This window comes from Pseudonocardia oroxyli (genome assembly GCF_900102195.1).
Classification (GTDB): Bacteria; Actinomycetota; Actinomycetes; order Mycobacteriales; family Pseudonocardiaceae; genus Pseudonocardia; species Pseudonocardia oroxyli.
In genome coordinates this window covers 1-56,409 of sequence record NZ_FNBE01000003.1, presented here as the reverse complement: position 1 = coordinate 56,409, position 56,409 = coordinate 1, and the positions used below count along the sequence as shown (strand labels likewise).

Here is a 56,409-nt window from a genome sequence, read left to right as displayed (position 1 = left end):
GTGTTCATCTCCATGAAGAACCAGTCGTCCGGGTTCTTCCCGTCGACGATGAACTCGACCGTGCCCGCGCCGACGTACCCGCAGGCCCGGGCCGCGTCGCAGGCCGCGGCCCCCATGGCCGCCCGCTGCGCGGGGGTGAGCAGCGGCGACGGCGCCTCCTCGACGATCTTCTGGTGGCGCCGCTGCAGCGAGCACTCGCGTTCGCCGAGGTGGACGACGCCGCCGTGGGCGTCCGCGAGGACCTGGATCTCGATGTGGCGGGGCGCGGTGATCAGCCGCTCGACGAGCAGGGTGTCGTCCCCGAACGAGCCGCGGGCCTCCCGCTGTGCCGACGCGATCGCCCCGGACAGCTCCTCGGCCGCGTACACCTCCCGCATCCCCTTGCCGCCGCCGCCCGCGGAGGGCTTGAGCAGGACCGGGTACCCGATCCGGGCGACGGCCACCTCGACGTCCTCGACGCCCTCCGACCCGGGCACCACCGGCACCCCGGCCTTCGCGACCGTCTGCTTGGCCCGGATCTTGTCGCCCATCGCGTCGATCGCCGCCGCGGGCGGACCCACGAAGACCAGCCCGGCCTCGGCGCACGCCGCGGCGAACGCCGTGTTCTCCGACAGGAACCCGTAGCCGGGGTGGATCGCCTCGGCGCCGGTGGCGCGCGCGGCGTCGAGCACGGCGTCGATGTCGAGGTAGCTGCCGATCCGCACGGCGGTGTCCGCGGCGGTGACGTGCGGGGCGGCGGCGTCGGGATCGGTGTGCACGGCGACGGAGCGGATCCCGAGCGCGCGCAGCGTGCGGATCACCCGCACCGCGATCTCGCCGCGATTGGCCACGAGGACGGTCGAGAACATCAGCGGACCTCCAGAGCTCACGGGACGCACGGGGCTCACATCCGGAAGACGCCGAACGCGGGATCCCCGAGGGGCGCGTTGGCGGCGACGGACAGGGACAGCCCGAGGACGGTGCGGGTGTCGGCGGGGTCGATCACGCCGTCGTCCCACAGCCGGGCGGTGGAGTAGTAGGGGTGGCCCTGCGACTCGTACTGGGCCCGGATCGCCTCCGGGTCCGCGTTCCCGACGGTCCCGAGCACGGTCGCGGCCTGCTCGCCGCCCATGACCGAGATGCGGGCGTTGGGCCACATGAACAGGAAGCGGGGGGAGTAGGCGCGCCCGCACATGGCGTAGTTCCCGGCGCCGAACGACCCGCCGATGACGACGGTCAGCTTGGGGACCCGGGTGGAGGCGACGGCGGTGACGAGCTTGGCCCCGTTCTTCGCGATGCCGCCCGCCTCGTACTCGCGGCCGACCATGAACCCGGAGATGTTCTGCAGGAACACCAGCGGGATGCCGCGCTGGTCGCACAGCTCGATGAAGTGGGCGCCCTTGAGCGCGGACTCGGAGAACAGGATCCCGTTGTTGGCCAGGATGCCGACGGGGTGGCCGTGGATGTGCGCGAACCCGGTGACCAGGGTGGTGCCGTACTCGGACTTGAACTCGCCGAACTCCGAGCCGTCGACGATGCGGGAGATCACCTCGCGCACGTCGTAGGGGGTGCGCGAGTCGGTGGGGACGACGCCGTAGAGCTCGGCCGGGTCGACGACGGGCGCGACGGTCGGGCGGCGCTCCCAGGGCGGTGCGACCCGCGGCCCGAGGGTGGCGACGATCGAGCGCACCTTCCGCAGGGCGTCCGCGTCGTCGTTCGCGAGGTGGTCGGTGACGCCGGAGACCTTGGCGTGCAGGTCGCCGCCGCCGAGCTCCTCGGCGGTGACGACCTCGCCGGTCGCGGCCTTCACCAGCGGCGGGCCACCGAGGAAGATCGTCCCCTGGTTGCGGACGATGACGGCCTCGTCGGACATCGCCGGGACGTAGGCGCCGCCCGCGGTGCAGGAGCCCAGGACCGCCGCGATCTGCGGGATCCCGAGCCCGGACATGGTGGCCTGGTTGTAGAAGATCCGGCCGAAGTGCTCGCGGTCGGGGAAGACCTCGTCCTGGCGGGGGAGGAAGGCGCCGCCGGAGTCGACCAGGTAGACGCACGGCAGCCGGTTGTGCAGGGCCACCTCCTGCGCGCGCAGGTGCTTCTTGACCGTCATCGGGTAGTAGGTGCCGCCCTTGACCGTCGCGTCGTTGGCGACGATCACGCACTGCCGCCCCGACACCCGCCCGACGCCGGTGATCATGCCCGCGCCGGGGGCGTCCCCGTCGTAGAGGCCGTGCGCGGCGAGCGGGGACAGCTCCAGGAACGGCGAGCCCGGGTCGACGAGGGAGTCCACCCGGTCACGGGGCAGCAGCTTCCCGCGCTCGACGTGGCGGGCCCGCGACCTCTCGGGGCCGCCGAGCCGGGCCGTGGCCAGCTGGGCGGCCAAGTCCGCGACCAGGTTCCGGTGGGACTCCGCGTTGCGGGCGAACGCGTCCGAGCCGGGATCGGCGGTGGACCGCAGCGTCGTGGTCATGGAGCCACGGTAACTGACCGCCCGTTCAGTCAGCAATGGGCTAGGGTGTGCCGATGGTCAGGCCCAGTTCGCGGGACGCGATCCTGCGCGTGTTCGCCGAGCACGTCGCGGAGCGCGGGTACGCGGAGACCGCGCTCGCGGACGTCGCGGTGGCGCTGGGGCTGTCGAAGGGCACGATCCTGCACCACTTCGGGAGCAAGGAGGCGCTGCTCGGGGAGGTGCACGTCGCCTACTTCGGGCGGCGCCTGGCCGAGGCGGACTACGTGCGGGCGCACCTCGAGAGCCCCGTCGAGCGCCTGGTCGCGATGATCTACGCCCTGCTCGCCGCCCACCGGGACGACCGGGCCGCGAGCCTCACCTGCCTGCGTGAGCTGGTCCGATACTCCGGCGACGAACTCGGTGGGACCCTGGCCGAGCACATCCGCGGCCAGCGCACGCGGTACACCGACCTCGTGGTGGACATCGTCCGGGCGGGCGCGGCGGCGGGGGAGCTGCACACCGCGGACCCGCGGATGACGGCGCTGCACGTGTTCGGCATGTGCAACTACGCGTGGACGTGGTACCGGCCGGACGGGCCCGAGTCCGTCGAGCACATCGCGGGGGTGTTCGTGCGGGACCTGCTGGGCGAGGAGCGGGACACGGAGCTCGCGAGGGCGATCGCGGTGGTGCGCCGGGCGCCGGGCCGCGTTCCCGCAGGCTGACCATTCGGTCACCCTCGGCCCGGCGCAGTGTGGCTCCACAGTGCCCGTTTTCAGGCCTCAGAACAGCCATTATGGAGCCACAATGCCCGTTCTCGGCTCCAGGACGGCCGCTAGCCGAAGGCCGTGGTGATCGCCGTCGCCAGGGCTTCGGCGGGGGTCGAGAGGGTGCGGCGGCCGGTCTGCAGGGTGAACTCGAAGCCGCCGAGCGACGGGAGCCCGGCCACCGGGACCAGCCCCGGCGGCACCAGGGTCTCGGCGTGCGCGACCACCCCGAGTCCCGCCAGCGCCGCGGCCCGCAGGCCGGACAGCGAGCCGCTGGTGCAGGCGAGCCGCCAGGGGCGGCCCACCGCCTCCAGGGCGGTGATCGCGGCGGCCCGCGACAGTGCGGGCGGGGGATAGGTCACGAGCGGGACGGGCCCCTCGGCGAGCCGGAACCCGGGGGCCGCGACCCACACGAAGCGGTCCGGCCAGACCGGGGTTCCGCCCGTCCGGCCGGGTGAGCGCTTGGCGAAGAGCAGGTCCAGCTCGCCGCGGTCGAGCGCGGCCTCCAGGGTCTCGCTCAGCCCCACGGTCAGCTCGACGTCCACGCCGGGGTGCCGGCGTCGGAAGTCGGCCAGGATCGTCGGCACCCGGGTGAGCACGAGGTCCTCCGAGACCCCGAACCGCAGCCGCCCGCGCACCTGCACGCCGCGGAAGTGGGCCAGCGCGCGGTCGGCGGTGTCGAGGATCGCGACGGCGTACTCGACCATCGTCTCGCCGTCCGGGGTGAGGGTGACGCTGTGGGTGTCCCGCAGCAGCAGCGTGCGCCCGACCGCCTCCTCCAGTCGCCGGACGTGCTGGCTGACCGTCGACTGCCGCAGGTCCAACCCGGCGGCGGCCCGGGTGAACGACAGCGTGCGCGCGACGGCGACGAACGAGCGGAGCAGGACCGGATCCATCGCGAACCATGATGACAGACAGAGCGGTGTGCGTGTTTCCGAATGACCGGACGGCGGCGACGATGTCCGGGTGAAGCGCGTCGACCCGTTCCTGCTGATGATCCTCGCGACCGTGGGGGTCGCGGCCCTGCTGCCCGCGAGCGGGTCGGTCGCCACCGGGTTCTCCTACGCCACGAGTGTCGCGATCGCCCTGCTCTTCTTCCTCTACGGCGCCCGGCTCTCCACCCGCGAGGCGGTCGAGGGGCTCAAGCACTGGCGGCTGCACGGCACGGTCGTGGCGGCGACGTTCGTCCTGTTCCCGCTGCTCGGCCTGCTGATCCAGCTGATCCCCGCGGCGATCCTGCCCACCGAGCTCAAGCTCGGGCTGCTCTTCCTCTGCTGCCTGCCGTCGACGGTGCAGTCGTCCATCGCGTTCACCTCGGTGGCCCGCGGCAACGTGCCCGCGGCGATCTGCGCGGCCTCCCTGTCGAACCTGCTGGGCATCGTGCTCACGCCGCTGCTGACCGGGCTGCTGCTGTCCGCGCAGGGCGGGTTCTCGGCCCGCGCGCTGCTGGACGTCGCGCTGCAGCTCCTCGCCCCCTTCGTGCTCGGGCAGCTGCTGCGGCGCTGGATCGGCGACTGGGTGGCGCGCAACAGGAACTGGCTCAAGATCGTGGACCGCGGCTCCATCCTGCTGGTGGTGTACGTCGCGTTCAGCGAGGGCATGACGCAGGGCATCTGGGGCAGGCTCTCGCTCGGCGCCCTCGCCGCGCTCGTCGGCACGTGCGTGGTGTTGCTGGCGGTGGTCCTGGCGATCACCTGGTTCGTGCCGCGCCGCTTCACCCGCGCGGACCGGATCACGATCCTGTTCTGCGGGTCGAAGAAGAGCCTGGCCAGCGGCCTGCCGATGGCCGGGGTGCTGTTCTCGGCCGGGCAGGTCGGCCTGCTGGTGCTGCCCCTGATGCTGTTCCACCAGATCCAGCTCATGGCGTGCGCGGTCATCGCCGGGCGCCTGGCTCGGCAGGCCGAGGAGCCGGTGGCCGTCCCGGCCTGACCGGGCCTCACACGGGTGCGCCGCCGCGCCAGACCTCGCGCACCGTCAGCTCCGGCGAGAGCACCACGAGATCGGCGCGGCGGCCGGGTTCGAGGACGCCGACGTCGAGCCCGAGTGTCGCGGCGGGGGTCCCGGCGGTCATCGCGACCGCCCGGACCAGCCCCGACCTGCGGTCCGGCGCGGCGGCGACGATGGCCCGGAGCAGGGCGTCTCCGGTGGCGGTGCTGCCCGCGATGGACCCGCGCCGCTCCAGCCGGGCGACGCCCTCGCGGACCCGCACGTCCAGCCCGCCGAGCCGGTAGCGGCCGTCCGGCATGCCCGCGGCGACCATCGCGTCGGTGACCGCGGCGACCCGGGTGGGGCCCGCGCTCGCGAGGACGAGGTCCCACAGCGCGGGGTGGACGTGCAGCCCGTCGGTGACGAGCTCGACGGTCACCCGCGGGTCCCCGAGCAGCGCCGCGGCCGGGCCGGGCTCGCGGTGGTGCAGCGGGGCCATCGCGTTGAACAGGTGGGTGCCGACCCGGACGCCCGCCTCGATCGCGGACCCGACCAGCTCGTACCCCGCGTCCGTGTGCCCGACGGCGGCGAGCGCGCCCGCGCCGGCGACCCGCCGGATCGCGTCGAGGGCGCCCCGACGTTCCGGGGCGAGGGTCACCATCCGCACCACGCCGGTGGCGAGCAGGGCGTCCAGCTCGGCCGGGTCGGGGTCCCGCAGCAGCGCGGGATCGTGGGCGCCGCAGCGCGCCTCGGCGAGCCAGGGGCCCTCCAGGTGGACGCCCGCGAGCTCGCCGTCCGCGACCAGCTCGGTGAGGGCGTCGACGGCCCGGCGGAGCTCCGCGGGACCGGCGGTGACCAACGAGGCCAGGGTCGTCGTAGTGCCGTGTGCCCGGTGGAACCGCAGCGCGCGGCGGGCCTCCGCGGGATCGCCGGTGGTGTAGGCGGCGCCGCCCCCGCCGTGCACGTGCAGGTCCACGAACCCGGGCACGACGACCGCGACCCCCAGCTCGTGCTCCGCGGGCCTCGGGGGGCGGCCGATCCCGGTGGCGACGATCCGTCCGCCCTCGACGCCCACCCACCCGGGGCCGCAGTGGCCGGGGAGGACGACGGTCTCCGCGGCCAGCACGATCGCCCGCTCGCCGGGGGCGGTGCGTCGGCGTTCTCCGTGCCCCGGGTCGTGCAGGCCGTTCACAGCGTCTCCGTGACCTTCCGCAGGCCCCGCGGGGCGTCCGGGTCGCCGCCCCGGTCGACGGCGACGTGCCGGGCGAGCAACTGGAACGGCAGGATCTCCAGCAGCGGGGCGAGCGGCTCGGCGGTCTCGGGCAGCACCACGTCCCGCGCCGCGCTGCCCACGGTGACCACGTCCGCCCGCCGTTCGGCCAGCGCGTCGAGCACCGGCGCGAAGGCCTGCCCGCCCGCGCCCGCGGAGGTCACGGCGAGCACCGGCACCCGCGGCTCGACGAGCGCGAGCGGTCCGTGCAGCAGGTCCGCCCCGGAGAAGGCCTGCGCGGACACGTACGCGGTCTCCATCAGCTTCAACGCCGCCTCCCGGGCCGTCGGGTAGGAGTAGCCGCGGCCGGTGGTGATCATTCGTTCGGCGAACCGGTAGCGGACCGCCAGGGCGGCGAGCTCGGCGTCCCGGGCCAGGATCGCGTCGCCGAGGTCCGGCAGCGCGTCCGCCCCGGCGCCGCCGAACAGCAGGTTCAGGGCGAGCAGCTGCGCGGTGTAGGACTTGGTCGCGGCCACCGCGCGTTCCGGGCCCGCCAGGACGTCGACGTGCGCGTCCGCCGTCGTGGCCAGCGCGGACGCCGCGTTGTTGGTCACCGAGACCGTCAGCGCCCCGCCCGCCTTCGCCACCTCGAGGGTGCGCAGCAGGTCGGGGGATCCGCCGGACTGGCTGACCGCGACCATCAGGACGTCCCGGAGGTCGGGCCTGCGGCCGTAGGCGGTGTAGGTCGAGGGCGACACCAGCCCGACGGGCAGCCCGAGCGTGATCTCGACCAGGTACTTCGCGTACAGGGCGGCGTGGTCGCTGGTGCCCCGGGCGACGAGCAGGACGAACCGGGGTGCCCGGCGTCGGACCAGCTCGGCGGCCTCCGCGAGGCCCGACGCCCCGCCGGGCCCGGCCTCCGCGAGCTGACGCCGCCACACGGCGGGCTGCTCGGCGGTCTCGGCGGCCATCAGGGCGCCGGGGGAGAGCGTGCGGGTCACGGGTGGTCCTCCGAGTCGGTCGGGGCGGGGGCGGGGTCGTGGGCGGGGTCGTGGGCGAGGTCGTGGGCGAGGTCGTGGGCGGGGTCGTGGGCGAGGTCCTGGGCGAGCCGCAGCGCGCCGAGGACGGGATCGGTGCGCAGGACCGTCAGCGGCACCCCGGGCAGCCGCGCGCGCAGCAGGTCCTGCAGGACGGGTCGGTGGACGGCGAACCCGCCGCCGAGCACCACGGGCCCGGGGATCTCGAGCCGGTCGAGGACGCAGCGCGCCAGCCCGGCGAGGGCGTCGGCGGCGCGGCCGAGGAGGTCGGCCGCCACCGGGTCGGGTCCGGGAGCGGCTCCGGGACCCGCTCCGACATCCGCTCCGACATCCGCTCCGGTGTCGGCGAGCCGGGCGACCGCGTCGGCGCGGGCCGCCCAGTACTGCCGCTCCGGGCGGCCGTAGACGTGGTCGAGGAGTGCGTCGCAGTGGGGGAGGCCGCAGTCCTGCAGCAGCGCCGCGGTGACGGCGTCGGGCGGGAGGTCGCGGTCGTGGCGGCCCAGCGCGTGCCGGACGGCCTCGCGGGCCACCCACCACCCGCTGCCCTCGTCGCCGAGGAGGTAGCCCCAGCCGCCCGCGCGGACCTGTGTGCCGTCCGCGCGCCGGCCCCAGGCCACCGAACCGGTCCCGGAGATCAGGGCGACACCCTCCGCGAGCCCGGCCAGCATCAGCTCCGTGTCGTGCACGACCGCGACCCGCGCGCGCGGCACCCGGGCCGCCAGCATCGCCGTCAGCCGGGCGACGGTGGCGGGCGAGTCCGCGCCCGCGGCCCCCGCGCACACCGCCTGGACGCCGGACAGGTCGCCGAGGCCCGCCAGGGCCGCGTCCAGGGCCGCGCCCGCGCGCGCGTCGCCGACCGAGGCGAGGTTGGCGGAGCCGGTCCGGGTCTCGCGGCGCACGCCGTCGGTGCAGCGCAGGGCCCGCGTCGTGGAGCCGCCGATGTCGAGGCCGAGCAGGTCGCTCACACCGACTCCCGCGACGAGGGGGCGGGCCAGCGGCCGTCGTTCTCCCAGTACCGGCGGATGTCCTCCAGCTCGCGCCCCTTCGTCTCGGGGGCGAAGCGGTGCACGAAGACCATCGCGAGCAGGGCGAGCACCCCGAACACCACGAACGTGCCGACGCCGCCGACCCCGTTGAGCAGGGTCAGGAACACGGCGGCGACGACGGCGTTGGCCACCAGGTCCGCGGTGAGCATCGCCGACGCGCCGAGCGAGCGCAGCCGCGCCGGGAAGGCCTCACCGGCGTAGACCCACACCAGCGAGCCGAAGCCGAACGTGAACCCGACGGTGAACAGCACCAGCCCGATGAACCCGAACAGCGTGCCGCCGCCGGTCGCGAACACCGCGATGAGCAGCGCGTTCGCCACGACCATGATCTCGGCCAGGACGAGGTGTGGTGGGTCGAGCGGGTCCGGCTGGTGGACGGGGTGCCGCTGGCCGTCGAGACCGCGCAGCTGGCCGGTGAGCTGCCGGGGCTCGCCGAGCAGCTCGCCGCCCGCGGGTCGATGTACGAGACGCTGCGCGAGGTCTACGGCCGCGGCGTCGACGAGGTGCGAGACGCCGTGCAGAGCAGGCTGGCGGACCCGCGCGAGGCGGAGCTGCTCGCCGTCGAGACGGGGCACCCGCTGCTGGTGGTGCGCAGACACAGCCACACCGCGGACGGGCGGCCGGTGGAGTGGACGCACTCGGTCTACCGGGGGGACCGGTTCACCTTCGTGGCCGCCGCCCGGCGTACGTGACCCTGGGCACCCCGGGCGGGCGATTACTGTGGACGCATGCAGACCTGGGCCCCCGTCGCGCTCCCCGCTCTCGAGGGGAGCGGCCCGCCGCTTCGCCTGTACGACACCTCGACCGCGCGGGTGCGGCCCACGGCCCCCGGCGACGTCGCGACCATGTACGTCTGCGGGATCACCCCGTACGACGCGACACACCTCGGCCACGCCGCCACCTACCTGGCGTTCGACCTGGTCAACCGGTACTGGCGCGATCTCGGGCACGACGTGCACTACGTCCAGAACGTCACCGACATCGACGAGCCCCTGCTCGAGCGGGCGGACCGGGACCAGGACGACTGGGTGGTCCTGGGCATGCGCGAGACCGCGCTGTTCCGCGAGGACATGGCGGCCCTGCGGGTCGTGCCGCCGCGGGACTACATCGGCGCGGTGGAGGCGATCCCGGAGATCGCGGAGCTGGTGGCGAAGCTGCTGGTCGACGGCGCGGCCTACCGCATCGACGACCCCGAGTACCCGGACGTCTACTTCGACTCGGCCGCCACCGGCCACTTCGGCTACGAGTCGCGCTACGACGAGGAGACCATGCTCCGGCTCTCCCGGGAGCGCGGCGGCGACCCCGACCGGCCCGGCAAGCGCAACCCGGTGGACGCGCTGCTCTGGCGCATGGAGCGCCCGGGGGAGCCCGCGTGGGACTCCGACCTCGGGCGGGGGCGCCCGGGGTGGCACGTGGAGTGCGCGGCCATCGCGCTGAACCGGCTCGGCACCCAGATCGACCTCAACGGCGGCGGCTCCGACCTGATCTTCCCGCACCACGAGTGCGGCGCGGCCCACGCCGAGGCGCTGACCGGCGACCATCCCTTCGCCCGGCACTACACGCACACCGGGATGATCGGGCTCGACGGCGAGAAGATGTCCAAGTCCCGCGGCAACCTGGTGTTCGTCTCCAAGCTGCGCAACGCGGGCGTCGACCCGAACGCCATCCGCGCCGCGCTCATCTCCGGGCACTACCGGCAGGACCGGCCGTGGACCGACTCGCTGCTGGCCGAGGCGCAGGAGCGCCTGGCGCGGTGGCGTGCGGCCCTGGCACTGGAGGCCGCGCCGTCCGCGGACGACATGATCGCGTCCCTGCGGCAGCACCTCGCCGACGACCTCGACACCCCCCGCGCCCTCGCCGCGGTCGACGCGTGGGCCGCGGAGGCGGTGGAGCGCCGCGGTACGGACCGCGAGGCCCCGGCCACGGCCCGCGCCGCCATCGACGCACTCCTCGGCATCACCCTCTGACCCGTGAGTGGGGATGGTCGCCCTAGCGACCATCCCCACTCACGGCTTTCTCGGGACCAGGGCCGGGACCGCCGCGACCAGCAGCGCCGCGGGTGCGAGGAAGGCCGCGGCCGGGTCCGCGTGGTAGACCGGGGGCAGGGCGATCGGGCTCGCCGCCGCGCCGAAGAAGCGCAGCGACTGCACCACCGAGATCGGGCCGCCGCCGCGGGTGCCCGCGCCGCCCAGCACCAGGGAGTTGACGCCGACCACCAGCAGCTGGCTCGGGAACCCCGCCAGCGCCCACAGGACGGCGACCAGCCCGACCAGCGGCACCAGGCCCACGCCCGCCAGCAGCGCGCCGCCGAGCGCGGCGCCCGCGATCACGCAGCGGCGCCCGCCGAACCGGCCGACGGCGGCCCCGGCGACCCGGGCCGTCAGGATCCCGGCGACGCCCAGGCCGGTCAGGACCAGGCCGCGCGGCCCGGCATCGAGGTCGAAGACGTCCGCGAGGCGCAGGGCGACGAGGAACCCCGCGCCGCCCAGGCAGCCCCAGCCCAGCCCCGCGACCAGGCCCAGGCGCAGCACCTCGGGTCGCAGCGCGCTGCGCAGCGTGGCCGCGCTCCGGCTCGCGGCACCGTCGTCGTTCGGGAGCCCGACCACGGCCAGCCCGAGCGCCACCGCCGCCACGCCGACGAACGCCAGGTGCCAGTCCACCTCGGCGGCGAGCCCGCCCACCAGCGGCGCGGACGTCTGCCCGGCGGCCTGCAACGAGCCGTACCAGCCCAGCGCACGACCCAGCGCCTCCGGCGTGACGGAGGCGGCCAGGGCCGCCATGACCAGCGGTGTGGTGAACGCGTTGGCCAGGCCCTGCAGCGCCCGCGCGCCGAGGAACACCCCCCAGCTCGTGGCCACCACCGCCACCACGCAGGACAGCGCGTAGCCGACGTAGGCGGTGCGGACCGTCCGGACCCGCCCCCATCGCTCGCCGAGCGTCCCGGAGAGCAGCATCGCCGCGGCGAAGGGGAGCAGGAAGGCCGTCAACGACGACGACGCGGCCGCGGGCGAGATCCCGAACGAGCCGCCCAGCTCCGGCAGCATCGCCGTGGTGATGCCCCCGCCGAACGGGCCCAGGAAACCACCCAGGTAGAGCCCGGCCCGGCGGAGCCTCAGCTGGACCCGCCGCGGCGGCGGAGGTAGCGCTCGAAGTCCGCCGCGATCTCGTCACCGCTGGTCTCGGCGAGGTCGACGGGCTTCTCCTCCTCCTCGTCCTCGGCCTGCTGCTCGAGCTGGCGGACGTACTCGCGCACCTCGTCATCCGCCTCGGCCATCTCGTTGACCGTGCGCTCCCACTCCTCGGCCTGGTCGGGCAGCCCGCCGAGGGGGACCTCGACGTCCAGCGCCTCCTCGATGCGCATGAGCAGCGCGATCGCCGCCTTGGGCACCCGCGCCTGCGACACGTAGTGCGGCACCTCGGCCCAGTACGAGACCGACGGGACGCCGTTTTCGATCAGCTGCGACTGCAGCACCCCGACGATCCCGGTCGGGCCTTGGTAGGTCGACGGCTCGACGCCGAGCTTCTTCGCCGACTCGGTGTCGTACCCGCTGCCGCGCACCGGCGTCGGCCGGGTGTGCGGCACGTCGGTGAGCATCGCGCCGAGGTTGATGACCTTCGTCACGCCCAGCTTCTCGACGTACTCGATGATCTCGCCGCAGAAGGAGCGCCACCGCAGGTTCGGCTCGATGCCGTTGACGAGCACGACGTGCCGCTCGCTGCCCGGCAGCTTCGCCACGGACAGCCGGGTGGTCTGCCACTCGATGCGCCGGGTGACGCCCTGGGCCATCCGGACGAGCGGGCGCGTGACCTGGAAGTCGTAGTAGTCCTCGGGATCGATGGAGCCCAGGGGCTCGGCGTCCCAGCTCAGCTCGAGGTGTTCCAGTGCGGAGCTGGCGGCCTCGCCCGCGTCGTTCCAGCCCTCGAAAGCCGTGATCATCACCGGATCGACGAGGTCCGGCAGCTCCGCGGGCACCCCCGCCCCCTGCTCGCGCTCGGTCATCCGTCCACCCTACGGCGCGCGCGGATAACACGAGTGGGACCCGTACTCTTGTGGAGTGTCAGCCGTGAACGCAGCCGCGTCAGATCACAGCTTCGACACCACGCTGCTGGACACGCTGTCCGAGCGCGTGGTGATCGCCGACGGTGCGATGGGCACCATGCTCCAGAGCCACGACCTCACGCTCGACGACTTCGCCGGGTTGGAGGGGTGCAACGAGATCCTCAACGCCACCCGGCCGGACGTCGTGCGGGGCATCCACCGCGCGTACTTCGAGGCGGGTGCGGACGCCGTCGAGACCAACACCTTCGGCGCCAACCTGCCCAACCTCGCCGACTACGACATCGCGGACCGCATCCGCGAGCTGTCCGAGCGGGGGGCCCGGCTGGCCCGCGAGGCCGCGGACGAGGTGGGCGGGCAGCGCTACGTCCTCGGCTCGATCGGCCCCGGCACCAAGCTGCCGACGCTCGGCCACGAGACCTTCGCCACCCTGCGGGACGCCTACACCGAGACCGGCCGCGGCCTGCTCGCGGGCGGGGCGGACGCGTTCCTCATCGAGACCTGCCAGGACCTGCTGCAGGTGAAGTCGGCGGTGCTCGGCGTGCAGGAGGCCATGCGCCTCGAGGGCCGCCGCATCCCGATCATCACCAGCGTCACCGTCGAGACCACCGGCACCATGCTGCTGGGCTCGGAGATCGGCGCCGCGCTGACCGCGCTGGAGCCCCTGGGCATCGACGTCATCGGGCTGAACTGCGCCACCGGCCCCGCCGAGATGAGCGAGCACCTGCGCACGCTGTCGAAGCAGGCCCGCATCCCGCTGTCGGTCATGCCGAACGCGGGCCTGCCGGTCCTGGGCAAGAACGGCGCCGAGTACCCGCTGACCGCCGAGGAGCTCGCCGAGGCGCTGAGCGTCTTCGTGCGGGACTACGGGCTGCGGCTGGTCGGCGGCTGCTGCGGCACCACGCCCGCCCACGTCCGGGCCGTCGCCGACGCGCTGCCGTCCGTGACCCCCGCGGTCCGCAGGCCGCGTCCGGAGCCGGGGGTGTCGTCGCTGTACGCGCCCGTCCCGTTCCGGCAGGACACCTCGGTCCTGATGGTGGGGGAGCGCACGAACGCCAACGGCTCCAAGAAGTTCCGCGAGGCCATGCTGGAGGAGCGCTGGGAGGACTGCGTCGCGATCGCCCGCGAGCAGACCCGCGAGGGCGCCCACCTGATCGACCTCTGCATCGACTACGTCGGGCGCGACGGGGTCGCGGACATGCAGGAGCTGGCCGGGCGCCTCGCCACGGCGTCGACCCTGCCCGTCATGCTGGACTCCACCGAGCCGGAGGTCCTCAAGGCCGGTCTGGAGCTGCTCGGCGGCCGCTCGATCGTCAACTCCGTGAACTTCGAGGACGGCGACGGGCCCGGGTCCCGGTACCAGCGCACGATGGAGCTGGTCCGCGCGCACGGCTGCGCGGTCGTCGCGCTGTGCATCGACGAGGAGGGCCAGGCCCGCGACCGGGGCTGGAAGGTCCGTGTCGCCGCCCGGCTCATCGAGGACCTGACCACGCACCACGGCATGCGGGTCGGGGACATCGTCGTCGACACCCTGACCTTCCCGATCACCACCGGGCAGGAGGAGGTGCGCCGGGACGGCCTGGAGACCATCGAGGCGATCCGCGAGCTCAAGCGGCGCTACCCGGACGTCCAGACCACCCTGGGCATCTCCAACATCTCCTTCGGCCTCAACGCGGCCGCCCGCCAGGTGCTGAACTCGGTGTTCCTGCACGAGTGCGTCGAGGCGGGGCTGGACACCGCGATCGTGTCCGCGGCGAAGATCCTGCCGATGGCGAAGATCCCGGACGAGCAGCGGGCCGTCGCGCTCGACCTGGTCTACGACCGCCGCAGACCCGATGCCCACCCGCCCTACGACCCGCTCAACCGGTTCATGGAGCTGTTCGAGGGGGTCACGGCGTCGTCGGCGCGCGCGGGTAGGGCCGAGGAGCTGGCCGCGCTGCCGCTGTTCGAGCGCCTGGAGCGCCGGATCGTCGACGGCGAGCGCAACGGCCTGGAGGCCGACCTCGACGAGGCCATGCAGACCCGGCCGCCCCTGGAGATCGTCAACGACACGCTGCTGTCCGGCATGAAGACCGTCGGCGAGCTGTTCGGCTCCGGGCAGATGCAGCTGCCGTTCGTGCTCGCCTCGGCGGAGGTCATGAAGACCGCCGTGGCGTACCTCGAGCCGCACATGGAGAAGACGGACGACGACGGCAAGGGCACGATCGTGCTGGCCACCGTCAAGGGGGACGTCCACGACATCGGCAAGAACCTCGTGGACATCATCCTGTCCAACAATGGCTACACGGTCGTGAACCTGGGGATCAAGCAGCCGATCGCCACCATCCTGCAGGCCGCGGACGAGCACCGGGCACACGCCGTCGGGATGTCGGGGCTGCTGGTCAAGTCCACGGTGATCATGAAGGAGAACCTGCAGGAGATGAACTCCCGCGGGAAGAAGCTCCCGGTGCTGCTGGGCGGGGCCGCCCTGACCCGCTCCTACGTCGAGAACGACCTCACCGAGGTCTACGAGGGCCGGGTCTCCTACGCCCGGGACGCGTTCGAGGGCCTGCGGCTGATGGACGCCACGATGGCCCGGCTGCGCGGCGCGCTGCCCGAGGTGGACCCGGAGGAGGAGCGCAGGGCGGCCGAGCGCAAGGAGCGCCACGAGCGCTCCAAGCGCATCGCCGCGAAGCGCAAGGCCGCCGAGGTCGAGGCGGCGGGCCCGCTGCCCGAGCGCTCGGACGTCGCGGTGGACAACCCCGTCCCCACCCCGCCGTTCTGGGGCACCCGGGTGGTCAAGGGCGTCGCGCTGGCCGAGTACAGCGGGATGGTGGACGAGCGCGCGCTGTTCCTGGGCCAGTGGGGCCTGCGCGGCACCAAGGGCGGCGACGGCCCCTCCTACGAGGAGCTCGTGGAGACCGAGGGCAGGCCGCGGCTGCGGTACTGGCTGGAGCGGCTGACCGCGGAGGGCGTGCTGGCGCACGCCTCCCTGGTCTACGGGTACTTCCCGGCGGTGTCGGAGAAGGACTCGCTGCTGGTGCTGACCGAGCCCCGGGCGGACGCCCCGGAGCGGTACCGCTTCGAGTTCCCGCGCCAGCGCCGGGACCGGCACCTGTGCCTGGCGGACTTCTGGCGCCCGCGCGGTTCCGGCGAGGTCGACGTCCTGCCGCTGCACCTGGTGACGATGGGCCAGCCGATCGCGGACTACGCCAACGAGCTGTTCGCCAAGGACGCCTACCGGGACTACCTGGAGGTCCACGGGCTGTCGGTGCAGCTCACCGAGGCCCTCGCCGAGTACTGGCACAAGCGGATCCGGGAGGAGCTGACCTGGTCCTCGGGGCGCACGCTGGCCGAGGAGGACCCGGCGGACGTCGAGGACTTCTTCAAGCTCGGCTACCGCGGCGCCCGGTACTCGCTGGGCTACGGCGCCTGCCCGAACCTCGAGGACCGCAGCAAGATCGTGGAGCTGCTGGAGCCGGGCCGGATCGGGGTGTCGCTGTCCGAGGAGCTGCAGCTGCACCCGGAGCAGTCCACGGACGCGCTGGTCGCCCACCACCCGGAGGCGAAGTACTTCAATGCCGGCTGAACGCGCCGTTCGTCCCCCCGCGGCGGTGCTGTTCGACATGGACGGCACGCTGATCGACTCCGAGAAGGTGTGGGACCGCTCCCTCGTCGAGGTGCTCCGATGGCTCGGCGGGACCGACCTGTCCGCCGCGGCCCGCCGGGAGACCCTCGGCGGCAACCTGCAGAGCTCTCTGCGGATCGTGTTCCGCGAGGCGGGGGTCGAGCCGGAGCCGGAGCCGTTCGACAAGGCGGCCCGGATGCTCGTCGAGAAGACGGCGGAGTTCTTCGCCGACGGTCTGCCGTGGCGGCCGGGGGCACCCGAGGCGCTGCACACGGTCCGCGCCGCGGGCATCCCGGTCGCGCTGGTCACCAACACCGGCCGCTACCTCACCGACAAGGCGCTCGACGGGATAGGCCGCGCGCACTTCGACGTCACGGTGTGCGGCGACGAGGTGCCGCACGGCAAGCCCGCCCCCGACCCGTACCTGCGGGCCGCCGCGCTGCTCGGCGTGCCGGTGGCGGACTGCGTCGCGGTGGAGGACTCGCCGACCGGAATCCGGGCCGCCGAGACCGCGGGCGCCGCCGTCCTCGCCGTGCCGTGCGAGGTGCCGATCCCCGACGCGCCCGGACGGGTGGTGCGGGAGTCCCTGGTCGGCCTGCGTGTCGAGGACCTGGCCGACGTGCTCGCCGCGGTCCGGAGGGGCCGCTGACCGTCCTCCTCAGGGGAGGTACCGTCGGGCGCGACTTGCTTGCGCCGGACGGAGCGTCCGACCGGGTGAACCACCCGGTCGGGCGGGCCGCCCGGCGCAGCTTTTCCCCCGGCGATCTCTCCTGCCCGATTTCGGGCGGTGACCGCGGGGCACACATCCGACACTGGATGTGCAGGCGCTTCGTTGCGAGAGGAAGAACCGGACCCGTGAAGACATTCGACGCACTGTTCGACGAGCTCAGCGAGAAGGCGGCCACCCGGCCCGCCGGCTCCGGCACCGTCGCCGCGCTCGAGGCCGGAGTCCATGCGCAGGGCAAGAAGCTCCTCGAGGAGGCGGGCGAGGTCTGGATCGCGGCCGAGCACGAGTCGGACGCCGCGCTCGCCGAGGAGATCTCGCAGTTGCTCTACCGCACCCAGGTGATCATGCTCGGCCGCGGGCTGACCCTCGCCGACGTCTACAAGTACCTCTAGAAACGGATCCGCCCCATGCTTCGCGTCGCCCTCCCGAACAAGGGGACCCTGGCCGAGCCCGCCGCCACGATGATGAAGGAGGCGGGCTACCGGCAGCGGTCGGACTCCCGTGACCTCTCGATGGTCGACGAGGAGAACGGCATCGAGTTCTTCTACCTGCGGCCCAAGGACATCGCCACCTACGTCGGCTCCGGCGACCTGCACCTGGGCGTCACCGGGCACGACCTCATGGAGGAGTCCGGCAGCCAGGTGCAGAAGGTGCTCAAGCTCGGCTTCGGCGCCTCCAAGTTCCGGTTCGCCGCGCCCGAGGGCCGGGACTGGAAGCTCGAGGACCTCGACGGCAAGACGATCGCGACGTCCTACCCGCGGCTGGTGCGCTCGCACCTGTCCGGCAAGCGGATCGGCGCCACGATCATCAAGCTGGACGGCGCCGTCGAGATCTCCGTGCAGCTGGGCCTGGCGGACGCGATCGCGGACGTCGTGTCGTCCGGCCGCACGCTGCGCCAGCACGGGCTGAAGGTCATCGGCGACCCGATCGCCGAGTCCGAGGCCATGCTCATCGAGCGCGAGCCGCGGAACGACCGGATCGAGCCGCAGGAGATCGTCGAGTTCAAGAAGATCTTCTCGGAGCGCATCCGGGGCGTCGTCTACGCCCGCCAGTACCTGATGCTGGACTACGACTGCCCGAAGGTGAAGCTCGAGGCGGCCAAGGAGATCACCCCCGGCCTGCAGTCGCCCACCATCGCGCCGCTGTCGGACCCGGACTGGGTCGCGGTCCGCTCCATGGTGCGCAAGGCGGAGTCGAACAACGTGATGGACAAGCTCGCCGCCGTCGGCGCCCGGGCGATCCTGACCTCGGAGATCCGCAGCTGCCGCGCCGTCGACGGCGGCATGCACTGAACGGGGCTCCGGTGAACGGCGCGGTCGCTCACCAGGTGTGAGCGAGCGCGGCGTTCGCCGGCTCAGCGGCGGCGGACCGTGAGCTCCTGGGCGATGTGGCCTGCGTGGCCGACCTCGTCGAACAGGCGGGCCGTGACGGTTCCGGTGCCCGTGGGGCCGATCACGGTGTGGGCGTCGATGCCGATCCACTCGCCGGTGGGCGGGCGGTGCACGTGCACGCTGAGCTCGGTGTTCACGAAGATCCAGCCGCTCATCGGCAGGGTCGCCGCCACACCGTTCGCCGAGTCGGCGACGGCGGCGAGGCGCTGCAGCGGCGTCGGCTCCTCACCCTCGACCACCGGCACGCGCAGCCGACCCCACGCCGCGCCGGGGCCCAGCTCGTCCCAACGGCCGCCGACCCAGCGCCACTCGACGGCGTCGAGGTAGCCGGGCAGCCAGCCGTCCGGCCGCCCGACCTGGGGCGCGGCGGTCTCCCGGTCGGGGAGCGGGTCCGCCTCGCCCGCCGCGGCCGCCTCGGTGTCGGTGACGGCGAGCCGCCACGCCCGGGCCCGCAGCACGGCCCGCCCGCCCGCCGTCATCTCGGCGGCCAGCAGCTCGATCGTGCGCCCCGGCCGCTCCACCCGGGCCCGCACCTCGACCTCGCCCGTCGGCACCACGCCGAGGATCTCGACGGTGTAGCGGGACAGCTGCAGCGGGTGCGCCGCGGGCACGCGTTCGAAGGCCCGCACGAGCAGCGCGCTCGGCGGCCCGAGGTGCTGGGCGTCGGCGAACCACGGGCCCGCGGTCGAGGCGGTCGCGTGGAAGCGCGCCGCGGCGGGATCGTCGGGGGACTGCTCGAGCAGACGGTAGAAGGGCTCCTCGCTCACGACCCCATCATGCCGCCGGGAGTGCCGAACGGGGCGGTGGGCGCCTCGCCGCGCAGCTCGGGCCACCCGGGGTACGGCGGGGGAGTGCCCTCCCAGGCGGGGCAGAGGGCCTTGTGCGCGCACCACTCGCATGCGGCGCCGCGGCTCGGCCGGAACTCGCCCGTGCGGTCCGCCTCGACGATGGCCGCCCAGATCGCCTCCAGGATCCGGCCGTAGCGCTGCAGCTCCTCGGCGTCCGGCCGGTAGCTGAGCTGCTCGCCGCCGCGGCCCAGGTAGACCAGCCGCAGCTGGGTGGGCACCCGCCCGCGCAGCCGCAGCAACGCCAGCGCGTAGAACTTCATCTGGAACAGGGCGCGGGACTCCCCGGACTCCCGCGGCGCCGCCCCGGACTTGTAGTCGACGATGCGCAGCCCGCCGTCCCCGTCGACGTCCAGCCGGTCGAGGTAGCCCCGCAACGGGACGCCGGACGGCAGCACCGTCTCCACCAGCAGCTCCCGCTCGCCCGGCTCGACCGCGCGAGGGTCCTCCAGAACGAAGTAGGTCTCCAGCAGCTCCTCGGCACTCGTGAGCCAGGCGCCGATGCGGTCGGTGCCGTCCTCCTGCGGTTCCGGGATCACCGCGGCCAGCTCGGGCGCCTCGGTGAGCAGCTCCGCCCACACCCGCGGGAGCAGCGACCGCGCCGCCGCGGGGACCCGCTCCGCGGCGGGCAGGTCGAACAGCCGCTCCAGCACGGCGTGGACCACCGTGCCGCGCAGCGCCGCCGGGCTCGGCGCCTCGGGCAGCCGGTCGACGGCACGGAAGCGGTAGAGCAGCGGGCACTGCTTGAAGTCCGCGGCCCGGGACGGCGACAGTGCGGGGCGCCTGCGCTCGTCCTCGTTCACGGCTCGAACCCTAGGTGAGAACACCGACAGTCCCGGTGGGTAGCGTTGCGCCCCGTGCCCGACTCCGACCTGCAGACCGCCGACCCCGACCTCGACACGCCCGAGACGATCGCGGGGTCCGACGATGCGCCGAGCGGTGGCCGGGCCCGCGGCGGGCCCTTCCGGGAGGGCGACCGCGTCCAGCTGACCGACCCCAAGGGCCGCAAGTACACCGTCGTGCTCGAGGCGGGCGCCAGCTACCACACCCACCGGGGCGCCCTCGCCCACGACGACCTCATCGGCAAGCCGGAGGGCTCGGTCGTCCACTCGGCCGCCAACACCCCCTACCTGGCGCTGCGGCCGCTGCTGGCCGACTACGTGCTGTCGATGCCGCGCGGTGCCGCCGTGATCTACCCCAAGGACGCGGCCCAGATCCTCGTGTGGGGAGACATCTTCCCCGGCGCCCGCGTGCTGGAGGCAGGCGCGGGCTCCGGCGCCCTGACCTGTTCGCTGGTCCAGGCCGTGGGCCCCGCCGGGACGGTCGTCTCGTACGAGATCCGGGAGGACCACGCCGAGCACGCCGATCGCAACGTGCGACGGTTCTTCGGCGACGCGCCACCCAACTGGAGCTTGCGGGTCGGCGACCTTAATACTCACGATTCTCAGGCCGAGCCCTTCGACCGCGTCATCCTGGACATGTTGGCGCCCTGGGAGTGCCTGGAGACGGTGCGGGACACGCTGATCCCGGGCGGCGTGCTCGTCGCGTACGTGGCCACCACCACCCAGCTGTCGACGGTCGTCGAGAAGCTGCGCGAGATGCAGTGCTGGACCGAGCCGCAGGCCTGGGAGTCGCTGGTCAGGCCGTGGCACGTCGTCGGGCTGGCGGTGCGGCCGGAGCACCGCATGATCGGTCACACAGCGTTCCTGGTGACGGCCCGCCGACTGGCCGACGGCGTCGTCCCCCCGCGGCCGCAGCGCAGACCGACCAGTCGCTGAGAGCGTTCGGCCGAGAGGGTGGAACCCTCCGATTACGGGAACCAGACAACGCGATGGCGTCAAGGTGCCGTCCGCGTGAGTGACGGATCACCGAATCGCCTCACCGACGTGGGCCACGCTTACGGGTACCGTATGGAAACGGAACACGGAGGGAGGATGCCGTGAACCCCTACGACGACGGTCCCGGCATGCACCAGCCAGGCGAAGGCGGGGCCCTGTCCCCGGCGGAGGCGGCGGCACAGATCCGCTACCTCGAAGAAGAAGTCGCGATGCTGCGGCGCAAGCTGACCGAGTCCCCCCGACACGCGCGTCTGCTCGAGCAGCGGCTGGCCGAGTCCGCCAGCCGGCTGTCCCAGCTCAGTGCGCGCAACGAGAAGCTCACCGAGACCCTCAAGGAAGCGCGCTCCCAGCTCGTCGCGCTCCGCGAGGAGGTCGACCGCCTCGCCCAGCCGCCCAGCGGCTACGGCGTGTTCCTCACCGCATTCGAGGACAGCACGGTCGACGTGTTCACCTCCGGCCGCCGGATGCGTGTGGCGGTCTCCCCGGCGGTGGAGATCGACACCCTGCGCAGCGGACAGTCCGTGCGGCTGAACGAGGCGCTCACCGTCGTCGAGGCGGGTGACTGGGAGAAGATCGGCGAGGTCTGCGGGCTGCGCGAGGTCCTCTCCGAGCCGACCGAGACCACGGCCGGGCGCGCGCTCGTGGTCGGCAACGCCGACGAGGAGCGGGTCGTCTGGCTCGCGGCCCCGCTGGTGGACGACACCCAGCCGGACTTCGTGGCGCTCAAGCCGGGTGACTCGCTGCTCGTGGACACCAAGGCGGGCTACGCCTACGAGCGGGTCCCGAAGGCCGAGGTCGAGGACCTCGTGCTGGAGGAGGTCCCGGACGTCGGCTACGAGGACATCGGCGGTCTGTTCCGGCAGATCGAGCAGATCCGGGACGCCGTGGAGCTCCCGTTCCTGCACGCCGAGCTGTTCACCGAGTACGAGCTGCGTCCGCCCAAGGGCGTGCTGCTCTACGGCCCGCCCGGCTGCGGCAAGACCCTGATCGCGAAGGCGGTCGCCAACTCGCTGGCCAAGAAGATCGCGGCCCAGCGCGGGGACGACCCCAACGAGGGTCGGGCGTTCTTCCTCAACATCAAGGGCCCGGAGTTGCTCAACAAGTTCGTCGGGGAGACCGAGCGGCACATCCGCCTGATCTTCCAGCGGGCTCGGGAGAAGGCGAGCGCCGGTACGCCGGTGATCGTGTTCTTCGACGAGATGGACTCGATCTTCCGCACCCGTGGCTCGGGTGTGTCCTCGGACGTCGAGACGACGATCGTGCCCCAGCTCCTCGCCGAGATCGACGGCGTCGAGGGCCTGGAGAACGTCATCGTCATCGGCGCCTCGAACCGCGAGGACATGATCGACCCGGCCATCCTGCGGCCCGGCCGGCTCGACGTGAAGATCAAGATCGAGCGTCCGGACGCCGAGGCGGCGCAGGACATCTTCTCGAAGTACATCACCGACACGCTGCCCATCAGCGAGGACGACCTCGCCGAGTTCGGCGGCAACCGCAAGGCGTGCGTGGACGCGCTCATCCAGCGGATCGTCGAGCGGATGTACGACGAGACGGAGGAGAACAGGTTCCTCGAGGTCACCTACGCCAACGGTGACAAGGAGACCCTGTACTTCAAGGACTTCAACTCCGGCGCGATGATCCAGAACATCGTCGACCGCGGGAAGAAGTCCGCGATCAAGTCCGTGCTCGAGACGGGGCAGAAGGGCCTGCGGGTCCAGCACCTGCTCGACGCGATCGTGGACGAGTTCGCCGAGAACGAGGACCTGCCCAACACCACCAACCCGGACGACTGGGCGCGGATCTCCGGCAAGAAGGGCGAGCGGATCGTCTACATCCGCACGCTCGTCACCGGCAAGAACGACGCCACCGGCCGTGCGATCGACACCGCGTCGAACACCGGTCAGTACCTGTAGGTCTCCGCTCACCTCAGCCCCGCTCCGGTTTCCGGGCGGGGCTGCGGTGTGTCCGGGGTCCCCTCCGCAGTCGTGCGCGGCGATGGTCGCTGGAGCGACCATCGCCGCGCACGACGTCGGGGCCGGCCGATCCGTTCAAGCCCGGCCCCCGGCGCCGGCGCTAGCGTCCCCGCCATGGGTTTCCGCAGCACCGCCACCGTGATCGAGATCGTGACCGCCGACCTGGGTGCGGCGCTGGCCTTCTACCGGGCGCTGGGGCTCGACGTGCCCCCCGACTCCGACGACGCCCCCCACGTCGAGGTCCCGCTGCCCGGCGGCAACCGGCTGGCGTTCGACACGGAGTCCACGATCGCGAGCTTCACCGAGGGCTACACCCCGCCCGCCGGTGCGGGCCGGGTCGCCCTCGCCTTCGGCTTCGACACCCCGACCGAGGTGGACGACGCGCACGCCGCGCTGGTCGGAGCGGGTGCCCCGAGCGTCCACGACCCCTTCGACGCCTTCTGGGGCCAGCGCTACGCCACCGTCACGGACCCCGACGGCACCCACGTCGACCTGTTCGCGGCCCTGCCGCAGCCGTGATCACGACGGCCGACCCTCAGTGCCTGGTGATCAAGCCGCACGGTGATCAACAGAGGGTGAGGGTCGAGTGGGGAGCCTGAGGCAGCCCTCAGCCCCTGGTGATCACCGTGCGGCATGGTCACCAGGGGCTGAGGGCGCGCTGGTCAGGTGTGGAGCGCGGCGGGGGTGACGCCGGCGAGGGCGCGGAACTCGCGGGTGAGGTGCGGTTGGTCCGCATACCCGGTTCGTGCCGCGACCTCCGCCGGGGCGACACCCGCGTGCACCAGGCTGCTCGCGGCGCGGAAGCGCAGGACGCGGCGCAGCATCGCCGGGCCGTACCCGTAGACCGCCGTGCACTGGCGGGTCAGGGACCGCGCCGACCACCCGAGCTCGTCGGCGAGGGTGTCGACGCGGGCGCCCGCGGCCAGGCGGGCCGTGACGTGCGCAAGCGCGGGCAGTGCCCACGGGGTGGTGTCGCGGGAGGCGCGGTGGGGCCGGTCCAGTCGGAGGACGGCGCCGAGCAGGGCGTCGGGTGCGGAGCCGCCGGTACCGGGTGCGGTGTCGGGCGCGGTGTCGAGTGCGGCACCGAGGTGGGTCGCGACGGCGGGCGCCACCGCGTCGAGCGGCTCGCGGCGGTCGCGGAGCGCGGACGCGGGTACGCCGAGCAGCCGGGGGAGGACGCCGGGCCGGAAGCGGACGCCCGCGGTCCACTCCGGCGCACCGGTCGTCAGGAACGCGGTCGTGTCCGGGCCCGCCACCGACAGCGTTCCGGCGGACCACAGCAGGTCCATGCAGCCGTCCGGCAGCACGCGCGCGCCCGGCCCGCCGGTCGAGAGCCACGCGCACTCGATCAGCCCGCGCAGCGCGGCGGGCGGCGCGACCTCCCGGTACCGACCGTCCATCGGTCCCCACCGTAGCGGGGTCCGTCCGAGGGCGGGACGCGGAGAACTCGCGTGGCCGGTCCGGGGGACTCGCGTGTTCGGAGTGGGGGACTCGCGGGGCTGGGGTGGGGGACTCGCGGAACCACGAGGGCCCGCCCACCGTGTGGTGGACGGGCCCCGGAGGTGTGCGGATCAGGCGGTGCGGAGCACGGCCTCGATCTCGAGGGTGAGCTGCACCTTCTCGCCCACGACCACGCCGCCGCCGTCCATCGGCATCGAGATGTCGACGCCGAAGTCGTTGCGGTTGATGGTGGTGGTGGCGGTGAAGCCGGCGCGGGTGCCGCCGTAGGCGTCCGGGCCGAAGCCGCCGATCTCCAGGTAGAGGGAGACGGGCTTGGTGACGCCCTTGATCGTCAGGTCACCGTCGAGCTTGTAGTCCGAGCCGTCGGTGGTGATGGCGGTCGAGACGAACGTCCACTCCGGGTACTTCTCGGTCTCGAAGAAGTCCGCGGACTTGATGTGCCCGTCCCGCTGCTCGTTGTTGGTGTCGATGGAGGTGGCGTCCAGTGCCGCGGTGACGGTGGAGGACTCGAAGGTCTCACCGGTCACGATGGTGCCGCTGAACTGCGAAATGCGACCCTTGACCTTGCTGACCATCATGTGGCGCACGGAGAAGGAGACGTCCGAGTGGACCGGGTCGATGTCCCACGTGCCGACGACGTATCCGGGGATCTGGGTGGCGGCGGTCATGCTGACTCCTGTAGTACTTGAACTCTCAGCTGTTGAAAGTGACCCTAGACCTCTGATCTTGAGTGCTCAACTATAGTGAGGGTGATGTGGACCACACACGGTGGCTGGACGATCACGAGCAGGAGACGTGGCGCGCCTTCCTGACGGCGAACCGGTTGCTGTTCGAGCGGGTCGAGCGGCAGCTGCAGAACGAAGCGCGGATGCCGCACGCGTACTACGAGATCCTGGTCCGACTCTCGGAGGCGCCCGATCGTACGCTCCGGATGAGCCGGCTGGCCGACACGTCGCTGTCGAGCCGCAGCAGGCTGAGCCACGCGGTGGCCCGGCTGGAGCAGGCGGGGTGGGTCGAGCGCACGGCGTGCGAGACCGACCGGCGCGGCGCCTGGGCCCGGCTGACCGACGCGGGCCAGGCGGCCCTGGAGGCGGCCGCGCCCGGACATGTCGAGACCGTCCGGTCCGTCCTGTTCGACGCGCTGACCCCGGCGCAGGTCACGGCGCTGAACGAGATCTCGGTGGCGCTCGTCGACCACCTCGTCGACGCGCCGGTCTGGCCTGCGGAGAACGACCGCGACTGCCCGGAGGCGGGCTGAGAGTGTGCCTCGGGCCACCGGCCCCGACGTGCAGCGGAACACAGTCCTAGGCTGGTGGCATGTCTCGTTTCGACGTCGTCGTACTCGGTGCCGGTCCCGGTGGTTACGTGGCAGCGATCCGCGCTGCACAGCTCGGCAAGAGCGTGGCGATCATCGAGCAGAAGTACTGGGGCGGGGTCTGCCTGAACGTCGGCTGCATCCCGTCGAAGGCGCTGCTGCGCAACGCGGAGATCGCGCACATCGTCCAGAAGGAGCAGAAGACCTTCGGCATCACCGGGGAGGTCTCCTTCGACTACGGGGTGGCGTTCGACCGCAGCCGGTCCGTCGCGGACGGCCGGGTCAAGGGCGTCCACTTCCTGATGAAGAAGAACAAGATCACCGAGTTCGACGGCAAGGGCACGTTCACCGACCCGCACACCATCGAGGTGGAGCTGTCGAAGGGCGGCACCGAGACGATCGAGTTCGAGAACGCCATCATCGCCACCGGCGCCACCACCCGGCTGCTCCCCGGCACGAGCCTCTCCGAGCGCGTCGTCACCTACGAGGAGCAGATCACCACGCGTGAGCTGCCCGGCAGCGTGATCATCGCGGGTGCGGGCGCGATCGGGGTCGAGTTCGCCTACGTGCTCAGCAACTACGGCGTGAAGGTCACGATCGTCGAGTTCCTGGACCGGCTGCTGCCGCTCGAGGACGCGGACGTGTCCAAGGAGCTGGCCAAGCAGTACAAGAAGCTGGGTGTCGAGGTCCTCACCAAGACCAGGGTCGAGAAGATCGACGACTCCGGCGACCAGGTCACCGTCACCGTGTCCGACGCCAAGGGCACCCGGGACCTGCACGCGGACAAGGTGGTGCAGGCGATCGGCTTCGTGCCGCGGGTCGAGGGCTACGGCCTGGAGAAGACCGGCGTCGAGCTGACCGAGCGCAAGGCCATCAAGATCGACGAGACCATGCGCACGTCGGTGCCGCACATCTTCGCGATCGGGGACGTCACCGCGAAGCTGATGCTGGCCCACGTCGGCGAGGCCCAGGGCGTCGTCGCGGCCGAGACCATCGCGGGCGCGGAGACGATGGGCTTCGGTGCGCAGGAGTACGCGATGATGCCGCGCGCCACCTTCTGCCAGCCGCAGGTCGCCAGCTTCGGCTACACCGAGGCGCAGGCCCAGGAGCTCGCGGCGGAGAAGGGCTGGAAGGTCAAGACCGTCTCCTTCCCGTTCACCGCGAACGGCAAGGCCCACGGCCTGGCCGAGCCCTACGGGTTCGTGAAGCTGATCGCGGACGAGACCTACGGCGAGCTGCTGGGCGGGCACCTGATCGGCCCGGAGGTGACCGAGCTGCTGCCCGAGCTCACCCTCGCGCAGAAGTGGGACCTCACCGCCGCCGAGCTGGGGCGCAACGTCCACGCCCACCCGACGCTGTCGGAGGCCCTGCAGGAGTGCTTCCACGGCCTCGGCGGCCACATGATCAACTTCTGAGTCTCTCCGCAGCTCAGACCTCGTGAGCGGTGATCGTCGCCAGAGCGACGATCACCGCTCACGGGGGGTGGGCAGGGCCTCGGCGAGCAGGCGGCTGTCCGGGGCGAACGGTCCGGCGAGCAGCGTCCGCAGCTCCGCGCGGGACACCCACCGGCCCTCCGCCACCTCCGACGACTGGTGGACGACCGGACCGTGCCACTGAGCGGTCCAGGCGAACAGGTGACAGCGCAGGCCCTCGGGTCCACCCAGGCCCGGGCCCGGGCCGGACTCCCACGCCGCGGAGTGCAGGAACTCCAGGGCGACCCCGTGCACGCCCAGCTCCTCGCCGAGCTCGCGGACGGCGGTGTCGTAGGGGTCCTCGCCCGCGTCGACCACCCCGCCCGCGACGCAGTCCCACAGCCCGGGCATGACCTGCTTGGTGTCCGCACGCCGGTGCGCGTAGACGAGGTCGCCGTCGCAGAGGATCACTCCGGCGGAGCCGTGCCACAGCGAACGGGCGTACACCTCCGTCCGAGTGGCGGAGCCGACCACCTCCCCGAAAGGGGAGTAGACCGCGATGATCTCGTCCATCCGGTCATCCTGCCGATGTGTCCCCCGCCACGAGCGCGTAGGGATGGAGGCATGGGTGGAAACAGGATCGTCGTCTACAAGGAGCCAGGGGTCGTCGCGGTCGAGGACCACGACATGCCGAAGCTGGAGGTACCCGCCGACGTGGCGTCGGCGATGGGGATGAGCCGCGAGGCGCCCCACGCCGTGATCCTCAAGTGCGTCTCGACGAACATCTGCGGCTCCGACCAGCACATGGTCCGCGGCCGCACCACCGCCCCGCCCGGGCAGACCCTCGGGCACGAGATCACCGGCGAGGTGGTCGAGAAGGGGTCCGACGTGCAGTTCCTCCAGATCGGCGACATCGTGACGGTCCCGTTCAACATCGCGTGCGGGCGCTGTCGGAACTGCCGCGCCGGTGACACGGGGGTCTGCCTGAACGTGAACCCGGGCCGCGCGGGATCGGCCTACGGCTACGTCGACATGGGCGGCTGGGAGGGCGGCCAGGCGGACTTCGTGATGGTGCCCTTCGCCGACTTCAACCTGCTGAGGTTCCCGGACCGGGACGCGGCGCTGGCCAAGATCCGCGATCTCACGATGCTGTCGGACATCTTCCCGACGGGCTACCACGGCGCCTACACCGCGGGCGTGACGACCGGGTCCACGGTGTACGTGGCCGGCGCCGGACCCGTCGGGCTCGCCGCCGCCTACTCCGCGCAGCTGCTCGGGGCTGCGGTCGTGATCGTCGGGGACCTGAACGCGGAGCGGCTCGCGCAGGCGCGCTCGTTCGGCTGCGAGACCGTGGACGTCGGGCAGGACGCCACGCTCGAGGACCAGGTCGCGCAGATCCTGGACACCAACGAGGTCGACTGCGCGGTCGACGCCGTGGGGTTCGAGGCGAGCGGCCACGGCGGCGCCGAGGAGCGACCCGCCCAGGTGCTCAACGACATCATGACGATCACCCGGGCCGCCGGTCGGCTCGGCATCCCGGGCCTCTACGTCACGGGCGACCCCGGCGCGTCGGACCCGGACGCCAAGGAGGGCACGCTCAAGGTCCGGCTGGGTCTGGGCTGGGCGAAGAGCCACAGCCTCACCACGGGACAGTGCCCGGTGCTCAAGTACAACCGCGGCCTGATGATGTCGATCCTGCACGACAAGGCGCACATCGCGGACGCCGTGAACGCCACGGTGATCGGCCTGGAGGACGCCCCGCGCGGCTACCAGGAGTTCGACCGGGGCGCGGCACGGAAGTACGTCCTCGACCCGCACGGCATGGTCCCCGCCGCCTAGCGCCCCCGCCTCGTGACGGCGAGGACGTGGTGACCCGCCCGGGAAGCCCGCGGGCGGGTTAGGCTCGGCGGATGCCGCACTGCACAGGGGGAACCGCGTGACCGCACGCCGCATCATGGGCACCGAGGTCGAGTACGGCATCTCCGTGCCGGGCGACCCGACCGCCAACCCGGTCATCACCTCCACCCAGATCGTGCTCGCCTACGCCGCCGCGCAGGACATCCCGCGCAGCAGGCGGGCGCGCTGGGACTACGAGGTGGAGTCCCCACTGCGGGACGCGCGCGGTTTCGACCTGTCCGCGCCGTCGGTGTCGAGCCACGGGAACGAGTCGGAGCTGGACGACCTCGGCGCGGCCAACGTCATCCTCACCAACGGTGCCCGGCTCTACGTCGACCACGCCCACCCCGAGTTCTCCACGCCCGAGGTGCTCACGCCGCGCGCCGTCGTCGCGTGGGACAAGGCGGGGGAGCGGGTGATGGAGGAGGCCGCCGAGCGCGCCGCCACCGTCCCCGGCGCCCCGCGCATCCAGCTCTACAAGAACAACGTCGACGGCAAGGGCGCGAGCTACGGGTCGCACGAGAACTACCTGATGGCCCGCCAGACCACATTCCCGGCGATCGTCGGCGGCCTCACCCCGTTCTTCACCTCCCGCCAGGTCGTGACGGGGGCGGGGCGGGTCGGCATCGGCGCCCAGGGCGACGGGGACGGCTACCAGCTCTCCCAGCGCGCCGACTACATCGAGGTCGAGGTCGGCCTGGAGACCACCCTCAAGCGCGGGATCATCAACACCCGGGACGAGCCGCACGCGGACGCGGACAAGTATCGCCGGCTGCACGTCATCATCGGCGACGCGAACATGAGCGAGTACTCCACGCTGCTCAAGGTCGGCACCACCGCCCTGGTCCTCGACATGATCGAGAACGGCGTGCGGTTCGACGAGCTGCGCCTCGCCGAGCCCGTCCGCGCGGTGCACCAGATCAGCCACGACCCGTCGCTGCGGCAGAAGGTCGAGCTGACCGACGGCCGCAAGCTGACCGGCGTCGAGCTGCAGTGGCTCTACCACGAGAAGGCCGCCAAGCACGTCGAGAACACCCAGGGTGCGGACGTCGACGCGGACACCGCGGAGATCCTGCAGCTGTGGGGCGAGGTCCTGGAGGACCTGGGCGACGACCCGATGAAGACGGCGGACCGGCTGGACTGGACGGCCAAGCTCCAGCTGCTGGAGGGCTACCGCCGCCGGGACGACCTGGAGTGGGGCGCCGGGCGGCTGCACCTGGTCGACCTGCAGTACACCGACGTGCGGATGGCGAAGGGCCTGTACAACCGGCTCGTCACCCGCGGGTCGATGAAGCGGCTGGTCACCGAGGACGAGATCGAGAACGCCATCCAGAACCCGCCGGAGGACACCCGCGCCTACTTCCGCGGCCGGTGCCTGGAGCGGTACCCGGCCGCGGTGGCCGCGGCGAGCTGGGACTCGGTCATCTTCGACCTGGGCCGCGAGTCGCTCGTCCGGATCCCCACGCTGGAGCCCCTGCGGGGCACGCGCCGCCACGTCGGGGAGCTCATCGACCGCAGCACCACCGCGGAGGAGCTGGTCACCGCCCTCACGAAGGGCTAGCCGGGCGAGTCATCTGTTCGCAACCGGCGAACCATGGGCGGGGGAGCCCCCCGCCAAGTAGGCTGAATCCATCGGACCACGGCGTCCACCTGGCACGACGGTGCCCGGGGGCGTCGCGGACTCGGTGACGAGGGAGGGTCATGTCCCAGGAGCAGACCAAGCGCCAGGGCGGCGGCGGCGGAGACGACGACGAGGGCGCGGACGCGTCCGCGGCGGGCCAGGAGCGCCGCGAGAAGCTCGGCGAGGACGTGGACACGATCCTCGACGAGATCGACGACGTGCTCGAGGAGAACGCGGAGGACTTCGTCCGCGCCTACGTGCAGAAGGGCGGCGAGTAGCCGTCCCGCGGCGGGCCGGTCCTGCGGGACCGGCCCGTTCCCCTATCCACCCAGCTGCACCGATGAGGAGAGGCACGCACTTCACCATGGAGTTCCGCGAGGGCATCCCCGGGCCCGCGGTCGGTCGTACGACCCCCGAGCTGGGGCACCACGCCGCTTTCGCCGCGCTCGGCGAGACGTCGTTCCGCAACTACCTGGCCGCGTCCCGGCCGGACCTGCTCCCCACCCCGCCCCAGTTCGACGCACCCCGGGTCTCCGGCGGCGCGAGCCCCGAGGCGCTGGGCGTGCCGCACGGGACCACGATCGTCGCGCTGCAGTTCGCCGACGGCGTCGTGATCGCCGGTGACCGCCGCGCGACCAGCGGGAACGTCATCGCGCAGCGGGACATCGAGAAGATCTTCATCACCGACTCGCACTCCGCGGTGGGTATCGCGGGCTCCGCGGGCATCGCGATCGAGATGGTCCGGCTCTACACCGTCGAGCTGGAGCACTACGAGAAGATCGAGGGCGTCCAGATGTCCCTCGACGGCAAGGCCAACCGCCTCGCCGGCTTCGTGCGGAACAACCTGGGCGCGGCCATGCAGGGCTTCGTCGTGGTGCCGCTGTTCGCCGGCTACGACACCGACGAGCCGGACCCGGCCAAGGCCGGCCGCATCGTCACCTACGACCCCACGGGCGGTCGGTACGACGAGTGGCTCGGCTACCACGCCGTCGGCTCCGGCTCGGTGTTCGCCAAGTCGTCGCTGAAGAAGCTGCACAAGACCTCGGCGGACCTCGCCACCACCGTGCGCACCGCCGTCGAGGCGCTCTACGACGCGGCGGACGACGACACGGCGACCGGCGGGCCGGACGTCGTGCGCAAGATCTGGCCGGTGGTCGTGTCGATCACCGGTGCCGAGGGCGCGGTGCGCCGCTCGGAGGAGGAGATCGCGGGCGTCGTGCAGCAGATCATCACGGACCGGGCCGAGAACCCGGGCGGCTGAGTCACTCGTAAGGAGCACTTGTCATGACGATGCCGTTCTACTCCTCCGTCGACCAGCTGCTGCGGGACCGCTCGGAGATCGCCCGCAAGGGCATCTCCCGCGGCCGCAGCGTGGTCATCTCGTCGTTCTCCGGCGGCGTGCTGTTCGTCGCGGAGAACCACTCCAGCGCCCTGAACAAGGTCTCGGAGATCTACGACCGGATCGGGTTCGCCGCCGTCGGCCGGTACAACGAGCTGGAGGGCCTGCGCACCGCGGGCATCCGGCTCGCGGACTCCCGCGGCTTCTCCTACGACCGCCGGGACGTGACCGGGCGGTGGCTCGCGAACACCTACGCCCAGTTCATCGGCGCGGCGTTCATCGAGCAGCAGAAGCCCTACGAGGTCGAGATCTGTGTGGCCGAGGTGGGCGCCACCCAGGAGCACGACCAGCTCTACCGGATCACCTACGACGGCTCGATCCTCGACGAGCCGCACTACGTGGTGATGGGCGGGCAGACCGAGCCGATCTCCACCAAGCTCAAGGACACCTACGACCCCGGGCTGGACCTGAACGGCGCGCTGGCCGCCGCGCTGGAGGGCCTGCAGGTCCCCGGCGCCGCCCCCGGGAACGGGAACAGCGGCGAGGCCCGGGTGCTGGGGGAGAGCGCGCTGGAGGTGGCGGTGCTGGACCGCGGCCGCCCGGGGCGCTCGTTCCGGCGCATCCAGGGCGCGGTCCTGCGGGGCCTGCTGCCCGCCGCGAACCGCGGCGAGCAGTCCGAGGACCTCGACGTCCGCGGCGGGGACGACGCCCCGGCGGGCGGGGTCCCCGCTGAGTGACGCACGCGTGAGCGAGGCGCGGGCCCGCCTGCCGCGGCGGCGGCAGGCGGACCTGCACCTCCCCGCCGACCGGGACCCGCTGGCCGTGCTGGAGAGCCAGCACAGCAGGCGGCTCGCCGATCTCGTGCCGGTGCGGATCGGCCGGATGCTGCAGTCGCCGTTCGCCTTCTACCGGGGTTCGGCCGCCGTGATGGCGGCGGACCTGCGGGCCGCGCCCTCGACCGGTGTCGACGTGGTGCTCTGCGGGGACGCGCACATCTCGAACTTCGGGTTCTACGCCTCTCCCGAACGCGAGCTGGTCTTCGACCTCAACGACTTCGACGAGGCCGGGATCGGCCCGTGGGAGTGGGACGTCCGCAGGCTGGCGGCGAGCGTGCACGTCGGCGGCCGGGACCTGGGGCTGTCCGAGGAGCGCTGCACGGAGGCCGTCGTGGCGGCGGTCGAGTCGTACCGCACCACGCTGCGGGAGTTCGTGCAGCTCTCGGCGGTGGAGCGGTACTTCTTCCGGGTGGACACCTCCACGGTGGCCGAGCGGTTCGGCGAGGTGGGGCGGCGGACGCTGCGCAAGGTCACCGAGAAGGCCCGCACCCGGACGTCGGAGCAGGTGCTGCGCAAGCTGGCCTGCCGGGTCGGCGAGGGTGGCCTGCGGATCGTCGACCAGCCGCCGGTGCTGCGCCACGTCGACCACGCGGACCTGCGGTCCCTCGCCGGGCTGTTCGACCAGTACCGCAGCACCCTGCGCGAGGACACCGCGCACCTGCTCGCGCAGTTCCGGCCCGTGGACTTCGCGCTGCGGGTGGTCGGGGTGGGCAGCGTCGGCACCCGGTGCTACCTGATCGCGTTCGAGGGACCGACGGGCGAGGTGCTGTTCCTGCAGGCCAAGGAGGCGCCGCCGTCGGTGCTCACCAGCCACGGCGGGCAGGCGTGCGTCGTGCCCGGGTACGAGGGCGAGCGGGCGCACACCGAGGGCCACCGGGTGGTCGCGGCGCAGCGGATCCTGCAGGCCACGTCGGACCCGTTCCTCGGGTGGATCACCGGCTGGGCGGGCGACACGCCGGGCCGACCCCGGGTCGACTACTACTGGCGCCAGTTCCGCGACATGAAGGGCTCGATCGACCCGGCCTCCCTGAGCCCGTCCGGGTTCTCCGCGTACGGGGCGCTGTGCGCGGCCCTGCTCGCCCGGGCCCACGGCCAGTCCCACCGGGCGGCCGAGGTGGCGGCATACCTCGGGGCGTCGGAGCGGTTCTCCGTGGCGACCGCGAGGTGGGCGGCGGCGTACGCGGACGTGGCCGAGCAGGACTTCGACGCCGTCGGCAAGGCGGTCGCGGCGGGCAGGCTGCCGATCGAGGTGGGCGTGTAGGTCGTGCGTGGTAAGTGGTGCTCTGGCACCACTTACCGCGCACGGGCGCCGTAGGTGCGGAGCTCGACGCCGGTGCCGTCGGGATCGCGCAGCACGATGCCGCGTCCGATGCCGCGGGCGCCGAAGAGGTCCCGCGGGCCCGGGACGCCGTGCTCGGCCGCGAGCGCGTCCAGGTCCGTGTCGACCACCAGCGCGACGTGGTCGACGTTCACGCCGGACCGCTCGCCCCGCTGCACGTCGATGATCGTGTCCGCCGAGACCCGCAGTGACGCGAACGGGACCTCGCTGCGCCGCCACTCCTCCAGGCGCAGCGGTTCGAGGCCGAGCACCTCCCGGTACCAGGTGATCAGCCGCTCGGGATCGGCGCTGACCAGCACGATGTGATCGAGTCCCAGGACACGCATTCCTCTAGTGTCACCCGATGCGCTTCACCGCGACGGACGGGACCGTGCTCGACGGGGAGCTCGCCGTCCCCGCGGGGGCGCGGGCCGGGATGGTCGTCTGCCACCCCCACCCGCACTACGGCGGCTCGATGCACACCCCGGTCGTCGAGGCGCTGTTCGAGGGCCTGCCCGCGCACGGCGTCGCGGTGCTGCGCTTCGACTTCCGCGGCGTGGGCGCCTCCGGCGGGACCCACGACGGCGGGGACGCCGAACGGCTCGACGCCGCGACCGCCGTCTCCCGGCTGGCGACGGAGGTCGACGGGCCGATCGTGCTGGCCGGCTGGTCGTTCGGGGCGGACGTGGCGCTCTCGACGGGGCCGGCGCGGATCGCCGGGTGGTTCGCCGTGGCACCGCCCCTGCGGTTCGCGGTGTCCCCGCGGTCCGCGGATCCGCGGCCGGCGCTGCTGGTTGCGGGCGGCCGGGACCCGGTCGCCCCGCCCGACCACATCCGCGCCGCGACCGCGGACTGGACCGCGACGAGCGTCGTCGAGCTCCCGACGGCCGACCACCTGTTCCTCGCCGAACGCGCGCAGCTGGTCGAGCTGGCTCAGACGGCGATCCGCTCGGGGTGCGAGTAGACGTTCCCCGCGCCGTCTCGCAGGAAGCCGACGAGCGTGATCCCCACCTCGTCGGCGAGCTCCACGGCGAGCGAGCTGGGCGCCGAGACGGCGGCCAGCACCGGCACCCCGGCCATGGCCGCCTTCTGCACCAGCTCGAACGACGCCCGCCCGGACACCTGCAGCACCGTGTCCGCCGCAGGCACCCCGCCCGCCAGCAGCGCGTGGCCCAGGACCTTGTCGACCGCGTTGTGCCTGCCGACGTCCTCCCGGACGACCACCGGGGTGCCGTCGGGGGCGAAGAGCCCGGCGGCGTGGAGACCCCCGGTCGAGGCGAAGACCTTCTGCGCCTCGCGCAGCCGATCCGGGAGGGTGGCCAGCACCGACCAGGCGACCGGACCCCCGGTGGGGGTGAAGCGGGTCTTGAGTCGCACCGCGTCGAGTGAGGCCTTGCCGCACACCCCGCAGGACGAGGTCGTGTAGAAGTTCCGCTCCACCGAGGTGTCCGGCGGCTCGACGCCCGGGGCGAGGGCGACGTCGAGCACGTTGTAGGTGTTGCGGCCGTCCGCGTCCACCGAGTCGCAGTAGCGGGCGGTCGCGAGGTCGGCGGCGCTCCCGATCACCCCCTCGGTGAGCAGGAAGCCGTGGGCGAGCTCGACGTCGTGTCCGGGGGTGCGCATCGTCACCGACAGCGCGCGCCCGTCGACCCGCAGCTCGAGGGGCTCCTCGACGGCGAGGGAGTCGGGCCTGCGGCGGGTCGTGCCGTCGGCCCCGATGCGCAGCACCGGGCGTCGGGCGGTGAGCCTTCCCATGCCGCCGACCCTACGCGCCCCTTCCTGCTGGAACGTTCCACCACTATGGTGAGGCTTCCCTTATTCACGAGAGGCTCCCTGGTGGCGATCTCCCCCTTCGGCAGGCGTGCGTTCCTCGCGGCCGGTCTGACCCTCGTCGCGGCCGGCTGCGCCGCGCCCACTCCGGCTTCGGCGCCGTCGCCGGCCGCGTCCCCGATCTCCGTGCCCCACGCGTTCGGCGTCACGACGCTGCCCGCCCCGCCCGCCCGGGTCGTGCTGGTCGGGTTCAAGGAACAGGACGCCTTCCTCGCGCTCGGGACGGCACCCGTCGGGATCCGGGAGTGGTTCGGCGGCAAGCCGAACGCGGTGTGGCCGTGGGCCACGTCGTACCTGAACGGGGCGCAGCCGACCGTGCTGCCGCGCGCGGACATCGCGTACGAGCAGGTCGCGGCCCTGCGACCGGACGTCATCGTGGGACTGACCGCGGGCCTGACCCGGGAGCAGTACGACCGGCTCTCCGGCATCGCGCCCACCGTCGCCCAGCCGACCGAGGCGGGCGACTACACGATCACCTGGCAGGAGATCACCCGCACCGCGGGTCGCATCCTGGGCAAGGACGCCGAGGCCGAACGCCTCGTCGCCGACCTGGAGGCACGGATCGTGCAGACCCGGACCGCGCACCCCGAGTTCGCGGGCGCCTCGATGGTCCTCGCCTCGGCCACCGGCGGGCAGCACTACCTGTTCGGGCCCGGCGCCACGGGCGCGCAGCTGCTCGGGCAGCTCGGCCTGACCGTGCCGGACGAGGTCGCCCGGCTCGCCGACAACGCCGACGCCTACTACATCCTGAGCCCGGAGCGCTTCGACCTGCTCGACGTCGACCTCGCGGTCTGGTCGGAGGCCGCCACCGACGAGGGGCCGGCGGCGCTGCTCGCCGATCCGCTCTACACCCGCCTGCCGGTCCACGCGGAGGGCCGGGACGTGTTCCTCGGGCTGGACCGCGAGAACGGCGCCCTCATGTTCGCCTCGGTGCTGAGCATCCCGATGGTGCTCGACGAGATCGTGCCGCGGCTGTCGAGGGCGGTCGACGGCGACCCGGCCACCGCGGCGTGAGCCGCCGTGCGCCGCACGAGTCGCTACCGCCGCGCGGTGGAGGCCCGGTGCACGAGGCGCAGGGGGACCTCCACCCGCGTGCCCGGCTCGGCGGTGCCCGCCAGCAGGCCGTCGAGCAGCTCGGCACAGCGCCGGCCGGCCAGCCGCGGGTTCTGGTCGATCGCGGTGATCGGCGGGTCGGTCAGTGTGCAGGCCGTGGAGTCGGTGGCGCACGCCAGCAGCAGACCCTCGGCGAGGCGGGGCCGCAGGGCGGGCAGCAGCATGGCCGCGCTGTCGACCGGGCCGCAGACCAGGGCGTCGAACCCGTCGAGGGAGCGCACGGCCGCCTCCAGTCCGGGCACGGTGGGGATCCAGTCGATGCGGGCGAGGAGCTCGGGTGCGCCGTGCGCGGCACACCACGCGCGGTACGCCGAGCCGAGGCGGGCCGCCCAGTCGGTCGTCTCGGCCGGGACGAGCAGGGCGGGGCGGGCGGCGCCGAGCTCGTCGAGCAGGGTCGTGAGCGCGGCGCCGTGGTCGGCCCAGACCACGCCGTCGGGGCGGTGCCCGGCCACGTCCTCGCAGGTCACGACGGGGATGTCGCCGTTGATCCGGGGGTCGAGCAGCGGGTCGGCGGGGTGGGCGTCGCTGAGGATCAGACCGTCGACGCGCGGCCGTCGGGTCCCGGTGAGGACGGTGACGTCACGGTCGTGGCGGACCGCGTGGTCGAGCACCCCGAACAGGAACTCCATGTAGTACGCGGACACCGACGGGTTCTCCGGCAGGTGCACCCCGATCGTGCCGGTCGCCGCGCCCCGCAGCCTGCGCGCCGCGGCGTTCGGCACGTACTCCAGCTCGTGCGCCGCGGCGAGCACCCGCGCGCGGGTCGCCTCGGACACCCGGCCGGTGCCGCGCAGGACGTTCGACACGGTGGAGCGGCCCACCCCGGCCCGGCGTGCGACGTCCACCACCGTGGGTCGGATCACGCGTGAATCCTAGGCCGTCCACCCAGTATGGTAAGCCTGCCCTCATAGCCAAGGAGACTGTCGTGCCGGTGCAGACCGAGAACGTCGACCTCGAGGTCGTCGCCGTCCGGCGGCTCTCGCCGAGCCTGGTCCGCGTGGACCTGCGGGGTGCCGTGCCCTCCGCGGGAGTCCCGGACGAGGCCTGCGTGCTGGAGTTCCCGGATCCCGCGACGAACGAGCCGGTCGAGGGCAGCGGGCGCTGGTACACGGTCCGCCGGATCGACGCGGCGGGCCTGACCGTCGACATCGTCCTGCACCCCGGCGGCACGGGTGGGGAGTGGGCGGCCGTCGCCCGGGTGGGGGACCGGTTGCGCCGCACCCACGGCAACAGCTGGTTCCGCAGGCCGGAGGGGGTCGCGTGGCAGGTGCTGGCGGGCGACGTCACCGCGTTGCCCGCGATCGGGCGGATCGTCGAGGAGAGCCCGGGGCTGCGCACCGTGGTGCACGTCGAGGTCCCGGACCCCGCGGACGCGCAGGACCTGCCGGGCGCCGAGGTCGTCTGGCACCACACGCCGGACCTCGCGCACGGCAGCAGGCTGGGCGAGATCGTCGAGGGGATCACGCTGCCGGAGGGCGCCGGGTACGTGTACGTGGCGGGTGAGGCCGCCGCGACCCGCGCCGCCCGCACCCACCTGCGCTCGCTCGGTCTGCCGCGCGGCGGCTACGGCGTCGTCGGGTACTGGCGCGCCGAGATCGAGGAGTGGAACGCGCGCCTCGAGCGGTCCGGCCTCGACACCGCCGCGCTCTACCAGCGGGCGCTGGCCGAGGGTCGGGACGACGAGGAGGTCCGCGCGCTCTACGAGAAGGGACTCGCCGACGCCGGGCTCTAGACTTCAGGGCATAATGTTGAGTGCTCAATCGTTGGCGGTAGCATGAGCGACATGGTGCAGCTGGGGTTGGACACCTTCGGTGACGTGACGGGGGACGGCGAGGGCGGGCGGACGCCGTACGCCCAGGTCATCCGGGACGTGGTGGAACAGGGCGTGCTCGCCGACTCGCTGGGGATCGACGCGTTCGGCATCGGCGAGCACCACCGGGACGACTACGCGGTCTCCGCGCCGGACGTCGTGCTCGCGGCGATCGCGGCCCGGACGTCGCGGATCACGCTCGGCACCGCGGTCACGGTGCTGAGCTCGGACGACCCGGTGCGCGTGTTCGAGCGCTTCGCGACCCTGGACGCGATCTCGAACGGCCGGGCGGAGATCACGCTGGGCCGCGGCTCCTTCACCGAGTCCTTCCCGCTCTTCGGCTACGACCTCGGCGACTACGAGACGCTGTTCAGCGAGAAGCTCGACCTGATGACCCACCTGCTCGAGGAGGGCCCGGTCACCTGGGAGGGCACCCTGCGCGCGGCCCTGAAGGACCAGCAGGTCTACCCGAAGACCGAGTCCGGGCGCATCCAGACGTGGGTGGGCGTGGGCGGGAGCCCGCAGTCCGTGGTCCGCGCGGCGAACTACGGCCTGCCGCTGGTGCTCGCCGTGATCGGCGGCGACCCGGCCCGCTTCGCGCCGTACGCCGACCTGTACCGCCGCGCGCTCACCGAGCTCGGCCGCGAGCAGCTGCCGATCGCCGTGCACGCGCCCGGCTTCGTCGCCGAGACCGACGACGAGGCGATCGAGACCGTGTGGCCGCACGCCCGGGTCATGATGGACCGGATCGGGCGGGAGCGCGGCTGGCCGCCGCTGACCAAGGACCGGTTCGTGGCGGACGTCCGCGGCGGGGCCTGGCACCTCGGCTCGCCGGAGACGGTGGCCCGCAAGATCGCGCGCACGGTCTCGACGCTGGAGCTGGACCGCTTCGACCTCAAGTACGCCGTCGGCACCCTGCCGCACCGCGACCTGATGAAGACCATCGAGCTCTACGGCAGCGAGGTCGCCCCGCGCGTCCGCACGATCCTCGCCGAGGAGCAGGCCGCCTGACCCGCATCATGGAGCCACAACCGTCGTTCCGAGGGTCAGCCCTGGAACGGGCGGTCTCGGCCCGTCCAGCGCTCCTCGTCTCGGCGGTAGACCGGGACCGGGTCCTTCGCGACACGGAAGGTGTAGCGGCCCGCCTCCTCGACCACCTCGCCGTCGGTCGCCAGCATGCTCGGCACGGCCAGCTCCACGTCGAGCTCGGTGACCTCGGCCTGGTGGTACACGCGGCTGTGTCCGAGCGCGCCCAGGATCAGGGCGGCGACCACCCGGAGCCGGGAGAACCGCACGTCGGCGCGCAGCCACCGGACGTCGAGCAGCCCGGAGTCCAGGGTCGGGCGCCAGGCGGGGACCATGCCGCGCGGGTGGTAGGGCCCGTTGCCGACGAAGATGAACCAGACGTCCTTCCACTCGTCGTGGAACCGGACCCGCACCCGCTCGGAGCGCCGCAGCACGGTGACCAGCGCGGCGGCGAAGGCGGGCCACTTGCCCCACCGCGGCTGCCACTTCTCGCGCAGCCGGACCAGCTCCGGGTAGGAGCCGACGCTCGCGGTGTTGAGGAAGTACCGGGTGCGGATGACCTCCGGGTTCTCGGGGTCGTCGCCGGAGCCGGGGTGCGCCTCGACGAGGCCGAGGTCCACCGCGACCGCCTCGCCCGCCTGTGAGGCGTCGACGGCCTCCTGCAGGTCGTAGACGCCGACGTCCCGGGCGAAGTGGTTCAGCGTCCCCGCCGGGACCACGACCAGCGGCAGGTGCAGCTCGTCGGCCACGCTCGCCGCACCGGCGACGGTGCCGTCCCCGCCCGCGACGCCCACGGCCTTCACCCAGCCGCCCAGCTCGGCGATCGTCTCCCGGAGCTGGTCGTCCACCCGGGAGTCCGCGGTGACCCGCAGCAGCCGCGCGGCGGGCAGCGCCTCGGCGATCTCGTCGGACACGTCGTAGTCCGGCGGGCCCGAGAACGGGTTGGCGATGATCACCAGACCGTCGCCCTGCGGCAGCTCCGGGACGGTGTCGACCGGGCGGGCCCGGGCCTCGTCGCTGGTCCGGACCGGCCACCAACGCTGCGTGGCGAGCGCGACCCCGGACCCGATGGCCGCGCCGGCCAGCACGTCCGAGGCCCAGTGGACTCCCACGTGCACCCGCGAGTAGGCGACGGCCGCGGCCAGCGGCACGACCGCGGGCGCCACCCGCGGGTTCTCCAGCGCCACGGCGGTCGCGAACGCCGCCGCGGAGGCCGCGTGCCCGCTCGGGAACGACGACGACGTCGGCGGGTCGGTGATGGTCCGGTACGCGGGCAGCTCCGCCGCGGCCGGACGCCTGCGGGGCAGCAGCGGCTTGAGCATCCCGTTGGCCGTGGCGCTGGACAGCGCGATCGCGAGCAGCCCGCGCGCCGCCGCCTTGCGCCCGGCCCCCCGCCGCACCGCGAGGATCCCGGCGACCACCACCCACAGCGCGGAGTGGTCCGCGGCCCGGGTCAGCCTGCAGATCGCCGCGTCGAGCCGGTTGCGCGGCTGCGCGGCGATCCAGCCGGTGATCGCCTCGTCGGTCGCGGACACGGCGGTGAGGCCACGGTCCACGCCGAGTCGTCTCCAGGGGGATTTCCCGGCGACGCGCCGGAACCAGTCGGTCACAGGGGGGACCTTATGGGGCCTCCTGCGCTTACGCTGGGGGACATGCAGCGTCGGATCTTCGGGGTCGAGACCGAGTTCGGGGTCACGTGCACCTTCCACGGCCAGCGTCGGCTCTCGCCGGACGAGGTCGCCCGCTACCTGTTCCGCCGGGTCGTGTCGTGGGGTCGTTCGTCGAACGTCTTCCTCCGCAACGGCGCGCGCCTCTACCTCGACGTGGGCTCGCACCCCGAGTACGCCACCGCGGAGTGCGACACCCTCGCGGGCCTGGTCGCCCACGACAAGGCCGGGGAACGCATCCTCGAGGACCTGCTGGTCGACGCCGAGCGCAGGCTCGTCGACGAGGGCATCGGCGGGGACATCTACCTGTTCAAGAACAACACCGACTCGGCGGGCAACTCCTACGGCTGCCACGAGAACTACCTGGTCGCGCGCCAGGGCGAGTTCGCCCGGATCGCGGACGTCCTGCTGCCGTTCCTGGTCACCCGCCAGCTGATCTGCGGCGCGGGGAAGGTGCTGCAGACCCCGCGCGGCGCCGTGTACTGCCTGTCCCAGCGTGCCGAGCACATCTGGGAGGGCGTCTCGTCGGCGACCACCCGCTCCCGGCCCATCATCAACACCCGGGACGAGCCGCACGCGGACGCGGAGCGCTACCGCCGCCTGCACGTCATCGTCGGCGACTCGAACATGTCCGAGACCACGACCCTGCTCAAGGTCGGCGCCACCCACCTGGTGCTGGAGATGATCGAGGCGGGCGTCCAGTTCCGGGACTTCACCCTGGACAACCCGATCCGGGCCATCCGCGAGATCAGCCACGACCTCACCGGCCGCCGCACCGTGCGGCTCGCCGGGGGCCGCGAGGCCAGCGCCCTGGACATCCAGCGCGAGTACCACGCCCGCGCCGTCGAGCACCTGCAGGCGCGGGGGAGCGCGGACAAGTCCCTCGAGCGCGTGGTCGAGCTGTGGGGCCGCACGCTCGACGCGGTCGAGTCCCAGAACCTCTCGCTGATCGACCGCGAGGTGGACTGGGCGATCAAGCACCGGCTCGTCGAGCGCTACCGCGCCCGCAACGACCTGGACCTCTCCAGCGCCCGCGTCGCGCAGCTCGACCTGGCCTACCACGACATCCGCCGCGGCCGCGGCCTGTTCGACATGCTGCAGCGCAAGGGGCTCGTCGAGCGCGTCACGGACGACGGCGAGATCGAGGTGGCCAAGGACACCCCGCCGCAGACCACCCGGGCCAAGCTGCGCGGCGACTTCATCGCCGCCGCCCAGGCCGCGGGCCGGGACTTCACCGTCGACTGGGTGCACCTGAAGCTGAACGACCAGGCCCAGCGCACCGTGCTGTGCAAGGACCCGTTCCGCAGCGTCGACGAGCGGGTGGACCGGCTGATCCAGTCCCTCTGAGGGCCTCGGTCCCGTGGTTCCGGCGAACGGCGCGTTCGCTCACGTCTGGTGAGCGAACGCGCCGTTCGCCGTCGGGGGGCGGGCTTCGAGGGGGGCGGGCGCTACTCGATGCCGGGCATCATCTTCCGGCGCAGGTCGGCGAGGGTCTGCTGGACGCCGTCGTCCGCCGGGCCCGCGTAGTCCGCGGCCGGGGCGATGCCCAGGGCCTGGAGCAGCGCGGCGGCGGCCTGTTTGGGATCACCCGTCTCGCCGAGCACCGGGTGCAGGCCCTCGTCGGCGAGATGATGGAACACCAGGTTGACGACGGTCCACGGGTTGTAAGTCTCTGTGCTCCCGGTCACAGGGCAAGGCTCCGCCCGTGGTGATCTCGGGTCAAGGCCGCGGGGTGTCGCAGCCTGAGACACGCGTTCCGCGGGGCGCCCGCGGGATTCGAACGGTTGGTCGTATGCTGCCCCCGTGTCCGCCGCCCGCGCCGAGCGCCTGGTCAACCTGGTGCTGTGCCTGCTGTCGACGCGCCAGTACCTGCCCGCCGAACGGATCCGCGGGATCGTGCCCGGCTATGCGGACGCGCCGTCGGACGAGGCCTTCTTCCGGATGTTCGAGCGGGACAAGACCGAGCTGCGCGAGCTGGGCGTGCCGCTGGAGACCGGCAGGCAGTCGGCCTTCGACACCGTGGAGGGCTACCGGATCGCGCGCGGCGACTACGAGCTCGGCGAGATCGACCTGGACACCGAGGAGGCCGCCGCCGTCGCCCTCGCGGGCTCGCTGTGGGACTCCCCGGAGCTCTCCGGTGCCGCCCACGGCGCGCTGCGCAAGCTCCGGGCCGCCGGCGTGGAGGTGGACGAGACCCGGGGGTCGGTGCAGCCGCGGGTCCGCGCCACCGAGCCGGTGTTCGGGCCGCTGCTGGCCGCGGTGCAGGCCGGGCAGGCCGTCTCGTTCGACCATCGGCGCGGCGGCCCGACCGGCGAGGTCGTCCGCCGCACCGTCGAGCCGTGGGGTGTGGTGTCCTGGCGCGGCCGCTGGTACCTCGTGGGCCACGACCGCGACCGCGCGGACGTCCGCTCCTTCCGGCTCTCCCGCATCCTCGAGCCGATCGCCACGGTGGGCCGCCCCGGCGGGGTCACCGTCCCGCCGGGCACGGACCTGATGGCGTCGGTCCGGCGGAACTTCGACTACGGCCCGGTCACCGGCACCGCCCGGGCCTGGGTGCCCGCGGGGCAGGCCCACGGGCTGCGCAGGCTGGGCACGGTCGTCGAGTCCCGCGCCGGCGGAGACGTGCTGGAGATCGAGCTGCGCAGCGAGCGCACCGTCGCGCGGTGGCTGGCCGGGGCGGGGCCGGACGTCGTGGTGCTCTCGCCCCCGTCGCTGGTCGAGCACGTGCGCGGGCTGTGGGCGGGCGCGCTGGCGGCGCACTCGTGAGCGCGGTGACCGACCGGCTGCCGCGGCTGCTGTCGCTGGTCCCGTACCTGCTGGCCCGACCCGGCGTGCTCGTCGAGGAGGCGGCGGCGGACTTCGGGATCACCCCGCGGCAGCTGCGCCGCGACCTCGAGCTGCTCTGGATGTGCGGCCTGCCCGGCTACGGCCCCGGCGACCTGGTCGACCTGTCCTTCTCCGGGGACACCGTGACCGTCACCGAGGACGCGGGGATGCGCCGCCCGCTGCGGCTGACCACCGCGGAGGCGACCGCCCTGCTCGTGGCCCTGCGCACGCTGGGGGAACAGCCGGGCGTCGTCGACACCGCGGCGGTGCAGCGGGCCACCGCCAAGATCGAGCAGGCGGTGGGGGACGCCGGCGTCGCGACCGTGGCGGTCGACCTCAGCCGCGAGGAGGAGGCCACCGCCAAGGCGGTGCGCGGCGCGCTCGACCACGGCCGGGCGCTGCAGATCCTGTACTACACCGCGGGGCGGGACGCGGTGTCCCGGCGCACCGTCGACCCGATGCGGCTGCTGCTCGTCGAGGGGCACGGCTACCTCGAGGCCTGGTGTCGCGAGCGGGAGGGCGTGCGGCTGTTCCGGTTGGACCGCGTCGAGGAGGTCACCGAGCTCGACGAGCCGTCGGTGCCGCCGTCGGACGCCGAGCCCACCGACGTCTCGGCCGGGCTGTTCGCGCCGAGCGAGGAGCACCGCTCGGCGGTCCTGGAGGTCACCCGCGAGGCGCGGTGGATCGCGGAGTACTACCCGGTGGACGAGGTCGTCGAGCACCCGGACGACTCCGGCGGGGCGCGGGTCCTGCTCCGCTACGCCGACCCGGCGTGGCTGGTCCGCCTCGTGCTGGGGCTCGGCGGGGCGGCGCGGGTGGTCGAGCCGCCCGAGCTCGCGGCGGCCGTGGCGGAGCGGGCGCGGGCGGCGCTGGCGTTAAAGATGGAGGACTGATGGGTTTCTACTGGGTGCCGATCCTGCTGGCCGCGCTGGCGGTCGTGCTGCTGCTCGGCCTGGCCGTCGTCGTCTTCTCCCACGTCCGGCGGCTGACCCACACCCTCGAACGGGGACGCACCCGCACCTCCGCGGCCCTGCGGCCGTTGTCACAGCAGGCGACGGCGCTGAAGGCGCGCCGTCGGGCCGCGTAGTATCGGCGGCGAATCGCTCTCGACGGAAGGACCCCCCATGCCGAGTCTCGGTGGGTGGGAGATCGTGATCCTCGTGGTCGTGGTGCTCCTGCTGTTCGGTGCCAAGAAGCTGCCCGACATGGCCCGCTCCGTCGGCCAGTCCGCCCGGATCTTCAAGGGCGAGATGAAGGGCATGAAGAAGGACGGCGAGGAGGAGAAGCCCGCCGCGCAGGCCCCGCCCGCGCCGCTGCCGCCCGTCCAGGCCCAGGAGACGCCGACCGCGAAGGTCGAGCAGCCCGAGCCGCGTCAGTAGCCTCGGGTCGTGGTGAAGCTCCCCGGTCGTCGGAAGAAGAACCCCGACGGCACGATGACGCTCGTCGAGCACCTCTACGAGCTGCGCAACCGCCTGGGCGTCTCGCTGATCGCGATCGCCCTCACCACGATCATCGGCTACATCTGGTTCGAGGTCGGCTTCTTCGGCGGACCCAGCCTCGGCGGGCTGCTCAAGGAGCCGTACTGCTCGCTGCCCGCGTCCTCGCGGGCGGTGTTCACCGCGGACGGCTCCTGCACGCTGCTCGGCACCGGGCCCTTCGACCAGTTCATGCTGCGGCTCAAGGTCGGCGCGGTGGCGGGCGTGATCCTGGCCTGCCCGATCTGGTTCTACCAGCTGTGGGCGTTCATCGTGCCCGGGCTGTACGCGAAGGAGCGCAAGTTCGCGCGGATCTTCGTGGCCACCGCGGCGATCCTGTTCGTCGCGGGCGCGGTGCTGGCCTACTTCGTGGTGGCCGAGGGCCTCGGGTTCCTGCTCACCATCGGCTCCGAGGTCCAGACCACGGCGCTGACCGGCGAGAGCTACTTCAGCTTCGTCATCGCGCTGCTGCTGATCTTCGGGGTGAGCTTCGAGATCCCGCTACTGGTCGTGATGCTCAACCAGGTCGGCATCCTGTCCTACGAGCGGCTGCGCAAGTCGCGGCGCGGGATCATCTTCGGGCTGTTCGTGTTCGCCGCCGTGGCCACCCCCGGCCAGGACCCGATCTCGATGACGGCGCTGGCCGGGGCGTTGACGCTGCTGTTCGAGCTGGCCATCCAGATCGCCCGGGTGCACGACGGGCGGGCGGCGAAGAAGCGCGCCGCCGAGGGCTGGGACGACTGGGACCCGGACGCCCCGAGCCCCATCGACACCACGCCGAGCAGGATCGACGACGCACCGAGCCCCCTCCCGCCGCCTGCGCCCGTCACCACCCGCGACATGGACGACGTCACGTAGCCACTCCCGGCGAAGTGTCGGGGTGGTGTGACAGCCTGGGTCGGTGGCCAGTACCGACGGTCGACTCCGCGAGCTCCGTCTCCGCAGCACACAGGCCCCGGCCGACGCCTACGCGGCGGCCCGGGCCCGAGCCGTCCGCCCGCAGCTCGCGGACTTCGCGGGCGCGCTCCCGTTCGGGCTCGACGGATTCCAGCGCGAGGCCTGCGAGGCCTTGGAGGACGGGCACGGCGTGCTCGTCTGCGCCCCCACCGGGGCGGGCAAGACGGTGGTCGGCGAGTTCGCCGTGCACCTCGCGCTCGCCCAGGGCCTGAAGTGCTTCTACACCACGCCCATCAAGGCGCTGTCGAACCAGAAGTACGCCGATCTCGTCGAGCGGTACGGGGCGTCCGCGGTCGGGCTGCTCACCGGGGACTCGTCGGTGAACGGAGACGCGCAGGTGGTCGTGATGACCACCGAGGTGCTCCGCAACATGATCTACGCGGGGTCCAGCGCCCTCGAACACCTCGGCTACGTGGTGATGGACGAGGTCCACTACCTCGCGGACCGCTTCCGCGGCGCGGTGTGGGAGGAGGTCATCCTCCAGCTCCCCGAGCACGTCTCCCTGGTCAGCCTGTCGGCCACGGTGTCGAACGCCGAGGAGTTCGGCGACTGGCTCGTCGCGGTCCGCGGGGACACCTCGGTCGTGGTGGACGAGGTGCGCCCGGTGCCGCTGTGGCAGCACATGTTCGTCGGCACCCGGTTGTTCGACCTGTTCGCCGAGAAGGCCGGTGAGCTGAAGGTCGATCCCGAGCTGCTGCGCCAGACGCGGGAGCTGTCCCGGCAGGACCAGATGGCGTCGTGGACCTCGGGGCGCGGCCGCGGTCGCGGCGCCCCGCGCGGGCGGGGCGGCATGCGCCCGCCGTCCCGGGTCACCGTGATCGACCGGCTGGACCGGGCCGGGCTGCTGCCCGCGATCACCTTCGTCTTCTCCCGCGCGGGGTGCGACGCCGCCGTCGGGCAGTGCGTGCGGGCGGGCCTGCGGCTGACCAGCGAGGCGGACGTCGGCGAGATCCGCCGGATCGTCGAGAAGCACACCGGCGACCTGCCCCAGGCCGACCTGGGCGTGCTGCGGTACTGGGAGTGGCGCGAGGCCCTGGAGCGCGGGATCGCGGCGCACCACGCCGGCATGCTCCCCGCGTTCAAGGAGACCGTCGAGGAGCTGTTCGTCCGCGGGCTGGTCCGGTGCGTCTTCGCGACCGAGACGCTCGCGCTCGGGATCAACATGCCCGCCCGCACGGTCGTGCTGGAGAAGCTGGTCAAGTACAACGGCGAGGCGCACGTCGACCTCACCCCGGGCGAGTACACGCAGCTGACCGGGCGCGCCGGGCGGCGGGGGATCGACGTCGAGGGGCACGCCGTCGTCGTCTGGGCGCCCGGGGTGGACCCCGAGCACGTCGCCGGGCTGGCGTCGACCCGGACGTACCCGCTGCGCAGCTCCTTCCGCGCCGACTACAACATGACGATCAACCTGGTCGAGCGGCTCGGCATCGAGCGGGGCCGAGAGCTGCTCGAACAGTCCTTCGGGCAGTTCCAGGCGGACCGGTCGGTCGTCGGGCTGGCCCGGCGGATCGAGAAGAACACCGAGGCGCTGGCCGGGTACGCCGAGGCGATGCAGTGCCACCTCGGGGACTTCTCCGAGTACGCCCGGCTGCGCCGGCAGGTCTCGGACCGGGAGCGGTCGCTGCGCAGGCTGGGCTCGGCGGAGCGGCGGCAGGAGGTCACGGAGTCGCTGCTGGAGCTGCGGCCCGGGGACGTGATCGCCGTGCCCGGGGGCAAGCGTGCGGGGCTCGCCGTCGTCCTGGAGCCCCCGGGGCACGCGGACGACCCGCGGCCCCTGGTCCTCACCGAGGAGCGGTGGGCGGGTCGGCTGTCCGCGGCGGACTTCCCGGCCGCGGTGAAGGTGCTGGGCCGCATGCGCCTGCCGAAGCGGGTCGACCACCGCACGCCGCGGGTGCGGCGCGATCTCGCCTCGTCGCTGCGGAACACCGGGATCGTCGCGCCGGCGCCGCCCCGCAAGCGGGACCGCGGGGGAGCGGGGGACGACGCCGAGCTCCTCGCCCTGCGCCGCGCCCTGCGCAACCACCCCTGCCACGGCTGCGACGACCGCGAGGCCCACGCCCGCTGGGGCGAGCGGTACGCGCGGCTCGAGCGCGACACCGCCCAGCTCCGCGAGAAGGTGCGGGCGACCACGCACTCGCTGGCCCGCGGCTTCGACCGGATCCGGGCGCTGCTCGGCGAACGCGGGTACCTGGCGGGGTCGGACGGCGCGGAGGTCACCGAGCACGGCAAGCGCCTGTCGCGGCTGTGGGGCGAGTCGGACCTGTTGGCCGCGGAATGCCTGCGCCACGGTCTCTGGGACGCGCTGACCCCCGAGGAGCTTGCCGCCGTGGCCTCCGCACTGGTCTACGAGTCGCGCCGCGACAACGCGCCGGTGCCGCGGGTCCCGGCGGGCGCGGTGACCGAGGTGCTCGGCGAGACCGTCCGGCTCTGGTCCGGCCTCGCCGAGGACGAGCGCCGGCACAAGATCGACCGGACCCGCGAGCCCGACCTCGGGTTCGCCTGGCCGATCCACCGCTGGGCGCGCGGGGAGAGCCTCGCGCAGGTGCTCGAGGCCGCGGACCGCAACGGTCAGGAGCTCTCCGCGGGCGACTTCGTCCGCTGGGCCCGCATGGTCCTCGACCTGCTCGAACAGATCGCCTCCGTGGGCCGGGGCACCCCGGTCGGCCGCACCGCGGCCCAGGCCGCCGGCGCGGTCCGCCGCGGGGTCGTGGCGGCGGGGGTGGGCTGAGCGGGCGCTCTCGCGGTCGGAGGGCTGCCCGAGTGTCCGCCGGCCCGGTCGGCGCCTGCGCCCGGGCTGGCGGCGGGTGCGCGGCTGTGCGGTCTGTCCGGCGGCGCTGCGCGGGAGTCTTCGGTCTGTCGGGTGGCGGTCCGCGGCGGTCGGTCGGGCGGTCGGCGGCAGTGCGTGGCCGGGCGGTCTGTCTCTGTGGCGGTGCCCGAGGCTGCGGTCTGTCCGGTGGTGGCGGTGCGGGGTTGTGCGATCTGTCCGGCGGCGCTGCGCGGGAGTCTTCCGTCTGTCGGGCGGCGGTGCCCCGAGTCGGCGCCCGCAGCGGGCTCGGTGACCGAGGGTGAGCGGACGGGTGCGGCGGGTCCACGGCGACGTGAGCCGGGGCTCGCTCGCGGACGACCGGCCCCCGCGGCGGGCGGTGGTGTGCTTGGATCGACGGCCGATGCCGCCGCAGGCGGCGCCGGCTCCGCACGCGACAGGAAGGCTCCGATGAGCACCCCACAGGACCCGCACGGCGGCGACAGGGACTGGGGCCGCCCGCCCGCGGGCGGCTGGGGGGCCGTGGGCCCCTCCGATCCCACCGCGGACCCGCCGACGCCCGCCTTCGGCACCCCGGCGGTGGAGCCGCAGGCGGACCCGGCAGGCGCGGAGTCGTCCCGGTACGGCTGGGACACCCCGCCCTCGGGCTCGGCCCCGGGTGCCGGCGGGACCGGTGCGTCCGCCCCCGCGTGGGCGGACGACGGCGCCGCCGGCTGGGCCGCGGGCGGGGCGTCGGACTGGGACCGGCGGGGCTCCGCGAGCGGGTGGGACCAGGAGATCGCCCCGAGCGCGTGGACCGGCGACGCCGGCGGGAACGGCGCGGGCGGCCAGGTCGGCTGGAACCCCGAGACGGGCCGCGCCGGGGCCACCCCTGCCGGCTGGAGCCAGGAGACCGGGCAGGGCGGCGGGCGAGGCGCTGCACCCGGCGGCTGGAGCCCGGAGACCGGCCGGGGCGGCGGACACGGTGCTGCACCCGGCGGCTGGAGCCCGGAGACCGGCCAGGGCGGCGGTCAGAATGCCGGACCTGGCGGCTGGGACCCGCAGACCGGGTCGCAGGGCGCTGTGCCCGACGGCCGGGCGCAGCAGCCGGGGCAGCCGGGGCAGCCGGGGGGTGCGAGCCCGGCCGGCGGGTGGGACCCGCAGCGGCCGGGCGGTGGGGACCCGCGTGACGGTTCACCCGAGTCCGCCGCCGCAGCCACCGCGGCGCTGAGCGCGGCCGCTCCGCGCGGTCGCAGCCGCTCCTCGGAGGACGGCGGTCGGCGCGCCGGGCGCAGGCTCCCGCTGCTCCTCGGCGCGATCGTCGGGGTGCTGGTCGTGGCGGCGGTCCTCGTCCTCGGGTTCTGGCGGCCCGGCTTCTTCGTGACCGAGGAGTTCGACCGGGAGGCCCTCCAGACCGGGGTCACGCAGGTCCTCACCCAGGACTACGGCCTCGAGGTCACCGCGCTGACCTGCCCCGAGGGCCAGCGGGTCACCGCCGGGTCGAGCTTCACCTGTGCCGCGACCGTCGACGGCGAGAACGTGACCGTGCCCGTCACCGTGCTCGACGACCAGGGCACCTACCAGGTCGGCCGGGTCTGACGGCCGGGCACGGCGACTGACACGGACGGCCGGGCACGACGGCCGGCCACGGCGGGCAGGCACGGCGGGCAGGACGGAATCGGGATGACAGGGTGCGGTCGCCGGGCGAGGATCGCTCCGTGAGCCCGCACGTCCGCATCCTCCGGCCCGACGAGTACCGCACCGCCCACACCCTCTTCGGGCAGGCCCTGCACGCGGCGCCCGCCGACGACGAACGCTGGGCGCGCTCGTCCGCCCTGTACGTCGACGGCCGCACCCTCGGCGTGGACGGCGACGCGGCCGCAGACGGGACGCCCGTCCTCGCCGGGACCGCGATGAGCTTCCCGACCCGGCTGACGGTGCCCGGCGGCGCGTCGGTACCGATGGCGGCGGTGACCCGGGTCGGCGTGCGCGCCGACCACACCCGCCGCGGGATCCTCAGCGCCCTGATGCGCGCGCAGCTCGAGGACGTCGCCCGCCGCGGAGAGGTCGTCGCGTCCCTGCGCGCCAGCGAGGCCCGGATCTACGGGCGTTTCGGTTACGGCGTGGCCACCCGGGGACGCGACGTGGAGGTGCGGTCGCACGCCCCGCTCCGTGCGGGGGCGCCCCGGTCCGGTGCCGTCCGGATGATCACCGCCGAGGAGGCGCGGGCCGATCTGCCCGCCCTGTACGAACGCATCCACGCCGCCTCCGCCGGACCGGGCGCGATGACGCGCGCCGCAGGCTGGTGGGAGCTGATGCTCCACCGCTCCGCATCGACGACCACGGCGAGCGGGTACGCCGTCCACCGTGGCCCCGACGGCGACGACGGCCACGTCGTGTGGAGCGTCGAGAACAAGGGGGACGCGTTCGGGGCGAACGTGCTCCGCGTCGGAGACCTGCAGGCCGCGAACCCGGCCGCACTCACCGGGCTCTGGCGCTTCCTGCTCGGGGTCGATCTCGCCGAGAGCGTCGCCGCGCACCTGCGGCCGCTCACCGAGTCGGTCGAGCTGCTGCTCGAGGACCCCCGTTCGTGTGCGGTGACCGGCGTCGGCGACGAGACCTGGCTGCGCCTGGTCGACGTGGCGGCCGCCCTGACGGCCCGCTCCTGGGGCGACGCCGAACCGGTGCGCATCCGCGTCCACGACCGCCTGCTGTCCGCCAACGACACGGTCCACGTCGTGGGGGAGAAGGGGGTGGTGGACCCGGACGGCTCCGCGGAGCTGGAATGCGACGTCGCGGGGCTCGCCATGGCCTACCTCGGCGACCGGACCCCGTCCGAGCTCGCGGCCGCGGGCTGGTGGACCGCGCACGACCCCACTGCCGTGGCCCGGGCCGACGCGTTGTTCGCCGCCTCGACCGTCCCGTGGTGCGGCACGTTCTTCTGAGCCCCCCGGGGCCTACCCCGCCAGCGCCTTGACGAGCCGCTCCACCGACCCGCCCAACCCCCAGCGCTCGGCGAGCGCGTCCAGTGCCCCCGGGTCGGCGGGTGCAGACGGCAGGATGTCGGGCCGCGAGAGGTCCACGGTCGCGTCCTGGCGCACGCGGACGACCGGCTCCACCACGGACAGGTAGTCCGACGCCTTGGCCAGTTTCTGGCGCGCCGAGGCGACCATCCGGGTGTCCGAGGGGTCCTGGACAGCCGCGAGCAGCTCGGCCCACGACCCGAACCGGCCCACCAGGGTCGCCGCCGTCTTGGCGCCGACCCCGGGCACGCCCGGCAGACCGTCCGAGGGGTCCCCGCGCAGCATGGCCATCTCCGCGTACGCCTCGCCCGCGCGGTCGCGGGGGACGCCGTACTTCTCGGCGACCTCCGCGGGCCCGAGCAGCTCGGCCTTCGCCAGGCCGCGGCCCACGTACAGCAGCCGCACCGGGACGGGTTCCTCGCGCACGATCTGCATGAGGTCCCGGTCCCCGGACACCCCGAGCACCGGGTCCGTGCCCTCCCGGTGGGCGAGCGTGCCGATCACGTCGTCCGCCTCGCAGCCCTCGGCGCCGCCGGTCGCGATGCCCGCCGCCGCGAGCACCTCGAGGATGATCGGGACCTGCGGGGCCAGGGTGTCCGGCACCTCCTCCGGAACGCCGGCCGGGGCCGTCGCGGGACCCGCTCCGCTCGCGCCCTCGATGCGGTGTGCCTTGTAGGAGGGCAGCGCCTCCACCCGGAACGCCGGCCGCCAGTCGAGGTCCAGGCAGGCCACGAGCCGCGCGGGGCGGTGCTCGGCGACGAGCCGCGAGATCATGTCGGTGAACCCGCGCACCGCGTTGACCGGTGTCCCGTCCGGCGCGGTGATCGACTCCGGCACCCCGTAGTAGGCGCGGAAGTACATGCTGGCCGCGTCGAGCAGCATGAGCGATCCGGGCAGCGCTTTCGGGGACTGGGCCGTCTCGGGAGCCGTCACGGGGGATGAGCATGCCAGGCCCGGCCGGCCGGGAGGGTGTGCGGCCACGGCCTGGCGTCCGGCGACCACGAACGTTCGCCGGGTGATCGCGGGATCCGGCTGGTTCCTCGCAGGACGCCCCCGCGCCGCCTGTAGCGGGGTGCGGGGGTGACGCCGCGAGGGGTCGCCCGGGCCCGCGAGGACCGGTGATCGCTCGTGGCCACCGCACTAGGCTGCACGCATGAGCCACGCCGTCCCCACCGAGCTGCTCGCCGACCGGCTGCGCCGGGCCGGTGAGGTGGCCGCCGAGCAGGGCCAGGACGTCCTGCTGATCACACCGGGCACCGACCTGCGCTACCTGGTCGACCACTCCGGGGAGTCCCACGAGCGGCTGACCTGCCTCGTCCTGCCGGCGGCGGGGCATCGCGCCCCGCCGGCGCTCGTGGTCCCGCGCCTGGAGGCGCCCGGCTTCGACACCGCCACGCTGGAGGCGCTGGGGATCGAGATCCTCACCTGGACCGACGGCGAGGACCCCTACCTGCTGGTCAGCGACCTCGCGGGCGGCCCGACCCGGATGGCCGTGGCGGACGGCATGCCCGCCCACCACGTGTTCGGCCTGCGGGACGCGTTCCCGGACGTGCCGCAGTCCCTCGCCGGGCCGGTGGTCCGGGAGCTGCGCATGCGCAAGGACGCGGCCGAGATCGCCGAGCTGCGCGCGGCGGGCGCGGCCATCGACCGGGTGCACGCCCGGATGGCCGAGCTGCTCAAGCCGGGGCGCACCGAGGCGCAGGTCGGGGCGGACATCGCGGCCGCGATCGTGGCCGAGGGCCACACCGAGGCCGCGTTCGTGATCGTGGGCTCGGGGCCGAACGGCGCCAGCCCGCACCACGACGTGTCCGACCGGGTGATCGAGCCCGGGGACATCGTGGTCATCGACATCGGTGGGCCGCTGCCCAGCGGCTATCACTCCGACTGCACGCGGACCTACGCGGTCGGCGGTGAGCCGAGCGCGGAGATCGCCGCGACCTACGCGGTGCTGCAGGAGGCGCAGGAGCGCTCGGTGCAGTCGGTGCGCCCGGGTGTGTCGGCGCAGAGCGTCGACGACGCGGCGCGCGAGCCGATCACCGAGGCGGGCCACGGGTCGCGCTTCGTGCACCGCACCGGGCACGGCATCGGCCTGGACGTGCACGAGGAGCCCTACATCGTCGGCGGCAACGCGCTCACCCTCGAGCCGGGGATGGCGTTCTCGGTGGAGCCGGGCATCTACACCGACGGCGCCTGGGGTGCCCGGATCGAGGACATCGTCGTGGTGACCGAGTCCGGGGTGGACCGCCTGAACAACGGGCCCCGCGATCTCGTGGTGCTGTAACCGGCTCACGCCTCCACCTCCGGGTGGACCCGACCGTCCCGGGCGGGCACGCAGGCCGCCCGGGACCCGCCCGCCGGCACGAACTCCGACAGGCAACCCGCGATGGCGGTGTGGGCCGCCGCGGTCGGGTGGAAGGACTCCTGGAACAGCCGCATGCCCGCCGCACCGAGCGTGCCCGCGACCAGTGCCGCCGGGTCGACGGACAGCCTGCGCTGCCACTCGTCCCGCACCGCGCCGGTGCACGCCTCGCGGCCCTCGGCGACCCGGGTGAGGTCGAGGAAGCGGGCTCCGGTGTGCGCGGCCGCGGTGCCGATCGCGGCGGCGAGCGCCGGGAAGGCCTCGGTGCGCGCCCACCGCGCATCCGGGCGCGAGTAGGGGCAGCCCTGCACGCCGTGCCAGGCGGGCATCGCCTCGCTGCCCGGTGCGGCGTAGGAGAGCAGCACGAGCGCGTAGTCCGTGTCCACGTAGCCGGCCGCCGCCATCGCCGCCCGGACGTCTCGCACCACCCCCTCGATCCGCGGGCCCACCGCCGCCAGCCGCGCCGCCCACGTGGGCCCCACCGAGGTGCGGCACCCCGGCTCGAGCGGGTGCAGGAACGCCCGGATGCAGGCGACCGCGGTGCCGGACAGGTCCGGTTCGTCGTTCGCCCCGACCTGGACCGTCACCGCCACCACCCGGTCCCGCCGGGCGACGTCGGTCAATCGGGCGGTCTGCGAGCGTTCCGTGTACCGGACGCCGCCACCGGTTCCCACCTGCGCGGTGTCCGCACCGGAGCAGGCGAGGTTCACCCCGCGGCCGGCCAGCGTGGTCCGGTGCACGTAGGCGGCGGGGGAGCGATGACAGTGGTTGCCGCCCTCGCCGCGGGTCCCGGGTTCGTAGTCACCGGCGCCCTCGCCGGACGCGGCGCTGTCGCCGAGGGCGACCACGACGGGTGGTCGTGGATCGTCCGGTGGTACGGCGGCCTGCGCGCGCCCCGTGAGGGGTGGGGCGGCGAGCACCACACCGACCGCGACGACGGTGAGCGCGGCGGCGCCGACGAACAGGAGCGGGATCCGCACGAGGCGGGGGAGCGAGGGGGTCACGCGGCGGACGTTAGGCAGGCGGACCCGCGGTCGACAGCCGCGGAATCGCAGGCTGGGGACAGAGCGGCCTGCTCACCGAGACGGAGGCGCTTGCGCTGCGCCGGACGGCCTACTGACTGCCACCGTGTGGAGCCGACCTGGGGATGAACGAGACCGGGGCGGCGGAATCGTCGGGGGCGCCTGCTAGGAGATTGCTGAAAATCCGCTGGCGTGGGATCGGGTGTTGATCTCGCCCGGCTGGGAGGCTGTCGGGGTGCAGGGACGGTCTGATCCGCAGCGTGAGTTGCTCGATGTCGAGTCCGTGGCTGGGCATCTGCTCCCTTCGGGTGGGATGTTCGCGTTCCTGGCCGCGCACCGCCGGGAGTTGTTTGCGGACGAGTTGTTCGCCGACCTGTTCGCCGCGGGTCGGGGTCGGCCGTCGGTGCCGGTCGAGGTGGTGGCCTCGGTGCTGGTGTTGCAGACCCTGCACGGTCTTTCGGACCGTGAGGCGGTCGAGGCACTCACGTTCGATCTGCGGTGGAAGGCGGCGTGC

At 73.4% G+C, this 56,409-nt stretch carries 55 protein-coding genes (1 of these 55 only partly in view); 34 read left to right on the top strand and 21 right to left on the bottom strand.

The genetic code is table 11. From position 1 onward, the window contains the following. Positions 1-848 carry the 5' end (the start) of an acetyl/propionyl/methylcrotonyl-CoA carboxylase subunit alpha gene (locus BLS43_RS05290; RefSeq protein WP_093077632.1) on the bottom strand. 1,096 nt of this gene lie to the left of the window's left edge, so only the first 848 of its 1,944 coding nucleotides appear in the window; its start codon is at positions 846-848; the stop codon falls past the left edge of the window. Between the two features lie 35 nt (positions 849-883). After that, on the bottom strand, positions 884-2,446 hold the full coding sequence (locus BLS43_RS05285; protein ID WP_093077631.1) for a carboxyl transferase domain-containing protein: 1,563 nt from the start codon (positions 2,444-2,446) through the stop codon (positions 884-886). 53 nt (positions 2,447-2,499) lie between these two features. On the opposite strand from BLS43_RS05285, the gene BLS43_RS05280 reads away from it, so the two are divergent. Continuing rightward, positions 2,500-3,147: a TetR/AcrR family transcriptional regulator gene (locus BLS43_RS05280; protein ID WP_143029945.1), complete on the top strand. Its 648-nt coding sequence runs from the start codon at positions 2,500-2,502 to the stop codon at positions 3,145-3,147. Between the two features lie 110 nt (positions 3,148-3,257). On the opposite strand, the gene BLS43_RS05275 is transcribed toward BLS43_RS05280, so the two are convergent. Continuing rightward, a complete protein-coding gene (locus BLS43_RS05275; RefSeq protein ID WP_093077626.1) occupies positions 3,258-4,085 on the bottom strand; it encodes a LysR family transcriptional regulator in 828 nt (275 codons plus the stop codon). A gap of 70 nt (positions 4,086-4,155) precedes the next feature. Between BLS43_RS05275 and BLS43_RS05270 the strand changes: the two genes are divergently transcribed. Continuing rightward, entirely contained in the window at positions 4,156-5,118 is a 963-nt protein-coding gene (locus BLS43_RS05270; RefSeq protein WP_281245813.1) for a bile acid:sodium symporter family protein, read from the top strand. A gap of 7 nt (positions 5,119-5,125) precedes the next feature. On the opposite strand, the gene BLS43_RS05265 is transcribed toward BLS43_RS05270, so the two are convergent. Genes BLS43_RS05265 through BLS43_RS05250 form a run of 4 tightly spaced genes read right to left on the bottom strand, consistent with a single transcriptional unit; the run spans position 5,126 to position 8,728 of the window. Continuing rightward, on the bottom strand, positions 5,126-6,307 hold the full coding sequence (locus BLS43_RS05265) for an N-acetylglucosamine-6-phosphate deacetylase (RefSeq protein ID WP_218129717.1): 1,182 nt from the start codon (positions 6,305-6,307) through the stop codon (positions 5,126-5,128). Beyond that, entirely contained in the window at positions 6,304-7,296 is a 993-nt protein-coding gene (locus BLS43_RS05260; protein WP_093078472.1) for an SIS domain-containing protein, read from the bottom strand. The genes BLS43_RS05265 and BLS43_RS05260 overlap by 4 nt, the downstream gene beginning before the upstream one ends. A 26-nt stretch (positions 7,297-7,322) precedes the next feature. Next, complete coding sequence (locus BLS43_RS05255; RefSeq protein ID WP_093077624.1) at positions 7,323-8,327, bottom strand: N-acetylglucosamine kinase; 1,005 nt, start codon at positions 8,325-8,327, stop codon at positions 7,323-7,325. After that, positions 8,324-8,728: an MFS transporter gene (locus BLS43_RS05250; RefSeq protein WP_245707313.1), complete on the bottom strand. Its 405-nt coding sequence runs from the start codon at positions 8,726-8,728 to the stop codon at positions 8,324-8,326. Before BLS43_RS05250 ends, BLS43_RS05255 begins: the two co-directional genes overlap by 4 nt. Positions 8,729-8,752: 24 nt before the next feature. Here BLS43_RS05250 and BLS43_RS05245 point away from each other — a divergent pair, with 24 nt between their 5' ends. Together BLS43_RS05245 and mshC are read left to right on the top strand one after the other, a co-directional pair. Continuing rightward, complete coding sequence (locus tag BLS43_RS05245; RefSeq protein ID WP_093077618.1) at positions 8,753-9,100, top strand: GntR family transcriptional regulator; 348 nt, start codon at positions 8,753-8,755, stop codon at positions 9,098-9,100. Between the two features lie 36 nt (positions 9,101-9,136). Continuing rightward, positions 9,137-10,375 (top strand): cysteine--1-D-myo-inosityl 2-amino-2-deoxy-alpha-D-glucopyranoside ligase, encoded by a 1,239-nt coding sequence (mshC, locus tag BLS43_RS05240; protein WP_093077615.1) that lies wholly within the window; start codon positions 9,137-9,139, stop codon positions 10,373-10,375. Positions 10,376-10,414: 39 nt separating this feature from the next. On the opposite strand, the gene BLS43_RS05235 is transcribed toward mshC, so the two are convergent. Next, on the bottom strand, positions 10,415-11,497 hold the full coding sequence (locus BLS43_RS05235) for an MFS transporter (RefSeq protein WP_281245816.1): 1,083 nt from the start codon (positions 11,495-11,497) through the stop codon (positions 10,415-10,417). Positions 11,498-11,520: 23 nt separating this feature from the next. Then, positions 11,521-12,408, bottom strand: a complete 888-nt coding sequence (locus tag BLS43_RS05230; protein ID WP_093077609.1) for a PAC2 family protein — start codon at positions 12,406-12,408, stop codon at positions 11,521-11,523. A 103-nt stretch (positions 12,409-12,511) separates the two neighbouring features. Between BLS43_RS05230 and metH the strand changes: the two genes are divergently transcribed. The 4 genes from metH (at position 12,512) to hisG (ending at position 18,091) form a co-directional block, all read left to right on the top strand. Next, positions 12,512-16,033 (top strand): methionine synthase, encoded by a 3,522-nt coding sequence (gene metH, locus BLS43_RS05225; protein WP_425438526.1) that lies wholly within the window; start codon positions 12,512-12,514, stop codon positions 16,031-16,033. After that, positions 16,023-16,721 (top strand): HAD family hydrolase, encoded by a 699-nt coding sequence (locus tag BLS43_RS05220; protein ID WP_093077604.1) that lies wholly within the window; start codon positions 16,023-16,025, stop codon positions 16,719-16,721. The genes metH and BLS43_RS05220 overlap by 11 nt, the downstream gene beginning before the upstream one ends. A gap of 206 nt (positions 16,722-16,927) precedes the next feature. After that, positions 16,928-17,191, top strand: coding sequence for a phosphoribosyl-ATP diphosphatase (locus BLS43_RS05215; protein WP_218129716.1), 264 nt, complete (start codon positions 16,928-16,930; stop codon positions 17,189-17,191). 15 nt (positions 17,192-17,206) lie between these two features. Further along, positions 17,207-18,091, top strand: a complete 885-nt coding sequence (gene hisG, locus BLS43_RS05210; protein WP_093077599.1) for an ATP phosphoribosyltransferase — start codon at positions 17,207-17,209, stop codon at positions 18,089-18,091. Between the two features lie 62 nt (positions 18,092-18,153). Here hisG and BLS43_RS05205 read toward each other — a convergent pair whose 3' ends face one another. After that, entirely contained in the window at positions 18,154-18,957 is an 804-nt protein-coding gene (locus BLS43_RS05205; RefSeq protein ID WP_176921180.1) for a thioesterase family protein, read from the bottom strand. Continuing rightward, positions 18,954-19,838 (bottom strand): RecB family exonuclease, encoded by an 885-nt coding sequence (locus tag BLS43_RS05200; RefSeq protein WP_245707311.1) that lies wholly within the window; start codon positions 19,836-19,838, stop codon positions 18,954-18,956. The genes BLS43_RS05205 and BLS43_RS05200 overlap by 4 nt, the downstream gene beginning before the upstream one ends. A 108-nt stretch (positions 19,839-19,946) precedes the next feature. Here BLS43_RS05200 and BLS43_RS05195 point away from each other — a divergent pair, with 108 nt between their 5' ends. From BLS43_RS05195 to BLS43_RS05185, 3 genes are all read left to right on the top strand, one after another. Beyond that, entirely contained in the window at positions 19,947-20,813 is an 867-nt protein-coding gene (locus tag BLS43_RS05195; RefSeq protein ID WP_093078466.1) for a tRNA (adenine-N1)-methyltransferase, read from the top strand. A 188-nt stretch (positions 20,814-21,001) separates the two neighbouring features. Continuing rightward, complete coding sequence (gene arc, locus BLS43_RS05190; protein ID WP_093078463.1) at positions 21,002-22,786, top strand: proteasome ATPase; 1,785 nt, start codon at positions 21,002-21,004, stop codon at positions 22,784-22,786. Positions 22,787-22,960: 174 nt separating this feature from the next. Next, positions 22,961-23,365 (top strand): VOC family protein, encoded by a 405-nt coding sequence (locus BLS43_RS05185; protein WP_093077593.1) that lies wholly within the window; start codon positions 22,961-22,963, stop codon positions 23,363-23,365. Between the two features lie 143 nt (positions 23,366-23,508). On the opposite strand, the gene BLS43_RS05180 is transcribed toward BLS43_RS05185, so the two are convergent. Both BLS43_RS05180 and BLS43_RS05175 read right to left on the bottom strand, forming a co-directional pair. Beyond that, a complete protein-coding gene (locus BLS43_RS05180; RefSeq protein ID WP_093077591.1) occupies positions 23,509-24,246 on the bottom strand; it encodes a helix-turn-helix domain-containing protein in 738 nt (245 codons plus the stop codon). Between the two features lie 171 nt (positions 24,247-24,417). Then, positions 24,418-24,975, bottom strand: a complete 558-nt coding sequence (locus tag BLS43_RS05175; RefSeq protein WP_093077588.1) for a YceI family protein — start codon at positions 24,973-24,975, stop codon at positions 24,418-24,420. Positions 24,976-25,061: 86 nt separating this feature from the next. On the opposite strand from BLS43_RS05175, the gene BLS43_RS05170 reads away from it, so the two are divergent. Then, entirely contained in the window at positions 25,062-25,565 is a 504-nt protein-coding gene (locus tag BLS43_RS05170) for a MarR family winged helix-turn-helix transcriptional regulator (RefSeq protein WP_093077585.1), read from the top strand. A 59-nt stretch (positions 25,566-25,624) separates the two neighbouring features. Next, a complete protein-coding gene (lpdA, locus tag BLS43_RS05165; protein WP_093077583.1) occupies positions 25,625-27,037 on the top strand; it encodes a dihydrolipoyl dehydrogenase in 1,413 nt (470 codons plus the stop codon). Positions 27,038-27,088: 51 nt separating this feature from the next. Here the strand turns inward: lpdA and BLS43_RS05160 are convergent, their stop codons facing one another. Then, positions 27,089-27,607, bottom strand: a complete 519-nt coding sequence (locus BLS43_RS05160) for an NUDIX domain-containing protein (RefSeq protein WP_093077580.1) — start codon at positions 27,605-27,607, stop codon at positions 27,089-27,091. A 51-nt stretch (positions 27,608-27,658) separates the two neighbouring features. Here BLS43_RS05160 and fdhA point away from each other — a divergent pair, with 51 nt between their 5' ends. The 6 genes from fdhA (at position 27,659) to BLS43_RS05130 (ending at position 33,987) form a co-directional block, all read left to right on the top strand. Beyond that, positions 27,659-28,873: a formaldehyde dehydrogenase, glutathione-independent gene (gene fdhA / locus BLS43_RS05155; protein WP_093077577.1), complete on the top strand. Its 1,215-nt coding sequence runs from the start codon at positions 27,659-27,661 to the stop codon at positions 28,871-28,873. Between the two features lie 115 nt (positions 28,874-28,988). Beyond that, positions 28,989-30,491, top strand: a complete 1,503-nt coding sequence (dop, locus tag BLS43_RS05150) for a depupylase/deamidase Dop (protein ID WP_093078461.1) — start codon at positions 28,989-28,991, stop codon at positions 30,489-30,491. 140 nt (positions 30,492-30,631) lie between these two features. Next, positions 30,632-30,829: a ubiquitin-like protein Pup gene (locus BLS43_RS05145; protein WP_093077575.1), complete on the top strand. Its 198-nt coding sequence runs from the start codon at positions 30,632-30,634 to the stop codon at positions 30,827-30,829. Between the two features lie 86 nt (positions 30,830-30,915). Beyond that, positions 30,916-31,812 carry a proteasome subunit beta gene (prcB, locus tag BLS43_RS05140; RefSeq protein ID WP_093077572.1) on the top strand — a complete coding sequence of 299 codons (897 nt, stop codon included), beginning with the start codon at positions 30,916-30,918 and terminating at the stop codon, positions 31,810-31,812. Between the two features lie 23 nt (positions 31,813-31,835). Next, positions 31,836-32,627, top strand: coding sequence for a proteasome subunit alpha (gene prcA / locus BLS43_RS05135; protein ID WP_093077569.1), 792 nt, complete (start codon positions 31,836-31,838; stop codon positions 32,625-32,627). A gap of 7 nt (positions 32,628-32,634) precedes the next feature. Continuing rightward, the gene (locus BLS43_RS05130; protein WP_218129715.1) at positions 32,635-33,987 is read left to right on the top strand and encodes a DUF2252 domain-containing protein; all 1,353 of its coding nucleotides are present in this window, start codon (positions 32,635-32,637) and stop codon (positions 33,985-33,987) included. A 32-nt stretch (positions 33,988-34,019) separates the two neighbouring features. Here BLS43_RS05130 and BLS43_RS05125 read toward each other — a convergent pair whose 3' ends face one another. Next, the gene (locus tag BLS43_RS05125; protein WP_093077563.1) at positions 34,020-34,391 is read right to left on the bottom strand and encodes a VOC family protein; all 372 of its coding nucleotides are present in this window, start codon (positions 34,389-34,391) and stop codon (positions 34,020-34,022) included. Positions 34,392-34,408: 17 nt separating this feature from the next. Here BLS43_RS05125 and BLS43_RS05120 point away from each other — a divergent pair, with 17 nt between their 5' ends. Further along, positions 34,409-35,008 carry an alpha/beta hydrolase gene (locus BLS43_RS05120; protein ID WP_093077560.1) on the top strand — a complete coding sequence of 200 codons (600 nt, stop codon included), beginning with the start codon at positions 34,409-34,411 and terminating at the stop codon, positions 35,006-35,008. Here BLS43_RS05120 and fdhD read toward each other — a convergent pair. Next, a complete protein-coding gene (fdhD, locus tag BLS43_RS05115; protein WP_093077558.1) occupies positions 34,978-35,799 on the bottom strand; it encodes a formate dehydrogenase accessory sulfurtransferase FdhD in 822 nt (273 codons plus the stop codon). The genes BLS43_RS05120 and fdhD overlap by 31 nt on opposite strands. Before the next feature lie 81 nt (positions 35,800-35,880). On the opposite strand from fdhD, the gene BLS43_RS05110 reads away from it, so the two are divergent. After that, positions 35,881-36,888, top strand: coding sequence for an ABC transporter substrate-binding protein (locus tag BLS43_RS05110; protein WP_176921183.1), 1,008 nt, complete (start codon positions 35,881-35,883; stop codon positions 36,886-36,888). A 23-nt stretch (positions 36,889-36,911) separates the two neighbouring features. Here BLS43_RS05110 and BLS43_RS05105 read toward each other — a convergent pair whose 3' ends face one another. Further along, complete coding sequence (locus BLS43_RS05105) at positions 36,912-37,850, bottom strand: LacI family DNA-binding transcriptional regulator (RefSeq protein WP_245707310.1); 939 nt, start codon at positions 37,848-37,850, stop codon at positions 36,912-36,914. Positions 37,851-37,912: 62 nt separating this feature from the next. On the opposite strand from BLS43_RS05105, the gene BLS43_RS05100 reads away from it, so the two are divergent. Both BLS43_RS05100 and BLS43_RS05095 read left to right on the top strand, forming a co-directional pair. Next, entirely contained in the window at positions 37,913-38,719 is an 807-nt protein-coding gene (locus BLS43_RS05100; protein ID WP_176921182.1) for a siderophore-interacting protein, read from the top strand. 51 nt (positions 38,720-38,770) lie between these two features. After that, entirely contained in the window at positions 38,771-39,808 is a 1,038-nt protein-coding gene (locus tag BLS43_RS05095; protein ID WP_374204828.1) for an LLM class flavin-dependent oxidoreductase, read from the top strand. Between the two features lie 35 nt (positions 39,809-39,843). Here BLS43_RS05095 and BLS43_RS05090 read toward each other — a convergent pair whose 3' ends face one another. Then, positions 39,844-41,433 (bottom strand): bifunctional phosphatase PAP2/diacylglycerol kinase family protein, encoded by a 1,590-nt coding sequence (locus BLS43_RS05090; protein ID WP_245707309.1) that lies wholly within the window; start codon positions 41,431-41,433, stop codon positions 39,844-39,846. Positions 41,434-41,475: 42 nt separating this feature from the next. Between BLS43_RS05090 and pafA the strand changes: the two genes are divergently transcribed. After that, entirely contained in the window at positions 41,476-42,837 is a 1,362-nt protein-coding gene (gene pafA, locus BLS43_RS05085; protein WP_093077546.1) for a Pup--protein ligase, read from the top strand. A 101-nt stretch (positions 42,838-42,938) separates the two neighbouring features. Here the strand turns inward: pafA and BLS43_RS05080 are convergent, their stop codons facing one another. Beyond that, complete coding sequence (locus tag BLS43_RS05080; protein WP_093077543.1) at positions 42,939-43,178, bottom strand: hypothetical protein; 240 nt, start codon at positions 43,176-43,178, stop codon at positions 42,939-42,941. A 115-nt stretch (positions 43,179-43,293) separates the two neighbouring features. Here BLS43_RS05080 and BLS43_RS05075 point away from each other — a divergent pair, with 115 nt between their 5' ends. The 8 genes from BLS43_RS05075 to BLS43_RS05040 all read left to right on the top strand — a co-directional run bounded on the left by BLS43_RS05075 (position 43,294) and on the right by BLS43_RS05040 (position 52,436). Continuing rightward, positions 43,294-44,256, top strand: coding sequence for a helix-turn-helix transcriptional regulator (locus BLS43_RS05075; protein ID WP_093077541.1), 963 nt, complete (start codon positions 43,294-43,296; stop codon positions 44,254-44,256). Beyond that, the gene (locus BLS43_RS05070; RefSeq protein WP_093078452.1) at positions 44,253-45,209 is read left to right on the top strand and encodes a helix-turn-helix transcriptional regulator; all 957 of its coding nucleotides are present in this window, start codon (positions 44,253-44,255) and stop codon (positions 45,207-45,209) included. The genes BLS43_RS05075 and BLS43_RS05070 overlap by 4 nt, the downstream gene beginning before the upstream one ends. Next, on the top strand, positions 45,209-45,403 hold the full coding sequence (locus BLS43_RS05065; protein WP_093077538.1) for a hypothetical protein: 195 nt from the start codon (positions 45,209-45,211) through the stop codon (positions 45,401-45,403). Before BLS43_RS05070 ends, BLS43_RS05065 begins: the two co-directional genes overlap by 1 nt. A gap of 37 nt (positions 45,404-45,440) precedes the next feature. Beyond that, a complete protein-coding gene (gene tatA / locus BLS43_RS05060; RefSeq protein WP_093077536.1) occupies positions 45,441-45,695 on the top strand; it encodes a Sec-independent protein translocase subunit TatA in 255 nt (84 codons plus the stop codon). Positions 45,696-45,749: 54 nt separating this feature from the next. Further along, the gene (tatC, locus tag BLS43_RS05055) at positions 45,750-46,649 is read left to right on the top strand and encodes a twin-arginine translocase subunit TatC (protein ID WP_093078449.1); all 900 of its coding nucleotides are present in this window, start codon (positions 45,750-45,752) and stop codon (positions 46,647-46,649) included. Between the two features lie 43 nt (positions 46,650-46,692). Beyond that, positions 46,693-49,476: a DEAD/DEAH box helicase gene (locus tag BLS43_RS05050; RefSeq protein WP_093077534.1), complete on the top strand. Its 2,784-nt coding sequence runs from the start codon at positions 46,693-46,695 to the stop codon at positions 49,474-49,476. Between the two features lie 486 nt (positions 49,477-49,962). Then, positions 49,963-51,090, top strand: a complete 1,128-nt coding sequence (locus BLS43_RS31615; RefSeq protein WP_093077532.1) for a DUF4333 domain-containing protein — start codon at positions 49,963-49,965, stop codon at positions 51,088-51,090. 119 nt (positions 51,091-51,209) lie between these two features. Beyond that, complete coding sequence (locus tag BLS43_RS05040) at positions 51,210-52,436, top strand: GNAT family N-acetyltransferase (RefSeq protein ID WP_093077529.1); 1,227 nt, start codon at positions 51,210-51,212, stop codon at positions 52,434-52,436. A gap of 12 nt (positions 52,437-52,448) precedes the next feature. On the opposite strand, the gene BLS43_RS05035 is transcribed toward BLS43_RS05040, so the two are convergent. Then, entirely contained in the window at positions 52,449-53,396 is a 948-nt protein-coding gene (locus BLS43_RS05035; protein WP_093077526.1) for a 5'-3' exonuclease, read from the bottom strand. A gap of 271 nt (positions 53,397-53,667) precedes the next feature. On the opposite strand from BLS43_RS05035, the gene BLS43_RS05030 reads away from it, so the two are divergent. Next, positions 53,668-54,795 carry a M24 family metallopeptidase gene (locus tag BLS43_RS05030; protein ID WP_093077523.1) on the top strand — a complete coding sequence of 376 codons (1,128 nt, stop codon included), beginning with the start codon at positions 53,668-53,670 and terminating at the stop codon, positions 54,793-54,795. A gap of 5 nt (positions 54,796-54,800) precedes the next feature. Here the strand turns inward: BLS43_RS05030 and BLS43_RS05025 are convergent, their stop codons facing one another. Next, a complete protein-coding gene (locus BLS43_RS05025; protein WP_245707306.1) occupies positions 54,801-55,877 on the bottom strand; it encodes a GDSL-type esterase/lipase family protein in 1,077 nt (358 codons plus the stop codon). A 253-nt stretch (positions 55,878-56,130) separates the two neighbouring features. Here BLS43_RS05025 and BLS43_RS05020 point away from each other — a divergent pair. Continuing rightward, positions 56,131-56,409: transposase (locus BLS43_RS05020; RefSeq protein WP_143029960.1), on the top strand; the 279-nt coding region annotated here is incomplete at its 3' end.

Coding starts and splice junctions, on each gene's coding strand:
- BLS43_RS05285 (WP_093077631.1), bottom strand. CDS start 2,446: ATGACCACGACGCTGCGGTCCACCGCCGATCCCGGCTCGGACGCGTTC.
- BLS43_RS05280 (WP_143029945.1), top strand. CDS start 2,500: ATGGTCAGGCCCAGTTCGCGGGACGCGATCCTGCGCGTGTTCGCCGAG.
- BLS43_RS05275 (WP_093077626.1), bottom strand. CDS start 4,085: ATGGATCCGGTCCTGCTCCGCTCGTTCGTCGCCGTCGCGCGCACGCTG.
- BLS43_RS05260 (WP_093078472.1), bottom strand. CDS start 7,296: ATGGCCGCCGAGACCGCCGAGCAGCCCGCCGTGTGGCGGCGTCAGCTC.
- mshC (WP_093077615.1), top strand. CDS start 9,137: ATGCAGACCTGGGCCCCCGTCGCGCTCCCCGCTCTCGAGGGGAGCGGC.
- BLS43_RS05230 (WP_093077609.1), bottom strand. CDS start 12,408: ATGACCGAGCGCGAGCAGGGGGCGGGGGTGCCCGCGGAGCTGCCGGAC.
- BLS43_RS05220 (WP_093077604.1), top strand. CDS start 16,023: ATGCCGGCTGAACGCGCCGTTCGTCCCCCCGCGGCGGTGCTGTTCGAC.
- hisG (WP_093077599.1), top strand. CDS start 17,207: ATGCTTCGCGTCGCCCTCCCGAACAAGGGGACCCTGGCCGAGCCCGCC.
- arc (WP_093078463.1), top strand. CDS start 21,002: ATGCACCAGCCAGGCGAAGGCGGGGCCCTGTCCCCGGCGGAGGCGGCG.
- BLS43_RS05185 (WP_093077593.1), top strand. CDS start 22,961: ATGGGTTTCCGCAGCACCGCCACCGTGATCGAGATCGTGACCGCCGAC.
- BLS43_RS05180 (WP_093077591.1), bottom strand. CDS start 24,246: ATGGACGGTCGGTACCGGGAGGTCGCGCCGCCCGCCGCGCTGCGCGGG.
- BLS43_RS05175 (WP_093077588.1), bottom strand. CDS start 24,975: ATGACCGCCGCCACCCAGATCCCCGGATACGTCGTCGGCACGTGGGAC.
- lpdA (WP_093077583.1), top strand. CDS start 25,625: ATGTCTCGTTTCGACGTCGTCGTACTCGGTGCCGGTCCCGGTGGTTAC.
- BLS43_RS05160 (WP_093077580.1), bottom strand. CDS start 27,607: ATGGACGAGATCATCGCGGTCTACTCCCCTTTCGGGGAGGTGGTCGGC.
- fdhA (WP_093077577.1), top strand. CDS start 27,659: ATGGGTGGAAACAGGATCGTCGTCTACAAGGAGCCAGGGGTCGTCGCG.
- dop (WP_093078461.1), top strand. CDS start 28,989: ATGGGCACCGAGGTCGAGTACGGCATCTCCGTGCCGGGCGACCCGACC.
- BLS43_RS05145 (WP_093077575.1), top strand. CDS start 30,632: ATGTCCCAGGAGCAGACCAAGCGCCAGGGCGGCGGCGGCGGAGACGAC.
- prcB (WP_093077572.1), top strand. CDS start 30,916: ATGGAGTTCCGCGAGGGCATCCCCGGGCCCGCGGTCGGTCGTACGACC.
- prcA (WP_093077569.1), top strand. CDS start 31,836: ATGACGATGCCGTTCTACTCCTCCGTCGACCAGCTGCTGCGGGACCGC.
- BLS43_RS05125 (WP_093077563.1), bottom strand. CDS start 34,391: ATGCGTGTCCTGGGACTCGATCACATCGTGCTGGTCAGCGCCGATCCC.
- BLS43_RS05120 (WP_093077560.1), top strand. CDS start 34,409: ATGCGCTTCACCGCGACGGACGGGACCGTGCTCGACGGGGAGCTCGCC.
- fdhD (WP_093077558.1), bottom strand. CDS start 35,799: ATGGGAAGGCTCACCGCCCGACGCCCGGTGCTGCGCATCGGGGCCGAC.
- BLS43_RS05095 (WP_374204828.1), top strand. CDS start 38,771: ATGGTGCAGCTGGGGTTGGACACCTTCGGTGACGTGACGGGGGACGGC.
- pafA (WP_093077546.1), top strand. CDS start 41,476: ATGCAGCGTCGGATCTTCGGGGTCGAGACCGAGTTCGGGGTCACGTGC.
- BLS43_RS05065 (WP_093077538.1), top strand. CDS start 45,209: ATGGGTTTCTACTGGGTGCCGATCCTGCTGGCCGCGCTGGCGGTCGTG.
- tatA (WP_093077536.1), top strand. CDS start 45,441: ATGCCGAGTCTCGGTGGGTGGGAGATCGTGATCCTCGTGGTCGTGGTG.
- tatC (WP_093078449.1), top strand. CDS start 45,750: ATGACGCTCGTCGAGCACCTCTACGAGCTGCGCAACCGCCTGGGCGTC.
- BLS43_RS31615 (WP_093077532.1), top strand. CDS start 49,963: ATGAGCACCCCACAGGACCCGCACGGCGGCGACAGGGACTGGGGCCGC.
- BLS43_RS05035 (WP_093077526.1), bottom strand. CDS start 53,396: ATGCTGCTCGACGCGGCCAGCATGTACTTCCGCGCCTACTACGGGGTG.
- BLS43_RS05030 (WP_093077523.1), top strand. CDS start 53,668: ATGAGCCACGCCGTCCCCACCGAGCTGCTCGCCGACCGGCTGCGCCGG.